Below are 54,698 nucleotides of genomic sequence, written 5' to 3'. Positions count from 1 at the left end.
CGGCAGGGCAGAGGGGGGCGCGAAGGATCGCCAACGTTGTTCACCCTGCAACCAGCGGAGAAGGACAACAGGCCTAAGGGCGGAATTGCGATCGATGAGAAGTCGGCGGGACAGCGCCCCCTCTGTCCTGCCGGACATCTCCCCCACAAGGGGGGAGATTGGCAGCTTCGCCGACCGCTCCTCACCCCGCCCTGTATCCTCCATCCACGGCGAAGATACCGCCGCTGGTCCACGCCGCTTCGTCGCTGGCGAGATAGACCGCGATGCCGGCAAGGTCGCTGGTCCTGCCGATGCGGCCGAGCGGGTAGCTGCGCTCGACATAGGCCTTGAGCTCGGCTTGCGCGGCTTCCGGCAGGTTTTCGATCGACCTGCGCCGCATCGCTGTGTCGACCGTGCCGGGCGCGATGGCGTTGACCCTTATGCCGCGCGGCCCGAGCTCGAAGGCGAGCGACCTGGTCAGCGAATTGAGCGCGCCCTTCGACAGCGAATAGAGGCTGGATGGCCGTTTCGGGATCATCTTGTGCGCGAAATAGGACGAGATGTTGATCACCGAAGCCGCGCCCGGCGCGAGATGCGGCAACAGCCGCTGAGTGAGGAAGAATACCGCCGTGACGTTGAGTGCGAAGGACTGCTGGAACTGGTCCTCGCTGACGGTTTCGAACGGCACCAGGAACGCCACGCCGGCATTGTTGACGAGGATATCGACAGGTGGGCCGCGTTTGACATGCTCGACCACGGCATCGATGCCGGCGCTGGCCGACAGATCGGCCGACAGCGTTTCGACGCCGTCCCCGAGCTGCTTGCGGGCGGCGTCGAGTTTTTTGCCGTCGCGGCCGACGATCAGCACATTCGCGCCTTCGCGCAAAAACGCCTCGGCGATTGCCAGCCCGATCCCGTCCGAGCCGCCGGTGACCAGTGCCCGTTTGCCGCCTAGTCTCATCCAACACTCCCACGCATTGCCGTCTTGTCTGGTAAGGAGAGCAGCGCCGTTGCCGATTGTGGTCAAGGCGCCGGCCTATCTCACAGTATGAACTTCGGCTATCGGGCACGATGGTCTATTCGGCAGCGGCTTCACCGCGCCGAACAGCCAGCCGCGTGGCGACGAAATCCTTGACCTGATGAATGGCCTGTTCACGCGTGACGCTGCCGGGCTGCAGGCCAAGCCGCAACCACAGCCCGTCGATCAGGGCGGTGACGCCGAAAGCGATCTCGTCAGCATCGCGTGCCGGCGCCAGACCGCGCAGGCCGGACAGCAGGTTGGAGCGCATGCGCGCATGGATCACCTTCTGGATGCGGGCAAGCTTTTCGTCGCGCGGCACCTCCGCGCAAAGTGAAAGCCAGGCGTGGCAGAGGGACGGCTGGAAGAGATGCGGCTCGAAATTGCCTTCGATGATGGCATCTATCCGTTGCATTGGCGTGCGCGCCTGTCTCAGCCGCTCGACCACCGCATGCCGTAGCACCAGGTTCGATTCCCGCATGGCGTGCTCGAACAGTTCCCGCTTGCTGTTGAAATAATGCAGCACGATGCCCTTCGACGCGCCGGCCTGCGCCGCCACCTTTTCAATGGTCGCGCCAGCTATGCCTTCGCGCTGAAGCACGGCAAAGGCAGCCTGCCGCAGCTCTTTGCGGCGTATGTCGCTGAGACGCTTGAGTTTCACGGGCCGGATCCATGCATCTAAAACCGACGTTGACATTTTCGTCCGTCGAGATCAAGAATTGACCAGTGGGACAATATAAAATCCGAATGGTCAACGCTGTTGGCGAAATGAGGAGAACCGAAATGCTTCGTAGCCTTGGAATGGGCGCCTCGCTCTGCGTCCTGCTGGCTAGCCAGCCGGCCTTTGCGGCTGAACCCGAGCAATGCAAGGTCGTGCGCATGGCCGAGCCTGGATGGAACGACCTTGCCTTCACTACCGGCGTCACCAGCGTCTTGCTCGATGCGCTCGGCTACAAGCCGGCTAGCTCGCTTCTGGGCATCAACGTCATCTATGAATCCTTGAAGAACAATGATTTGGACGTATTCCTTGGCTATTGGGATCCGGCGATGATCACCTACTACGAGCCCTATAAGAAGGACGGCTCGGTAGACGATGTGCGCGTCAATCTCGTCGGCGCCAAATACACCTTTGCCGTGCCGACTTACGTCTGGGAGGCCGGCGTCAAGGATTTTGCCGACCTGCAAAAGTTCGCCGACAAGTTCGGCAGGAAGATGTACGGCATCGAGCCGGGCTCCAACCAGTTGATGATGGACGCCATCGCCGACAAGTCGCTGGGCCTCGATGGCTGGCAGGTCGTCGAATCGAGTGAAGCCGGTATGCTTTCCGAGGTCGGCTACGAGATCAAGGAAAAGCGCTTCATCGTCTTCCAGGGCTGGGCGCCGCATCCGATGAACACGATGTACGACTTCAAATATCTGAGCGGCGGCGACAAGTTCTACGGCCCCAACTTCGGCGCCGCGACGGTGACGACGCAGGTGCGCAAGGGCTATCTGCAGCAATGCCCGAATGTCGGGCAGTTGCTGAAGAACCTCGCCTTCGATATCGATTTCGAAAATCTCGGCATGGGCTATCTCATCAATGACGGCATGAAGCCGGAGGAAGCCGGCCTGAAGGCGGTCAAGGAGAATCCGGATAGGCTCGGCGCCTGGCTTGCCGGTGTCACCACATTCGATGGCAAGCCCGCGCTCGACGCAGTCAAGCAGCAGCTCGGCCTGTGATATCGGCCGATCAGGCGGGCTGGAACGGCCGCAAGCGCGAGGTCGGTGCTGAAACGGCCTGCGTCGAAATCGCCGGGCAGGAGCCCGCCCTGGTGCTGGTGCACGGCTTCTCCGATACGAGCCGCAGCTTCTCATTGCTGGCGCCGCATCTCGCCGGGCGCCGGCTTGTCATTCCAGACCTGCGCGGGCATGGCGCCTCGCCGGCCGGCACGCGCGGCTTCGCCCCAGCGGATTTCGCGGAAGACGTGGCGGGTTTGATCGAGCGATTGCGGCTCGAGCGGCCGGTTCTGGTCGGGCATTCCCTGGGCAGCATGGTGGCGATCGAGGCAGCCGCGCGCTACCCCGAGATGATCGGCGGCCTTGTGCTGATGGCCGGAACGCTGCGGCCACAGATCGGTGAGGACCACCCGATGACCATTGGTGTGCGGACGCTTCGAGATCCGATATCGCCGGCCGATCCGTTCTATGACTATTGGCATGCCTGCGAGGCGGAGATTCCAGCGGACTTTTTGACCATGGCTGCGGAGGAGGCGTCAGCCATGCCGGCGGCACTCTGGCGCGCAATCCTGGAGCAGGTTCAGCGCATCGATCTGACCGACAAGGCGCGCACGCTACGCCTGCCGGCGCTTATTATTGCTGGCAGGCGCGACCTGCTCTTCGACGAAACGCACCAGGGGCGGCTCCTTGAAGAAATCCCAGGCGCCGCGTTCGTAAGCGCGGCGCGCTGTGGCCACAATCCGCATTGGGAGGATCCGGCATTGGTTGCGGCAGCCATCGCCGGATATTTCAAGGTCCGGAATGAAGCCGACCTCGAAGCGACCAGCAATCCGGGCTGAGAGCGGTCATGAACCTTTCCGAATACGTGGCGCTGGATGCCGTCGCCTTGGCCGGTCATGTTCGCTCGGGCGAATTGTCCGCCGTCGAGGTCGTCGAGGCGGCTATCGAAGCGATCGAAAGCATCAATCCCGCCATCAATGCCGTGACGCTGATCGATGCGGACCGGGCGCTTTCCGCCGCGGCAAGCTGCAACCGGCAGGCCGCACTCGCCGGCATTCCTTTCCTGGTCAAGGACACCGGCGTCCATGTGCGGGAGTGGCCGACGACGCACTCGTCGCTCTACTTCAAGGATGCCGCGGCGAAGCCCGACAGCGAGATCGTCCGGCGCTGGCGGGCCGCCGGTCTGATCTTGCTGGGCAAGACAAACACGCCTGAATTCGCCAACGACTTCGTCACCGAGCCCAGCTTTAGCGGCCCCACCTTGAACCCCTGGGATCTTTCGCTGACGGCGGGCGGCTCAAGCGGCGGAGCTGCTGCCGCGGTGGCGAGCGGCATGGTGCCGGTCGCCCACGGTTCCGATATCGGCGGCTCGATCCGGGTGCCGGCTGCCTGTTGCGGCGTGTTCGGCATGAAGCCGTCGCGCGGGCTCACGCCTGTCGGACCGTGTCGAGGTCAGGTCGGCGCCGGGCTCTACGCCGAAAACGTCCTGTCCCGCACCGTTCGGGACAGCGCCGCCATGCTGGACATGACTGCCGGTCCAGAACAAGGAGCGCCTTACTCCGTGCCGAAATCGGTGCCGTCCTACCTGGATTGGTTGTCTTCCCCCGGCGAGCGTCTGCGCGTCGCGTGCCTGGCGCACCGGCCGGACGGCACGCCCGTCGCGTCCGAGATCGGGGCAAAATTCCGGGAAGCCATGATCCTCCTCGAGGACAGGGGGCACGAGGTCACAGAGGCGCGTTTCCCGGGGGAAGCCAGCGCCGAAGCGGACTGGAGCATCTTCTGGATGTCGGAGGTCGCGCGGCTGGTTGACGAGCGCGCCGAAGAGATCGGGCGGATGCCGGGGGCCGGCGAAATCGAAAGCCTCAGTCGTCACGCGCTCGACTGTTTTCGGCGGTCTTCGGCCGCCGACTATCTGAGAGCGCAGGACCATGTGCACAGCGCTTCGCTGGCGATGGCGAGAGCCTTCGATGCGTTCGACCTGATCATGACGCCGACGACGGCCGACCTGCCGCCCCGGCTTGGCGCCATCCATGGCGATGGTGCTGTCTTCGATTACGAGGCTTGGGCGAGCCGGGCCTACGGCTTTGCGCCTTTCACCGAAATCTTCAACGTCACCGGCCAACCGGCCGCCAGCCTGCCGCTGTTCCAGTCGAAAGGCGGCCTGCCGATCGGCATCCAGCTCATCGGCCGCAAGAACGAGGATCACCGGCTGCTGCGCGTTTGCCTTGACCTGGAGCAGGCAACCGCATGGACCACTCGTTACCAGGTGATCCATGCCAGGTATTTTCAGGCGTGAACCAGACAGGGGTTCGGCGCACATAGGTGGCTTCGACGGCGTTGGTCACGCCGGCGTTGGCTGTCCGAGCAGCGATCGCGCCGTCGGCGCCAGGCGCAGAACCTCCACGGGCCTGGCAAATTCCCGCTGCGCGGCCTGCTCGAATGCCTGCCATTCCGGGGAGGCAGCCAAGGCTGCCTCGTGGCGGGCATGGGCTTCGGCGCTGGCGAAACCCGTGATGCTGATGAAGACGTTTTCGCCGGCCCGCACCGGCAACCGCGGAAAGCTGTTTTCGGCATGTTCGGTGACGAAGGCGGCAAGCGGCCGTGCGCCAAGTGCGGCGAGCACAGGAAGAGCCCCGGTCTGGAAATCCTTGGCAAAACGGGCTTCCAGGCCCGGTCGCAAATGATGAATCTTGATGACAACAATTGCCTGCAAATCACTGCTTGCGCTTGGTTCTTCGGGGTCCGACTGGGGTACTCGTTTCGATCCCGAGAGGTCTGGGCTCGCGCCCGGCCAGGCCGGCTTCAGCAGCAGCACGTCGTCAGAATCGATCATCGTGGCGTTGGCGGCGTCGCGCCAGGCAGCCCAGACCGGCCCGTCATAGAAGGCGGTCAGAGCGTTTTTCCGCGCTTCCATGCCATCGAAGCCGCGCAGCCAGACGAACATGTCCGGCCGGTCCAGATCGCGGAACTGGCCGATGATCGTCATTCCCACGGTTTCCTGGCCCTCGATCAGTTGATTGTCGAAGATGCCAATCAGCGTCTCGCGCCGGCCGGGTTTCAGCGTGTATTGCCTGAGTTCTGCAACGGGCGAGGCGAGCAGATCGGATTTAGATTTGGCGTTCAAAGGCAGGTTCATCGCTCGATCTCCAAAACAGGACAGTCATCCTGTTTTACAAAACAGACCGGTTGTCCTGTTTTGTCAATCTGCTATCGTGTGAAAATGTCAGCAGAGACCACAGCCCGCCCAACCCCGCGGCCTCAAAAACGCACCAACGACCCCGAAGGCATGCGCAAAAAGGTGCTCGATGTCGCCGAAACAGCGTTTCAGGCACGCGGCTATCACGCCTCCAGCATGGGTGACCTGATGGCGACGGCGGGCGTTACCGGCGGCGCGCTGCACCACCATTTCGCGACCAAGAAGGCGCTGGCGCTCGCAGTGATCGAGGAGCGGGTCGCCGCCGCGGTAGAAGAGACGTGGATCGCACCGTTGCGGATGGCCCCCTCAGCGCGCGAGGGCGTGCGCTCCGTGTTCGCGGCCGTCGCGGCGGAGCTGGAGCGGCAGGGTTTCGTGCGCGGTTGCCCGCTCAACAACCTGGCGCATGAACTGTCGCTTGCCGATCCGGATTTCCGCATTGCCCTTGCCGGCATTTTTTCGGCCTGGCGTCAGGCGATCGCCGACAAGATCAGCGCCGACCAGCAGGCGGGCCGGGAGCTGGGCACCGATCCGCAGCGCTTCGCAGCGCTCGCCGTCGCCAGCTATTCGGGCGCCATGTCTATGGCCAAAACCGCACAGGACGCAAGCGTGCTGCGCGACTGCCTGATGGCGTTGGAGCAGGGAGTTATGTCGTCCAAAACAGGAACGAGGCGACGTAACAGGATACTGCACAGAGCCCTTTGACGCCGGCAGGACGGTCGCTCACTATGACCGAGGCGGGGAGGCCGAGCTCTTAATTCGGCAGCGGCTTGATCAGCTCGTAGCCGACCACGCTTTCGGCGCTGGTGCCCTCGTCATAGCGCCTGGCCAGAACTGCCTGCAGGTCGGGTGCGTAAAGCGCGGTAAACTCGTCCCGCATCTCGCCGGCCTCGCTCCTGATGGTTTGCTTGACCGCGAGCACGGAGTATTTGCAATCACCCAGGCTGAACGTCTCCTTGCCCTTGACGTTGATCTCCAGCGTCTCGGTGCCCTTCGGCGGCTTATTCGGCGCGAGGCGAGCAAACACGATCTTGCTCTTAGCCCCCGCCTTCAGCGGGAACACCTTCCTGAGATCGGAAAACGGGATCATCGCCAGCTGCCCCGTGCTGCTGTCGCGAAACACTTCGATCAACCCGCCGAACAGGTACTGCGACTGCGGCGATTGCGACTGGTATTTGTTGGCCACGGCCACCATTCCGCCCGCCGCCGGTCGAAATTCGCTGTGGATGCCAGGCCTTTCGAGAATGAAGCCGGCCTTGGCCGATTTGGCGTCGATGCACGCGGAGGCATGCGCTGCGCTCGTCACCGCCAGAATGGCCATTGTCATGCCGATGGATGCAGTTTTCATGGCGTCCTCCTCTGCTCGCGCAAGTTGAATGCCGAAGGCAATGCCAGACCTGGGAGAACGTGTCGACATACTTTGCGAGCAACTGGACTGCCGGTCCGCGTCGTGCTGAATTTTAGGCATGATGCGTCGCATTTCCGCCCGACCGGTCTCCCGGCGCAGCTTCCTGATGAAGGCGGCGGCCGCTGCCGCTACCGGCGCCGTTTCGCGCCCGGCCTTCGGCCAGACCGGGCAGCGCATCCCGCCGATCGACGCCACCTTCTTGTTTATCGCCGATGTCCATGCCTGCCGCATGGCGAACGGATTGAGCCCGCACTGCGAGCAGGAGGGCAAGACCGACGCTGCCTTGCTGCGCAATGTCGCCGCACTAAACGGCGTCGGTGACAGGCAATGGCCGGCTGAAATCGATGGCGTTGCCACCGGCCTGCGCTCGACGGGCAAAATCGGCGCGCCGCTCGGCCTCGTCGTCGGTGGCGACATCACCGATGATGGCGGCGGCCAGATCACCCAGCCCAGCGAGGGCACGCAGTTGCTTCAGTTCAGCCAGCGCTACCAGCAAGGCGTCGGCCCCGACCGCGTGCACATGCCGGTCTATGTCGGCCTCGGCAACCACGACCTCGACCAGAACGGCCCGCGCTCGCATATCGGCTGGTACCGCCGCGAAATGCGCGACTACGTCGAGGTCAACCACCGCCCCGGCGTGTTCTTCAAGCCGCCTGCGCCGGCGACGGACTACGATGTCGAGACCGACTGCTATTCATGGGATTGGGGCGGTCTGCATCTTGTCCAGACGCACCGTTTTGCCGGCGATACCGGCCATGGCGCCGTCAGCAGCCTGCCATGGCTGAAGCAGGACCTGGCGACTTATGCCGGCGACGGCCGCCCCGTCATCCTGTTCCAGCATTATGGCTGGGATACTTTTTCGATCGAAAGATGGGACGCCGCCGAGAAAACCTTCGACGACGGCGGCAAGGGTCCGCCGCACTGGTGGAGCGAAGCCGACAGGCAGGCGCTGCTGGCTGTGCTGAAGGGTTACAACGTCGTCGGCATCTTCCATGGCCACCAGCACGCGACGCCGATGATCTACCACCGTAACGGGCTCGATTTGTTCAAGCCGAAGGCCGCTTTCATGGGCGGCTTTGCGTTGGCGCGGGTGACGGGAAACAGCATGGATGTGGTGCTGGGCGAAGCCGCCGGAGATCATGGCGAGGTCACCTTCACCAATGCATACAGCAAAAGCCTGACTTTCTGACGGGCAGGGGAGGACGCAAAAAAGGCGGCCGAGCCGCCTTTTCCTGGTTCGCGAAGGGCCACCCTCAAAGCGCCTTCTTCACCTTGTCCTTCACGTCGCCGTAAGCCTTCTGCATCTTGCCGGTGGCCTTGTCGACGTCGCCTTCGGCCTCGGTGCGCCTGTTGCCGGTGGCCTTGCCGGCGGTCTGCTTGACCGAGCCCTTGGCTTGCTTGGCAACGCCGGCAACTTGATCCTTGTTCACCATCTCGCATCTCCTGGACCGTTCGCCTGGAGAAACGGTCGCGGATCGCTTAGGTTCCGGGTTCGGCCGGTCGAGTTGGGATAGCTTCCGGCCGCGAAGCCGACAGGATAGGGTGCACCAGAACGCCCGAACAGACAGGGCCGGAGGGACAATGGCTGAATTCACGCTCTTCATCGGCAACAAGTGTTTTTCGTCGTGGTCACTGAGGCCATGGCTGGCGATGAAGCACCTTGACATCCCGTTCGAGGAAGGTCTTGTGCGCACGCCCGAGACCGCGGCCAATCTGGCCAGGATATCGCCGACCGGCCAGGTGCCGGTGCTGAACCATCGGCTGCCGACTGGCGAGGTCCGGATCGTCTGGGAAACCCTTGCCATCCTTGAATATCTCGCCGAGCTGTTTCCGGAGAAAAAGCTCTGGCCGGCCGACATCGGCGCCCGTGCGCTGGCCCGCTCGGCTGCAACAGAGATGCATTCCGGCTTTCGTGAGGTCCGCTATGGCTGGCCGATGAATTTGCGCCGGCCGAAAGGCCACAAGCCGCTCGACGCCGAAGGTGAGGCGCAACGGGCGCGCATCGAGGATCTGTGGCGGCAATGCCGCGAAAAATACGGCAAAGGCGGGCCGTTCCTGTTTGGCAGTTTCACCGCGGCCGATGCCATGTACGCGCCGGTTGTTACCCGCTTCGACACCTACGGTGGCACGCTGGCGCCCGATACCCGCGCCTATGTCGACGCCGTGCTTTCGATGCCGGCGATGCGGCACTGGTATGCCGAGGCGGCGAAAGAGCCTTGGCCGGAGCCCGGCCCAGACGAGTAGAACCACGCAAAGCCGGTCTTCCACTTCGCGGCCCGCGGCCTATCTGAAGATCGGGCAGGGGTTTTGGAGACCTCACAATGATATCTGTTCCTTCCGCACTGGCCGGCAAGGTCGCGCTTGTCACCGGCGCCTCGTCGGGCATCGGCGAGGCAACGGCTGTGGCGCTGGCCGCCGCCGGGGCCAAGGTTGCGATTGCCGCACGCCGCGCCGATCGTCTCGAAGCGCTAGCCGCGCGTATCGAAAAGGCCGGCGGCACGGCGCTCCGTATCGAGGCCGACGTCACCAGCAACGACGATGTCACCGTCATGGTCGACAAGGTTGTCGCCGAATGGAGCCGCCTCGACATCCTCGTCAACAATGCCGGAGTGATGCTTCTGTCGCCGGCCGCCGAGGCGGTGCTCGACGACTGGCGCCGCATGGTCGAGCTCAACCTGCTGGCGCTGATGGGCGTCACCAAAGCGGCGCTGCCGCATCTGACGGCCGCCAAGGGGCACATCGTCAATGTCTCGTCGGTCGCCGGCCGTGTCGCCAATCCGGGCGCCAGCGGCTACGCAGCAACCAAGTTCGGTGTCGTCGGCTTTTCCGAATCGCTGCGCCGCGAAGTCTACGCCGACAAGGTTCGCGTCACGGTTATCGAGCCCGGCCTGGTGCGCACCGAGCTCGGCGACCACATCACCAATCCGGCGTTCAAGGCCGATCTGGACAAGCGCCTCGCCGTCATGGAGGCGCTGACCGCCGAGGACATAGCCGCGGCCATTCTCTACGCCGTGAGCCAGCCGGCACACGTCAACGTCAACGAGATCGTCATCCGCCCGACCGACCAGGAACGGTGAACGGCGTCAGATATTTTCGCTACGCTTCGAACCCCGCCCGCAGGAAATCGCCACACTCCTCGACCAGCCGCGACGGGTCCCTCGCGAGGTAGACGCCGAAATCCGCCATCGGCGCCGGCGGCAGGTTGAAGCGTCCGTTGAGGCTTTGGCAGTCGGGCGGTAGTCCTTCCTGCAGCAGAAGCCCGATGCCAAGCCCGGCCCTCAGCGCCGAGATCAGTGTCGCGAAGGTCGACACGCGGCAGCCGATCTTCCAGCCGATCCCGGCCTCGGCGAGCGAAGCCAGCATCCTGTCCTGCCAGGAGCAGGCGCCTTCGAAGATGATCAGCGGAAGCTCGACCTCGTCATCGATCTCGATCATGCGGCTTGCCGCCCAGACCAGCTGTCGTGACAGATGGCCTCGCGGCGCCATTGTGAAGCGTGCCGGATCGGCCATGACGATATCGCATCTTCCTTCGCCCTGCGACTTGCTGAGATCGCTGCTGCTGGCTGATGTCAGTTCGATCTCCACGGAGGGATGCCGGCGCCGGAAGTCGGCGATGATCAACGGCAGCCGCGTCACCGCCAAATCCTCGACGATGCCCAGCCGGACACGGCCGACCAGCCTGCGGCCTTCTATCTCGCGCCTGGCATCGTCGCCGATCGCGATGGCCTTGCGGCCGAAGGCGAGCAGGATCTCGCCGGCCTCGGTCAGCGTCACGCCGCGCGGCGAACGGCGCAGCAGCTCGGCGCCGACTTCACCCTCGAGGCGCTGAAGCTGCATACTCACCGCCGCCTGGGTGCGGGCAAGCCGATCGGCCGCCCGGCTTACCGTTCCCATATCGGCCACGGTGACGAAGGCGCGCAGCAGCTTGACGTCGATATCTCCAGTCATAAGAATTCCTGATAGCTGTGTCAGCACTATCAGGCTATCCGAAAGCCCGATCTGAATTCAAGGTCCGCTCGCACGAACGGAAACAGGACCAGCCACCTTGTCGTACAGAAGAAGATTTGAGGAGTTCGGTGTCGCCTGGCCCTCGCTCGAGCGGCCCGCTTTGCCGTTCTCGCCGACGGTTCGGGTCGCCGACATCATCTATGTCTCCGGTCAGATCCCCGAGATCGGGCAGGAGATCGCTGCGATCGGCCAGGTCGGCAGAGAGATCGATCTGACTGCGGCGCGGAACGCTGCCCGGCTCTGCGCGGCCAACATCGTCTATTGGCTGGACAAGGAACTGGACGGCAATCTCGACCGCGTCGTGAAATTCGCCAAGCTGACCGTCTATGTAAATGCAGCGGCCGGCTTTTCGGCCTATTCGGAGGTCGGCAACGGAGCATCCGAATTTCTGCTCCATGTTTTCGGCGAGCGTGGCGAGCACGCCCGCTGCTCGCTCGGCATGGCCGGCTTGCCGGCCAATGTTCCGGTCGAAGCCGACGCTATCGTGCATATCCGCTGATGCACGCACAAAGCACGGCCTCAGGCCTGACCCGAGGCTGCGCAGTCGAACCAGGAGGAGGCTTGGCTTGATAAGTACAAATCTTGAGGGACGGAGGGCGCTCGTTCTCGGCGGAGGCAAGGGCCTCGGTTTCGGCGTTGCCGAAGCGCTCGCGGCGAAGGGCGCCGAAGTCATCCTGGTCGGACGAGGGGAGGCCACCCTCGATGCGGCCCGGCGCGCGATCGAGGCCGCCGGCCACATCTGCTCGACCTTCAGCGCCGACCTCTCCGACTACGACAGCGTCTCCGGGCTGATCCGTGCCGTCGAGGGCGAGGATCAGCGGATCGACATCATCCTGCTCAATGGCGGCGGCCCGCCACCCTTCGCGGCCAGCGTCTTCGATGCGAGCGTCTGGGAGAAGCAGTTCACCAGCATGGTGCTGAGCCAGATGCGCATCGCCGTTTCGTTCCTGCCTGGCATGCGGGCGCGGCGCTGGGGACGCATCATCGCCGTTTCTTCGACTTCCGTCCGCGAGCCGATCCCCGGCCTTACCGCTTCGAACGCGCTGCGTGCGTCGCTCGCCGGCTGGGCCAAGACGCTGGCCGGCGAAGTGGCGGCGGACGGCGTCACTATCAATCTGTTGCTGCCGGGCCGTTTTGCGACGGACCGGACGAAACAGTTCGACGCCATGGACGCCGCCGACAGGGGTGTCGACGCTGCTGTGATCGCCGCCGAGAGTCAGGCTGAAATCCCGGCAAAGCGCTACGGCACCCCCGCCGAATTCGGCGCAGTTGCCGCATTCCTGGCCAGCGACGCGGCGACCTATGTTACCGGCGTGGCCTTGCCGGTGGATGGCGGGCTCAGCCGCGGCATGCTGTGAGGGGCAGCGGCGCGAATGGTCGTATCACACAGGAACGCCCCTCGTGCCTTTTATCTGCGCGGGGGGCGTCCTGTTTGTCGTCCGCCTTTTCTCAAGATCGCTCTTTCGAGAACGGCTTTCGACACCGAAAAAATGCCCTGGCGCCGAAATGGTTCCCGGCTGGAGCCATTCCAGGAAAAGTGTGAACGGTTTTCCGTCCGAAATCGCGCAAAAACAAAGAGATAGAGCGGTTCATCGTTTCCGTGAAACGATGAACCGCTCCAAGTGGTTTTTTCGGCAGGCAATAGCCCGGTTTTCGCTGTCGGATGTGCCGGCGCGCGGATAGCCGCCGCGTGTCTCTGCGAGTGTGGCAAATCAAAAAATTGACACAGCGCGCAAAGAAGTCTACAAGAACTTTGTCGATGTTTGTTTGACCGACTTTTGTTATCCGCGCGCCGAGGCGCGCCTTTGACGAACTTCCCCATCAAAATCGAGACAAACGTTGTTATGCATCCGCATGACGGCGAATGAATATTTGCCATGGAAAGGGTTCGTTATGAGCACAGGCACAGTTAAATGGTTCAACGCCACCAAGGGTTTTGGTTTTATTCAGCCTGACGACGGTTCTGCCGACGTTTTTGTCCACATCTCTGCCGTCGAGCGCGCCGGAATGCGCGACATCGTCGAGGGCCAGAAGCTTGGCTACGAGATGGTCCGCGACAACAAGTCGGGTAAGATGTCCGCCGACCAGTTGAAGGCGGCCTAAAACGGAATTCAGCCTCACCGGTGACCACGGATGTACTGGCACCGGTGAATGGCAAATTCCAGCGCATGGTCGCGGGGAAGTTAAGTCCCGCTCATGCGGATGAGAAGAACGTTTCTTTGCGCGTCTCTCGGGATGCGCGGGCGCTCTCATGGAAGGTCAGGCGGTGCCTGGCCTTTTTCATTTTTGCGCTTCTACCGCCGAAAAGCGCTGCTCGACGGCCTAGACGTGCTAAGGACGTTTCAGCAATTTGAAACCGGCTGCCGTATTGCTTTGTGCGGGATCCTGGCCGAAAGACCAGTCTCGCCACCTTTTCGGCGGCGCGCTCCGAACCGGGAGAAAGACCTTGACCGAAACTTCAAAAAAACCCCGCGACCAGGCCGAATCAATTTTTAGCAAGACGCGGACCCAGTCGATGTCGCTCGACCGCATCAATTCCGAACGGGATGCCGTCAGCCAGGCCCGCGAAGCCAAGACCGCGCGGCTGCGCGAACTGCGCCTGGAAAAGGAAGCCGACGAAATGGCGGCAGCGGTTGCGCTCGCGGCCTCGCCAAAACGCGCAGGCAAACGCTAATGGCCACCAAACGCGTGCCTCAAAAGGCGATCGCCGCCGATTCGACCATCGCCGATGTCGTGGGTGAACTCGACAAGCCGGTCGAATATGTCCGCCGCGTGCTCGAAAAGCTCGAGCGATGCAGGCGTGTCCACGGCGATGCCCAGGTGCGGCTCGGCGTACGCGGTCGTGCCGAATGCCCCAATTATCTGATCGAATACGTCCGGGAAAACGCCAAGACCCGCGAGCGCGTGACCTTTCAGGATGCCGCCTACAGCGGCAGCACGCATCGCGAACTGGCGCCCCGGCACATCGAGGAAGCCAGGAACTGGTCGCCCGAAGAAATGAACATCACGGCCGTTTCGGCGCTCATCGGCCGCCTTCGCAATCCGAATGCGCCATCATCGCGTTTCTCTGAGGAGGATTGATATGGCCATCAAGTTTTCCGCCAAGGGCCAGCCGGCAGCGCCTGCTGCCGCCGTGAAGCCGACCAAGCCGGCCGCCGCGCCAAAAACCGGTGAAGCCGCCGAAGCGGGCACCGATCTGTTCAGGTCGCCGGCCGAAGCACCGCCGCGCAAGCCGAAGAAGAAATAGCGCCCTTGCAGCAAAATGCCGGCCGGAAATCTGCGCCAAGGCTGCTTGCCCTGGCGGTCGCAGAGGATTTTTCGTCGCCGCAAGAGGGCGCCGATCCGGTCGCCTTCGATTGCCAGACCTGTGGCGCCTGCTGCGCCTACTCGTCCAGATGGCCGCGCTTCTCCACCGAGGATGACGCGCAGCTCGACCTTATCCCGCAAAAATACGTGGCTGCCGACGAAGCCGGCATGCGCTGCGACGGCGCGCGCTGTTCGGCACTGTGCGGCGAGGTCGGCAAGTCGACCGCCTGCGGCATCTACGACATCCGTCCCGACGTCTGCCGCGCCTGCATGCCGGGCGATGACGACTGCCTGATGGCACGCCGGGCTCACGGTCTGCCGACGCTTGAATGACGACCCTCGGGCTGGCGTCCCAGTTTGAATTTCTTCAGTCAGATGATCGAAAGTCGCTGCGGTAGAGGCCGGGCGATCGTCCGGTCAACCGTTTGAATGCCTGCGAGAACGACGGCACCGATTCATATCCGACGGCGCGCCCGATCTCGCCAATGTTCTGGTTCGTTTCCCGCAGGGCCTTGGCGGCAAGGTTCATCCGCCACCGGGTCACATAGGACAGCGGCGGCTGTCCCACCAGTTGAGCGAAGCGACGCGCGAAGGTGGCGCGGGACTGTGCTGCGCCGCTGGCAAGGGAAGCGATAGTCCAGGGATTGCCCGGCCGCTCGTGGATCAGGCGCAAAGCTTGCGCAATGCCTTTGTCGCGCAAGGCGCCAAACCATCCGCCTGTTCCGAGCGGCTGATGTTCGATCCAGGCACGCAACAAGAAGATCAACGTGCTGTCGAGAAGGCGTGGGGCGACAATGTCGTGGCCGCCGAGATTGCCTTTCGCTTCGACCTGCAGAAGTTCCAGGGCAAGCCGCAGCGGCTCGCTGGTGCCTATCTGATTTCGGGTCAAATGGATCAGCGGAGGAAGCAGCGAAACCATCGGGTATGGCCCGACGCCGTCGAGTGAATATCTCGCACAAAGAAGAGTTGTCGCGCCGCTCTCGCTTTTCGGTTCTGGTCCGCTCCGATTTGCGGAAAGGACGGCGGATATCGATGCCGTCTGTGCATCAGCCGGATTGCAAAGGGCATGCCCGATGCCGCTCGCGACAAGGATGACGTCTCCCTCGCCTAAGCGGACCGGCTCCTTTTCACCGGCTAGCCGCAGCCAGCATTCGCCGTTCTGTATGACGTGGATGGCGGCATTCCTTGTCGGATCGACCGAAATACCCCATGGCCGATGCAGGGTCGCGCTGCCGATCATGGCGCTGCCAAATCTCAGCGAAGCAAGAACTTCGGACAAGGCGTCCATGAGAACCATCCTCCGATGATGAATAGGACGACGCTATTAGACGATTGGATAAGAATCTAGCGGAATAGCGTATCGACCATCTCACAATCGCGACAGATCATGTTGGCAATGTCGGCGTGCGGACGCTCCTGTCCACACCGGGCAGAAGCGGGCACCTGACGGAGCAAAACATGCGTGATGAACCATCAAATCCAATTCCAGCCAAGGCTCATAGTTCGCTCGAGACCAACAAGATGATCGTCCTGGACTTCATCGACAAAGCGGTAAACCAAGGCAACATCGAAGCTGCTTCGATGCATTTTGGCGAACGCTACATCCAACACAATCCGAACATTGCGGATGGTGCGGACGGCTTCAAAGCCTATCTGCAGCAGCTCAAACAGTCATTTCCCCTCGTGAAGGGAGAGGTGAAGCGGATTTTTGCCGAAGGGGATTTCGTCATCGTGCACATGCACGCAAAACGTGAACCCGAAGAGGAGGGCTTGGCCATCGTCGACATTTTCAGGCTGAAGGACAGCAAGCTCGTCGAACACTGGGAAGTTCGCCAGCCTATTGCCGATAGCAAGCTGCACGCCAACAGCATGATCTGAATGCGCATAGGCTCTCAGGCTGGCTTGTGCCCGCACGTTTCGCTGATTAGGCTGCCGGCGGCTGGGGCAGCACCGGGAGACCATCTGTGAGCATCGAATTCCTGTTGACGTCGCTGATTGTCGTGGCTTCGCCCGGTACCGGCGTTCTCTATACGCTGAGCGCCGGGCTTTCGCGTGGTGTGCGCGCCAGCATCATTGCCGCTTTCGGCTGCACGCTCGGCATTATTCCGCACATGGCGGCCGCCATCACCGGCCTCGCGGCACTGCTGCACACCAGCGCCGTCGCCTTCGAGACGCTGAAATACCTCGGCGTCGCCTATCTTCTCTACATGGCCTGGAATACGCTGAAGGAGAAGGGCGGCCTGAGCATCGAAGAAGATGTCGCGCCGCGCTCGGCCGGCAAAGTGATCGCCTCCGGCATTCTGATCAACATCCTCAATCCCAAGCTGTCGATCTTCTTCTTTGCGTTCCTGCCGCAATTCGTCAGCACCACCGAACCGCATGCGCTCTCGAAGATGCTGGAGCTCAGCAGCGTCTTCATGCTGCTCACCTTCGTGGTCTTTGTCGGTTACGGCGTCTTCGCGGCGTCAATCCGCAGCCATGTCGTGTCGCGGCCAAAGGTGCTGACCTGGATGCGCCGTACCTTCGCCGGAGCCTTTGTCATGCTCGGCGCCAAACTGGCGCTGGCGGACCGGTAGCTCTCTCTGTTTTGACGCAATTCCGGACGGAAAACCGTTCGCGCCATTCCTGGAATTGCTTACCGCCGCGGATCGGCCGGCCCGCCTTCGGTTTCGGAAGCCTCGCCGCCTCCGAAACCGGGCGCAGCGCGAACACCCAGCCGCCAGGCCGACGGGGGGACGCCGATCATCTTCTTGAAGGCACGGCTGAACGCCGCCTCGGACTCGTAGCCGATTTCCGCCGCTATGTTTGCGACGTTGCTGTTGCCGGTGCTGAGCAATTCGGAGGCAATCTGCATCCGCCATTTGGCGAGATAGTGCACCGGCGGCATCCCGACGAGCCTGGTGAAACGCTCGGCGAGCACGGTGCGCGACAGCGCGGCCTCCTTCGCCAGCGCCTTCACGGTCCAATTGTGCTCTGGCCGATCGTGGATCAGCGCCAGCGCCTTGCACAGGTGCGGGTCGCGCAGGCCCGCCAGCCAGCCGGTGTGTTGCGGTGGAAGCGACTCCACATAGCGGCGCAGGACGTCGACGAACATGAGCTCGCTGAGCTTGGTGAGCACGGTCTCGCTGCCAGCCCGCTTTTCCGCCACTTCCGAGACTGCCAATTTGATGAACTGGCCAAGCCAGCCGGCATCGCCTTTCACGTCCCCGGCCTTGATCACCGGGGGCAATGCATCGAGCAGCGGATTGAACGGCTGTGCGTCGCAGGCAAGATAACCGCAAACGAGCCTAGCCGAGACGGACCGGTCGCTGACGTAGTTGATGTGGAACGGCATTTGGCTGGCGGACGCGATCTCCAGGACATCGGCGGTCGGAGGATCGGCCGCGAGCTCGGGATTGCTCGACATGATGTGCGGGTCGCTGTGGGTGAAGACCACGACTTCGCCGGCCTCCACCGCGATCGCCTCCTTGCCCACGATGCGGGCAAAGCAACGCCCGGCCGTCACCACGTGATAGGAAATCAGGTGGTCCGCGCCGGGAAGGATCTTCGGCAGTATCGATGACGGGGCAGGCGAGCAAACGGCCCATGGATCCTGGGCCCTGATGTCGAAAAACGTCGCACCGGTGAGACGCACCTTTTTCAAGAGGTCAGACAGAGCGTCCCCGGCCATCCCATCGATGTCCCGTAAGTTGCGCGGCAACCCGGCGCGACATCCCTTTCGAGTTCCGGACGCGCTGTCAAGTGAGGCGGACGCCCCGTCATTCCGTTCATTGCCGGAAGCCTTAAAATCCCGTCGGCGCTGAGCTCTGTCTCAAATCAGGTGCTGAGCGCAGTCGAACTCAAGAAAGATGAGGATCTAAGTCATGACGGTACATAAGGGCGGATGTTTTTGCGGCGCCGTGGAAATCGAAGTGCACGGAGCGGCCGAGGCGATGGGCTACTGCCATTGCAGTTCCTGTCGTTCGTGGTCGGCGTCTCCCGTGAACGCCTTCACGCTGTGGAAGCCGGAGAACGTCAAGGTCACCAAGGGCGAGGAGTTCCTGTCCGGCTTCGCGAAGTCAAACATGAGCAACCGTCAGTTCTGCACGAAGTGCGGCGGCCATCTGATGACCGATCATCCGCCGCTCGGACTGGTCGACGTCTATGCGGCCACGATACCGACGGTGAAGTTCACGCCGGGGGTTCACGTCAACTATGCCGAGACGGTCCTGCCGATGAAGGATGGATTGCCGAAGCTGAAGGACTTCCCCGCCGAACTCGGGGGCTCGGGTGTGAGCGTGCCGGAGTAACCCGGCAATGCCATACGATTTCGAACAGCGACATCTCACGACAGGAGAATATGCATGGACATCACGACATTTCGCGCCACGCAGGAGCCGATCAAGGATCTATATCGCAAGGATGCGCGCGCGGCACTTCTTACGCTAAAGGCCAGGGGCAGTGCCGACGACTCCAAGGTCACCTGCAAGGTCGAGACAGGACGTGGGCTCGCGCTAGCGGGTATCCATCCGAAGGCCGGGGGCAGCGGACAGGAGCTTTGTTCCGGCGACATGCTGCTGGAAGCCCTTATCGCATGCGCCGGCGTTTCGATGAGGGCGGCGGCCGCCGTCCTCGAAATACCGATCAAGTCGGCCGAAATCTCCGCCGAGGGCGACGTCGATCTTCGCGGCACGCTCGGCGTCACCGCAGGTGTGCCGGTCGGCTTCAAGGAGATCCGCCTGCGGTTCGACATCGAGACCGACGTTGCGCAAGACCGGCTGACTGACCTGCTCGAGCTCACCGATCGCTACTGCGTGATCTTCCAGACGATCCAGCGCAGTCCCAAGACCTTCGTGAAGCTTCACAAAGTCGTGCGGTAACCACGACCTGCCCGGAATCCTAAACTTTGGGGATTCCGGGCTGGGCCTGAGCGCGGCCTCACTGAATGCAGCTTGGCTGAATGCAGCTTGTCGCGCCAAGCGCTATCCCTTCACGTAGCCCATCGCCTCGGCGATCTGCCCGTCCTTGACGTGCATCAGGTTGACGCCGCGCAGCGAATTGCCGTCGGCCATCCAGTAGCGCCAGCGGATCGTTGCCCGGTCGCCGGCGACGAAGGTTTCTTCGATGTCGAAGCGCGTGCCGGGTCCGGTCGCGATCGCCGACCACAGTTCGACGCAAGCGCCCTTGCCGATGCGGCGGGCGCCGTCCGGGGCCGGCGTGGTGTTCTCGATCACGCAATCTTCCGCCACCAGATCGTCGAGCGCCGACGGGTCGTGGAGCTGGAAGACGTCGTTGTAGCGCCGCATGATCTCGGCCGTTTCGGCGGAGCGTTTGGCCGCGGCGATGTCGATGATGAGTTCCTGTGTCATTGGATATTCCTTTCCCTTCAGTGATCAGTAGCGGTTTCGATGAGGCGGGCGCTGAGCGTGATCACGCCGACGCCGGCCAGCGCCCGCGACACGAGGCAGCTCTCCTTGGCGGTCTGCGCCAGCCGCTCGAAATCCGCCGCCGCCAGCCCGGCGACGCTTGCCTCCGTCTCCAGCTCGATACGGGTCAGCGTCGGTCCGGCCGCGCTGGCGCCGAGATGCGCTTTCGCGATCGTGTGGATGTGCGCGGGAGTGTGACCTTCGCGGCCGAGGATGGCGCTCAGCGCCATCGAGAAGCAGCCGGCATGCGCCGCCGCAATCAATTCCTCGGGGTTGGTACCGGGACCGTTCTCGAAACGCGACGGGAAGGAGTAGGCACCTTCAAAGACGCCGCTGCCGAGCCTCAGCCGGCCCGAACCTTCCTTCAACGATCCCTGCCATTGAGCCTCTGCTTCACGAATGGTCATTGTGTCTCTCCTTCGATTTGAGGGTCGATCAGATTTTGGGGGCGAACCAGTCAGGCGCCGTCGACGACCACTTTTCCGAAGACGTCGCCTTGCTGGAAATAGCGGTAGGCATCGTTGGCCTCGTCGAAGGCGAACACCTTGTCGATGACGGGCTTAAGCCGATGCACCGAGATGGCGCGCAGCATGGCTTCGAGATTGGTGCGATTACCGACGAACAGGCGGCTGATGGTGGCGAGGCTGCGCTGGTAGACCGGGCCGGGGATCTGCACCGTCCCGCCTTTCGCATCCTGTATGGTGAGAAGCACGATGCGCCCGTAAAGCGCGCAGGCGATCATCGATTGCGCGAAGGTCGGCGGGCCGCCGGTCTCGACGACGAGGTCGATGCCGCCGGTCTGCTCGCGCACCGCAGCACCCCATTCCGGCATGCCGGCGGTCGAGACGACGAGGTCGGCGCCCAGCGCCCGCAGCCGGTCCAGCTTCTCGCTGCGCGAGGTGACTGCCACGACACGGCAGCCGAGCAGCTTGGCGAATTGCAGCGCAAACAGCGCGACACCACCTGAACCGATGACGAGAACCCATTGGCCGGGCTTCGGCATTTCGGCCGCCGTCACCGCATTCCAGGCGGTCAGGCCGGCGCAGGTCAGTGTCGCTGCTTGATGCCAGTCGAGATGATCGGGAAGCCGTACCGCCCATTGCTCGTCGAGCACGGCGTATTCGGCCAGCATCCCGTCCAGCGTGCAGCCAAGCTGGTCGATCAGCCCGGCATTGATGCGGCCGTCGATCCAGCGCGCGAAATAGCTGCCGATGACGCGGTCGCCTGCCGCAAAGCGGTTGACGGCGTCGCCGACGGCAACGACTTCGCCGGCGCCGTCGCTCAGCGGGATAACGCCTTGGCGCGGCGCCAGCGGATAGGTGCCGTTGAGGATCATCGTATCGCGGCGGTTGAGCGAGGTGGCGCGAACACGCATAACGATCCCGTGCGGCTTCGGGGTCGGCTGCGCCTCGTTGCGCATCACCAGGCACTTGGTCCCGCCGATTCCTTCAAGACGATAACTGCGCATTAGCCCTCGCTCAAATATGTAGACTGATCTACATATTATATAGACCGGTTGTCATATTCGAGGCAAGGCCTATAGTGCTCACTCCTGACAGAGGTTGACATGGCGAACGACACTCGCACCCGCATGCTCGAGGCGACGGCGCTGCTGCTGAGGCAGCGCGGCTACCACGGCACGTCGCTCAACGACATCTTGAGCGCCTCCTCTGCGCCAAGAGGCTCGCTTTACTTCCACTTTCCGGGCGGCAAGGACCAGCTGGTCATCGAGGTGACGCGCAATAGCGTCGCCGATGTGACGCAGAGGCTGGACGCCGCGCTCGCCGCTGAAAAGGACCCGGCGGTGGCTGTCCACCACATCTACCAGTCGGTCGCGCGCATGCTGGAAGACAACCAGTTCACGCTCGGTTGCCCGATCGCGCCCGTGGTGTTGGATTCGCCGACCGACATGCCGGAGTTGGTTGAGTTGTGCCGGTCAGCCTTCGAGCAATGGATAGGCTTGCTCCGGGCGGCCTTCGTCAGGGCAGGGGTGCCCGAGCGCCGCGCGCATACGCTGGCGCTGCTGGTCGAATCATCGCTGGAAGGGCTGATGGTGATCGCGCGCGCCACCCACGACCGCGCCCCGGTGCTAGCGGTAGCCGATGAGGTCGCGGCGCTGATTGAGGGGGCATTGCCGGCGAAAGAGATCGCCATCACGGCGCATTGACGTTTCGCGCTTCCAGGGCATCAAGGCCAGCGCGGAGCCCTGCTGAAGTGCCGACACTCCAGCTCGGCGATTCACGTTCTGCGCCGACGCCGAAGAGGGGTGAGGGGTATGCTTCCGCTTGGTTTGGAATCGAACAGCCTCTCATCCTCCGTCCCATCAACAAAAAAGGGCGACCTCTCGGCCGCCCTTTCCGTATCTGAAGGCTGACGGGTTGGATTAGAAATCCATACCACCCATGCCGCCCATGCCGCCGCCGCCCATGCCGCCAGGCATGCCGCCGCCAGCCGACTCCTTCTTCGGAGCCTCCGCGATCATGGCTTCGGTGGTGACCAGCAGGCCGGCGACCGAGGCCGCGTCCTGCAGAGCCGTGCGCACAACCTTGACCGGATCGACGATACCCATGGCGATCATGTCGCCATATTCGCCGGTCTGGGCGTTGTAGCCGAAGGTCGCGCCCTTGTTCTCAAGGATCTTGCCGGCAACGATCGATGCTTCCGCACCGGCGTTGGCCGCGATCTGGCGGGCCGGAGCCTGCAGCGCGCGACGCACGATGCTGATGCCCGCGGTCTGGTCGGAGTTGGCGCCGGTTGCCTTGATGCTCAGCGAAGCGCGCAGCAGTGCGACGCCGCCGCCGGGAACGATGCCTTCTTCGACGGCCGCACGGGTCGCGTTGAGGGCGTCATCGACGCGGTCCTTCTTTTCCTTGACTTCCACTTCGGTCGCACCGCCGACGCGGATGACGGCAACGCCGCCCGCCAGCTTGGCGAGACGTTCCTGCAGCTTCTCCTTGTCGTAGTCCGAGGTGGTCTCCTCGATCTGCTGCTTGATCTGGGCGACGCGGCCCTGGATCTCGGCCTTCTTGCCGGCACCATCGACGATGGTGGTGTTCTCCTTGGAGATCGACACCTTCTTGGCGCGGCCGAGCATGTTGAGGCCGACATTCTCGAGCTTGATGCCGAGGTCTTCGGAGATGACCTGGCCACCGGTGAGAATGGCGATATCTTCCAGCATGGCCTTGCGGCGATCACCGAAGCCCGGCGCCTTGACGGCAGCGATCTTCAGGCCGCCACGCAGCTTGTTGACGACCAGCGTGGCCAGGGCCTCGCCTTCGACGTCTTCCGAGATGATGACCAGCGGCTTCGAGGTCTGCACGACAGCCTCGAGGATCGGCAGCATGGCCTGCAGGTTGGAGAGCTTCTTCTCGTGGAGAAGGATGTAGGCGTCTTCCAGATCCGCAACCATCTTCTCGGCGTTGGTGACGAAGTAGGGCGAGAGATAGCCGCGGTCGAACTGCATGCCTTCGACGACCTCGAGCTCGGTCTCGGCGGTCTTGGCTTCCTCGACGGTGATGACGCCTTCATTGCCGACCTTCTGCATCGCTTCCGCGATCATCGAGCCAACCGAAACATCGCCATTGCCGGCGATGGTGCCGACCTGGGCAACCTCTTCCGAGGTCTTGATCTTCTTGGCGTTCTTGATCAGCGTCGCGACGACGTCGGCGACGGCGAGGTCGATGCCGCGCTTGAGGTCCATCGGGTTCATGCCGGCGGCAACCGCCTTGTGGCCTTCCTGGACAATCGACTGTGCCAGAACGGTCGCGGTCGTGGTGCCGTCGCCGGCGATGTCGTTGGTCTTCGAAGCAACTTCGCGGACCATCTGCGCGCCCATGTTTTCGAACTTGTCTTCAAGCTCGATTTCCTTGGCGACGGTGACGCCGTCCTTGGTGATGCGCGGTGCGCCGAACGACTTGTCGATGACGACGTTGCGGCCCTTGGGGCCGAGCGTGACCTTCACCGCGTCGGCGAGGATGTTGACGCCGCGCAGCATGCGCTCACGAGCGTCGCGGGAGAATTTTACGTCTTTGGCAGCCATTTTTAGCTCCTGGCAGGGGCTTGGATTGAGCCCGAAGATTTAAATGAGGGTGAGGCCGATATTCAGCCGATGATGCCCATGATGTCGGATTCCTTCATGATCAGAAGGTCTTCGCCATTGAGCTTGACTTCGGTGCCCGACCACTTGCCGAACAGGATGCGGTCGCCGGCCTTGACGTCCAGCGGGACGAGCTTGCCGGCTTCGTCGCGGGCGCCGGAACCGACGGCGATGATCTCGCCTTCCTGCGGCTTTTCCTTAGCCGTATCGGGGATGATGATCCCGCCCGCGGTCTTGGATTCGGATTCGACCCGACGAACGACCACGCGGTCATGAAGCGGGCGGAACTTCGACTTTGCCATTTTTTATTCCTCGATGAGAATGGTGAGAACAGTTCCTCCGTCCGGCGGCGCCGGACATGTGGTTAGCACTCATCTTGGGGGAGTGCTAACGTGGCGCTGAAATAGGCTGGCAGCTCGCGTGAGTCAAGGCGCCCGCTGGGCATAATCAGGACAATTGCTTCAAACATGATCCTTGACTAAGTCAACTAAATCGCTGATCTTGCCGGGAGGAGGATGCCATGACCATTCATCGTCACCCAGGCAAGGAGCGGATCGACGCGGTGCGGGCCTTCAACCGCTTCTACACTCGCCAGATCGGGCTGCTCGACGAAGGGCTGCTGAAAAGCACCTTCTCGCTGACCGAGGCGCGCGTGCTCTATGAGCTGGCGCATTGCGATGGCCTGACCGCCACCGATCTTGCGCGCGATCTCGGCCTCGATGCCGGTTATCTCAGCCGGCTGCTGAAGAAGTTCGAGGAGCGTGACCTGGTCGAGCGCGCCACGATCGAGGCGGATGCGCGGCGCTCGTCGATCGCGCTGACCAAGGCCGGGCGGCAGGCTTTCGCGCCGCTGAACCAGGGCTCGCACGACCAGGTCGCGGCTTTGCTCGAACGGCTTTCGGTTGCCGAACAGGACAGGCTGGTCAAGGCCATGCAGACGGTGCAGCGCCTGCTGGACGGGACCGCCGAACCCAAGATTCCCTACACGCTGCGGCCTCTGCAGGTCGGCGACATCGGCTGGATCATCCATCGCCAGGGTCTGCTCTACGCGCAGGAATATGGCTGGGACGAGACCTATGAAGCGCTGGTCGCCGAAATCCTCGGCGCCTTCGTCAAATCCTTCGATCCGAAATGGGAACGCAGCTGGATCGCCGAGCGGGAAGGGGAGGTCGTTGGCTCGGTCTTCGTCGTGCGCCAGTCGGACGCGGTGGCGAAGTTGCGCCTGCTCTATGTCGAGCCGTCGGCGCGCGGCCTCGGCATCGGCAAGCGGCTGGTCGAGGAATGTGTCGGCTTTTGCCGCGCCACGGGTTACGGGACACTGACGCTGTGGACCAACGACGTGCTCGCCGCCGCCCGCCACATCTATGAGGCTGCGGGCTTCAAATTGACCAACGAGGAGCGCCACCATTCCTTCGGCAAGGATCTGGTCGGCCAGAACTGGGATTTGGAGTTGTAGCAGCGCTGCAGAATTTCGGGCATCGGCCTGCGGCGGTCGCTCAGGTCGCAGGCTTGATGTTTTGGTTCAAGCGAAAGAAATTGGTAGGATCATACTTGTTTTTTAGTGCGGCCAACTTCGGATAATTCTCGCCGTAAGCTGCCAGAACCCGATCAGTGCCCTCGTCGCCGAGATTGTTGGCATAGACGCCGCCGGTCGAGAACGGTCTCATTGCATCCCACAGCTCACGCGCCCATCGGATGTGCGTTTCGTCGTCAGACGGATTGTCCCAGATCGATATCGGGAAGCAATCGTAAAGTGCATCTCGGTTGGCGCAGGGCGTTCCGTCCATCGGTACTCGCGAGATGGCGCCGCCAACCTGCTGCAGGACCAGAAGCGATTCGCTGGGTGCAGTCATGTAAGCCGCAAACATGGTATCGATCGCCTGATCTGTGATTTCGCGCATGAACTGCGCCTTCCAGTAGTAGCGCCGACCGCGCGGAAAGAGGCTGTCCGCGGCCGATTGGATTTGAAGATAGGGGACAGGAGCAATCCGGCGCTCAACCGGCGTGCCATACTCTCTCAGAGGTTGAATGATTTGCTGGCCCTCGTCGAGTGGGCCGATGTAGCACGCCGATATGCTGAAGAAGCGTTCGCCCGAGGGCGCCGTCACAAGTGCTGCATCCAGGCTCAGCTCATCCGGGGCGCCGCTCGAGAACGCACGATAGAACCGCATCGCTTCGCGTGCCTCTTCGTACCGGTATAGCATCGATCCCGCGATGAGGAGCGGACCCACGGGATGGAGCTTGTATTCGAAAGTCGTGACTATTCCGAAATTGCCGCCGCCGCCCCGAATGCCCCAGAACAAATCTGCATTTTCGGCCGCGTTTGCCGTGAGCAACCGGCCGTCCGCCGTCACGATTTCGACAGCGACAAGGTTGTCGCAGCTCAGTCCATGTTTGCGGCCAAGCTTGCCGAACCCGCCGCCGAGTGTCAGTCCGGCTATGCCGGTATCCGCGTTGACACCCATGGTCGTCGCAAGACCATGGACCTGCGTGGCTGCGTCGAACTCGCCCAGGTTCAAGCCGGCTTCTGCGCGCGCAACACGACGGATCGGGTCGACTTCGATCCGCTTCATGCGTGACACATCGATCACCACGCCGCCGTTGCATACCGAACTGCCGGCGACGTTATGGCCACCGCCGCGGACGGCGACGAGGAAGCCTTGCGATCGGGCGAAGTTGACGGCCGTGACGACATCGCTGGATTCGGCGCAATAGAAGATAGCCGCCGGCCTCTTATCGACCATGCCATTCCAAACTCTGCGCGCCTGGTCATAGCCAGGGTCGTCCGGAAGGATCAGATCGCCGCGAATCGCCTGCCTGAGGCGGGCGATATCTGGCGCCTGCAACGTCGGCTCGGAACCGTCTATAAGCTTGAACATGCTCATCGAGGGACACCCTTCGTGATTCGGCACGGTTGGACAGGCCGCTTTCGTTCACCGACATGTGTCGGATTATAATGATCTCATGCGGCGCCATTCGCTGCAAAATCGAATATCTCAGTCGCTGGATGAGCTAAATTCATCTAAACTGCCTGGATGAGAAAACTTCCGCCGCTCGGGTCGCTTCGCGCCTTCGAGGCCGCTGCCAGGCTGATGAGCTTCAGGAAGGCCGCGACGGAACTCGGAGTGACGCCAACGGCCATCAGCCACCAGATTCGATTGCTGGAGGAGGTCTGTGGGCAACTGCTGTTCCGGCGGCGCCCACGACCGCTCGTGCTCACAGGCGTGGGCGAACGGCTATTCCCGGTAATTTGCAACGGCTTCGACGCTTTCGCTGCGGCAATAGCATCAGCCTCGGCCGGTGTTGGCCAACGCCCGTTGCGCGTGACGAGCCCAAATGCATTTGCCAGCCGATGGCTGGTTCCGCGCCTGTCGAAGTGGCGCGAACAGCATCCGAACATTCCACTGGAGATCATCGGGACAGACGCCGTTCTGGACCTGCGAGCCGGTGACGCCGACGTCGCGATCCGCTATGCGCGCAGAATGCCGAGGGATGTTCCCGCGCAGGAAATTTTTCGGGACGCATTCTTTCCGGTATGCAGCCCGGAGCTGTTCGCGGAAGGCGACCGACAGATCGAGCGCGCCGCCGATCTGCTGCAACACCCGCTCATCCATTTCAATTGGACGAACCGCGACCCGGAAGCGCCGACTTGGCAGCGATGGCTGGCGATCGCACGCTCGATCGATCCCAGCATCCCCAATGCCAACCAGGCATGGGACTTAAGCTTCCGCGAAGAGCTGCACGCGATCGACGCGGTCGCGGCCGGCCAAGGCATCGCTATCTGCAGCGATGTGGTCGTCAGTGGCGAACTCGAGGCCGGCAGGCTGGTCAAGGCACATGATCTCTCTCTGCCAGGCTATGGCTTTTACCTTGCCTGCGTAGCCAATCACCCCCGACAAGCGCATATCGAAGCCTTTTCCGCCTGGATGAGATCGATGGCCTGAGCATCTGAACGCCGATTTTCTGCACGCTCGTCACAAGCGCTCGACATAATAAATTGCTAACCACGATCGCCCTGCACTGACTGCCATGCACACTTGCCGGCTTCTGGCATAATCCGGGCTCCTTGAATTATGAGCACGCTTATTATATATGTCGCTCATGGTTTCCGACGGCATCGACAGATTGGGCTTTTTGATCCACGACGTGCAGCGCCTGATGCGCAAGCGCTTCGAGGCGCGCGCCAGTGGTTTCGGCCTTTCTTCGGCGCAATGGCGGCTTCTGGTACGTGTCGCCAAGGAGGCGGGTGTCGCGCAGGCGCGGCTTGCCGAGCTTCTCGAAATCGAGCCGATCAGCGTGTCGCGCCTTGTCGATCGCATGGAGGAGGGCGGCTGGATCGAGCGCCGTCCCGACGCAACCGACAGGCGAGTGCGCATGATTTTCCCGACCGCCAAGGCGAACGCGGCCTACGCCCACGTCAAGAGCCTTGCCGGCGAGGTCTATGAGGAATCGCTCGTTGGCGTCTCGCCGGAAGATCGCCGCGTCCTGGTCAAGGCGCTGGAGACAATGGTGCAGAATCTTGCAGATGGTGAGACGCCGCCCTCGGAAAAAGTGAAGAATACGGAAGGCGCAGCAGCATGAACGCGGTAGCCAAACTAGATGAGAATGCGGCCAAGCTGGAGATGGAAGCTCCCGCGAAGCCGGCGGCAGCTCCGGTAACGGTGGCTCCGCAGGTAGCTCCAGCGCCGGTGGCGCCGAAGAAGAAGCGCCGTGCCGGCCGTTTCCTTTTGATGTTTGTGCTGCCGGCTGCGTTGATCGCCGGCGGCAGCTATGTCTGGGTGACCGGCGGCCGCTATCAGGAGACCGAGAACGCCAATCTGCAGCAGGCCAAGGTATCGATAGCCGCCGATACGGCGGGTCGCATCGTTCAGGTCGACATTTTCGACAACCAGTCTGTCAAGCAGGGCGACGTGTTGTTTGCTATCGATCCCGAGCCCTACCGGATCGCATTGGCCCAGGCCGACGCGGCGGTGGCCGGCGCACGGCTCAATGTCGAGCAGCTGCGTGCAGCCTACAGCCAGGCGCTGGCGCAGGAGAAGTCGGACGAAAGCCAGGTCCAGTACGCGCAGTCGCAATATGACCGTGCCGCCGACCTTGCCCAGAAGGGCATCAACGCCAAGTCGTCGCTGGACGAAGCCAAGAACGACCTCGACAAGGCCAAGCAGCAGCTGGCCGTGGCCCAGCAAGGGATCGTCAGCGCCAAGGCGGCACTTGGCGGCAATCCCGACATCGAGACCGACAAGCATCCAACGGTAATGGCGGCGCTCGCCGCACGCGACAAGGCGGCCTACGATCTGGTCCAGACCACGGTCAAGGCACCTGCCGACGGCATCATCAGCCAGGCCGCTTCGTTCAAGGTCGGCCAGTATGTCGGTTCGGGCACGCCGCTGTTTTCGCTGGTCGAGATCGGCGACACCTGGGTCGACGCCAATTTCAAGGAAACCCAGCTCACCAACATGAAGCCGGGCCAGAAGGCCGAAATCGCGGTCGATACCTATCCGGGCAAGACGTTCGAAGCCACCGTCAAGGCGATCGGCGCCGGCACCGGGGCCGAGTTCTCGCTGCTGCCCGCGCAGAACGCCACCGGCAACTGGGTCAAGGTGACGCAGCGCATTCCGGTCCGCCTGGAATTGGCCGATGCCGACGCCAAGACGGCGCTGCGCACCGGCATGAGCGCGACGGTCACGGTGGACACCGGCGTTTCCCGCGGGCTGCCGAGCATTTTCCACCGCGCCACGGCAGGCGAGGCCAAGTAAAGAGGCCTGGTAGCGGCCGCATAGCAAACAGCGAGATGGATGCAGGATTGGTCCGAGGGAGACGCAGGAAAAGTTGAATGCGTAGACGGGCTAGCCCGCCTGAGCAGACAACGCCGCGCAGGATCTTCGGTCCTCAGGTTTCCGGGCGGCAGGCGCCCGCTTTGTCGAGACGCTCAGTCGATGTAACCCCCACATCGATGCTCGCGTCCCACCGCGATGAGGGTCTCTCTACAGCGGGGCCTCGCCGTCCGGAAACCTAATGTACACGTTTTTGTTACCTGCTGGAAGTTTTACGTCATGAGCAGCCCAGAACCCTTTCGCGAAGTGCCGCACCGCGGCCTGATCACTGTTGCGCTCATGCTGGCGACGATCATGCAGGCGCTCGACACGACGATCGCCAACGTTGCGCTGCCGACCATGACCGGCGATCTCGGCGCCTCCCCCGACAACATCAACTGGGTGCTGACCTCCTACATCGTTGCCGCCGCGATCATGACGCCGGTGACCGGCTGGCTGGCCGACCGCTTCGGTCGCAAGGAGCTGTTCCTGACGGCCGTGGTCGGCTTCACTGTCTTCTCAATGCTGTGCGGCATCGCCTGGAGCCTTGAGACCATCGTTTTGTTCCGGCTGATGCAAGGCGTGTTCGGCGCGGCCATCGTGCCGCTGTCGCAGACCTTCCTGCTCGACATCAACCCCAGGGAACGCCACGGCCAGGCCATGGCCATCTGGGGCGCCGGCATCATGCTGGGACCGATCCTTGGCCCGACGCTGGGTGGCTGGCTGACCGAGAATTTCAACTGGCGCTGGGTGTTCTTCATCAACCTGCCGGTCGGCATCATCGCCTTCCTCGGCATGGCCGCATATCTTCCCAGCGTCGCCCGGCGGGTGCGCAGCTTCGATTTCTTCGGCTTCACCATGCTCTCGCTCGGTGTCGGCGCGCTGCAGCTGATGCTCGATCGCGGCGGCGAGGTCGACTGGTTTTCCTCGATCGAGATATGGATCGAGCTTGGCCTTTCCATCACCGGCTTCTGGGTATTCACCATTCATACGTTGACGGCGGAGCACCCCTTTATCGACCCCAAGATTTTCCTCGATCGCAATTTCGTCACCGGGCTGGCGTTCATCTTTGTCATGGGCGTGCTCATCCTGGCGAGCATGTCGCTGCTGCCGCCCATGCTGTCGACCATCTTCGGCTATCCGACACTCACCATCGGCATCGTTCTGGGGCCGCGCGGTGTCGGCACGATGATTGCGATGCTGTTCGTCGGGCGGATCATGCACAGGATCGATGCCAGGATCCTCGTCGTCATCGGCTTCCTGCTGACCGCGCAATCGCTCTACACCATGTCCAGCTTCTCGCCGCAGATGGACAACTGGCTTATCCTCAGCTCCGGCGTCATCCAGGGCCTTGGAATGGGAATGGTGTTCGTGCCGCTGTCCACCGTGGCTTTCGCTACGCTCGACGCACGCTTCCGCACCGATGCCACGGCGTTGTTCAGCCTGGTGCGCAATCTTGGCTCGTCGATCGGTGTGTCGGTGGTGACGGTTCTGCTGGTGCGTAACACGCAGATCAACCACGCCGAGCTCTCGGCCTATGTCAATCCGTTCAATCCCAACCTCTGGGCGGCATCGCCGGCAGCGGCGGGCGGCGATCCGACGGCGCTGTCGCTGATGGATCGCATGGTCAATATCCAGGCGATGATGATCTCCTACGTCAATGACTTCAAGTTGCTGATGATGATGACACTGCTTGCTGTCCCGTTTGTTTTCCTGCTGCGCAAGCCAAAGGCTGCGCCGCCCGCCGGTGGGGCGCCTGCCGCGCACATGGACTAAGCCTCACAGCTCCGGCACCGCGACCGGCTCACGGGTTCCGTTGCCTGTGCCGGTCGCGTCGGCGTTGAGCAAGGTTCACCTGCCATTAGTATATCCGGACCAATATGCACTCGCTTCTGGGTTGAAGGCGAGCCTCCATTGCTTGCTTCAAGCATCAGCGGGAGGAATTGTGTTTGGCCACGAAATCATCCAGGCAAACCGCCGAAGCGCCTGAATCCGCCAATTTGACGACGCTGGCAAAACTGGCGACTGCCTCATATGAGGCCCTCGAGCGCGAGCTTCGCACCACGATTGCGGCACTTCAGGACCAGGCACTGCGGTTCCAGACCGCGATCGAGAACATCTCGCAAGGCATCTGTTTCTTTGACGCCGATGAACGGCTGATCCTGTGCAACCGACGCTATGCGGAAATCTATCGCCTTGCGCCGGAGCAATTGCAGCCGGGTGCGGCGCTGCGCGAAATCGTCGAGCGGCGCGTCGCTGTCGGGACCTCGGCAATGAATGCGGACGCTTATCTGGCGTTGGCGCGGGCGGTCAATTCGGGCACGGCTTCGGGGAACTGGACAGCCGACCTCGCCGATGGCCGGACAATCCAGGTCTGCCATCAACCGATGCCTGACGGCGGCTGGGTGGCCACGCACGAGGACATCAGCGAGCTCAGCGCCAATCGCCTGGTCGTCGACGAGCGTATCTCGCTGCAGACGCTGATCGACCTGGTGCCTGACTACATGTGGGTGAAGGACACCGAAAGCCGCTTCGTCGTCGCCAACCGAGCCATTGCGTCCGACAGCGGTCGGGACAGCACGAGCGACATGATCGGTCTGAGCGACTTCGACCTTCACGCGCCGGATCTTGCGCAAAAATTTCGCTCCATCGAGCAGCAACTGATGCGTGATGGACAACCGATGATCGACGAGGAGGAGTTCGTCGTCGATGCGTCAGGCACCGGCAAATGGTTCCTGTCGACGAAGCTGCCGTTGCGCAACGTTCAAAACAACATTTTCGGCCTCGTCGGCATTGCCCGCGACATCACTGCGCGCAAGCAGGCCGAAATCCTTCGCGACGGGCAGGCGCATATCCTCGAGATGATCGCAAAGAGCGCCCCCCTCGAAGACGTGCTCGAGCGGCTCATGCGTCTGGTCGAGTCCCAACTGGCGGGGATATTCGGTTCGGTCTTGCTGCTCGACAAGGATGGCACCCACTTGCGCCACGCAGCCGCGCCGAGCCTGCCGAGAGACTACACCGACGCCGTCGACGGCGCCGCGATCGGCCCTCGGGCCGGGTCTTGCGGAACCGCTGTCTATCGGCGCGAGCCGGTGATTGTCGCTGACACCATGCACGATCCGCTTTGGCAAGATTATCGCGAACTCGCGCGGCCGCACGGTTTGCGTTCATGCTGGTCGACCCCGATCCTGTCGCATCAGGGCGCCGTGCTCGGCGTCTTTGCGATGTATTCGATGACGGTGCGCGAACCGACCGAGGCCGAGACACGCCTCATCGATTTCACGACGCGCATCGCCGGGATCGCCATCGAACGCAAACAGGCCGAAGACCGCATCCACTTCATGGCCAACCATGACGTGCTGACCGGGCTTCCCAATCGCGCCTTGCTCGAGGACCGGCTTTCGCAGGCGGTCTTGTACGCCCAGCGATACGGTCGCTGGGTGACGGTGGTGTTCATCGATCTGGACAACTTCAAATTCGTCAACGACACGCTCGGCCACAATGCCGGAGACGAGCTTCTGAAGATCGTCGCAAGCCGCATGGTCGACTGCGTCCGGGCGACCGATACCGTCGTGCGGCTTGGCGGCGACGAATTCGTCGTCGTACTGTTCGACCAGCCGGCGAACGTCGATCTCGTCTCCGAGACCTTGCAAAAGCTCAGGGCTTCACTCGCCGAGCCGGTTCAGCTCGGAGCGCATCTTGTACGGGCGACGGCCAGCATCGGCATTGCCAACTATCCCAAGGATGGGACGGATCCCGATACGCTGCTGGCAAATGCCGACGCGGCCATGTATCGCGCCAAGGAGTTCGGCCGCGACAACTTCCAGTTCTACGCTCCGGAGTTCAACACCAGGGCGCATGAAAAATTCGTGCTTCAGGAAGAGTTGCGAAACGCCTTGGCGCGTTCGGAATTCACGCTGCTCTACCAGCCGCAGGTGGACCTTCGGTCAGGTCGGGTTTTTGCGGTCGAGGCGTTGATACGCTGGAACCATCCAACGCTTGGCACGGTAATGCCGACGACGTTCATCCCGACCGCCGAGGAGACAGGTCTGATCGTACCGATCGGCGACTGGGTTCTGCATGAGGCGTGCCGGCAGAACAAGGCCTGGCAAGACGCAGGGCTGCCGCCCTTGACCGTTTGCGTGAACGTGTCGCCGCGGCAATTCAGGGAACGCAACCTGATCGATCGCATCGTCAGCGCGTTGAAGGGCAGCGGCCTGGAGGCCAGGTATCTCGAGCTGGAGGTGACCGAGAGCCTTATCATGCAGGATATCGAGCTCGCGGTCGCGACCATGAACGCCCTGCAAAGCCTGGGTGTCCAGATCTCGATCGATGATTTCGGCACCGGCTATTCCAGCCTCAGTGCACTCAAGACCTTTCCCGTGGCGCGGCTGAAGATCGACAAGTCCTTCATCAAGGATCTCGCCGCCGACGAGAACGACCAGGCTGTGGCCAGCGCGGTGATTTCATTGGGGCAAAATCTCAACCTGAGGGTCATTGCCGAAGGCGTTGAGACGGATGATCAGGTGGCCTTCCTGCGCAGGAACAATTGTGACGAGATGCAGGGTTATCATTTCAGCAGGCCGGTTTGTGCGCAGGACATCGAGGAATTGCTCGGCGGCGGTCGCAAAGACTGATGGGTCGGCCATCCTGCAGGCTTCCGCCGACCCAAATGGCGGAAATTATCTGCCGAGCACAAGGCACCAATAGCGAAGCGTGCTGTCGCGGCCGTCGCGTACATAGGCGAGGCCGAAGCGCGTGAAGCGCGGGTCGAGCATGTTGCGGCGGTGGCCTGGCGAATGCACCCAGATATCGAACAGCTTCTGCTGGTCGAAGCGGCCTTCGGCGATGTTTTCGGCGGCCGCGCCGGCAATGCCATTGTCTTTGACGCGCGAGGCAAAGTCCTTGCCCCAGCCGGTGGTGTGGTTCATGCGGCCGCCGCGCGCCATATAGCCGGCCTGCTGCAGCGCCGCCTGTTCGAGCTGAGGATCGGCGACAACCGGCGCGAGACCCGCCGAAGCGCGGATGCCGGCCAGCGTGCCGGCGGCGGAAGCAGAGACACCGGCGCCTTCGCCGGTAGGCAGCACTGCGGTTGCGCAGGCGGTGAGCCCGGCAAGGGCGCCAAGGCCGGCAGCTCTGAGCAGCACGCGCCTGTTTAGGCCAGGTTGGGCCTCATGATTTTCGATTTTCGTAACGGTCATGCCCGCCTGACATAACCGCGATCATGGCTTTTGCCGGGCAGGGGACTAACCGCTGCGGATAAGTTTGCAGTTGGACAATAATGGCCAGCCGGGCGATCCCGGTATTTAGCGTTGCTTCGGCGAGTCAATACTGAGCCTGCGCTTGCGCGCCGTCCCTCTCGACAAGACCAACGGTTGGACGCGATCGAGCGCAGGCGGGTTCAGTTGGGGCTGGTTGTGGCGGTGAACCCGCACTGCTTCTGTTCCATATCGATCTGCTTCGTGATGCGAATGGCGTTCTGTGCATAGGCCTCCGTCACGGAGCCACTATTCACGGTCTTGTCCTTCAGCGGACTCACGCCTGCGCAGAGGTGGAAAACATGCGGCTCGGCGGACTTCGCGGCTCCGTTTTCGGGCGCGATCCAGTAAACGACATCCTGACCGGCGGGGTGGCTCGCGTCCCGCGTCGCCGCCGCCACCGCGGCGGTGTCCGTCGCGATCGCCTGCGCCTGAGCGGCGACATCGGGCGAACAGGCGGTGGTCGGCTGCCCCGACTTGATCTGGGCTGCGCACGTGTTCATATCCTGAGTGTACTGTTCGACCGACGGGGGTTTGAAACTGATCCCCGTAACCGTCGCGAGCACAGCCAGCGCAGCGCCGACGCCGCCGGCAATCTTCTTGGTCCGCGGATCCATGTTTTTGTCGGTGAGGATCAGGAAAACCAGTGGGAGGAAGGCAATCAGCGTGATGATTGCGCCGAGCTGGTTTTGGAAGAAGAACCTGGCCGCGTCGGATGCGCGGGCCGGATCGTGCCTGTTGGCCGCCTTCCACAGCAAGTTGCCGGCGATTGCGAAAATCGCGATGCCGACCAGAAGGCCGATGATCAGCGACAGGTGTCCCTGGTCGAACTTGTTCTGGCGAAGCAGCATAATTCCGTAGATCTCGCCGCCAATGGCGACGATCCACGAGAGTGCGGCGAAAAGGCGAAGACGCGTGGCGGAGGACTTCTGGCCCTGCGTCGCTTGCCAATCCTTGGTAACGTCTGGCTTGTTGTCGGTCATTGACCAGATCCCCTGATATCGACACTTCTGCCGGCGGCGTCAGACCAGAAGCCCAACCGCCCTGCGCAGCGTCATTGAACGAGCGTTACCTGCCTTGGCGACACGGCGAAAATGTGAGCGCCACGGCAGGCCTCATCTCCATTCATAATTCATATTGCGCATGAGTGAATCCGTCCATACCCACGCAGGCAGACGCCTATGCGGCGATGGCTCTGTTCTTCTTAATCTCTGGCTCGAACTTGACGCTGCCTTCCCTCGCTTGCCTCGCTTTTCTGGCGATCCGGTGGAAGCCGCGGTGGTCACAGGACCGGTCGAAAGCAACGTCGGCAGAACTGAGGCCGGCTCGATGGTCCAAGGACCTGAAAGCGGCCAGTCCGCTTGCGGCCCAAAATGCGACGTTAGAGTATCTGCTCGGCAATGAAGCTTCTGGCGCTGCCGGTGCATTCCGGTAGTCGGCCCGGATCCGACGCGAAGCGGCTGTCCAGGCTCGGATATCAAGCGTCAGATTTTCACTATCGTGCTAGGCGGCTGTGTCCAGACTCGTTTCCGGCGTCGATGAGGCCCGGCTGGCCCGATCGTCCTCGGTATCTTCCCACCAATCGCCCAGGGCATCGATGAGCGGCACGAGCTTGAGACCGGGCTCCGTGAGGTCGTAATCCACGCGTAGCGGATAGCCGGCATGCGCCGTTCGCCGCACGATCCCGGCTTCCTCCAGCTTGCGCAGTTCGAGCGCCAGGATGCGGTGCGACACGGTTGGGTTGTCACGCCTCAGGTCGCTGAAGCGCTTGGTCCCGTCCTTGAGATAGTAGAGCAGCAAGGTGGGCCAGCGACCGCTGAGCACACGCATTGTCTCTTCGATCGGGCAGCGAGAGACGACATCTTTCATGGCGGGAACCTGGTTACAGAATAGTGCGTAATTTACATGGGGCGACCAGCGTTTAGGGTCAAGTTTCGCTGCGCAGCGTGATCCCTAAATCATGGAAGAGACAAAGAAATGGAACCTATCCTCCTTTACGGCTTCCCGCTGGGAAGTTCGATGGGGCTCGTCGCTGCTTTTGAACGCCTCGGACAACCCTATCGCCTGTGTCGCGTCGATATGCTCACTGAAATGAAGGATGACGCCTATGCCAGCATCAACGGCCGTCAGGAAACGCCGGTGTTGATCACGGACGAGGGCAGGGTGCTCACCGAGACCATGGCGATCGCCGCCTGGCTCGAAGCTCGTGACACGCAACGCCGTATCAGCTTCGAGCCTCGCTCGCCGGAGGCCGACCGGATGCACCAGTTGATGGCTTTCGTGAACACCGGTTTCACCACCGCTTTCACCCCTCTCTGGGCTGCATATGAAATGGAATCGGCCGAACCGCTGCTGCTGACAACCTTGCGTGACTTTGGCCGCAAGATCGTTGCCAACCGCCATTACCAGCTCGAGGCGATGATCGCCGACACGGAATTCCTGATCGGCGATCGGCTGACGCTTGCGGATACCACGCTGATTGGCGTGGCGCGCTGGGCGGAGTTCCACAAGGCGGTCGACGGCGCGAGCTACCCCAAGCTGGCCGCATTGCGCGGCAGGATCGAAGCTGATCCGGCAGTGGGTTACGCCCAGGCCATCGAGGATGGCGAAAAGCCGGCGGGTTCGGGTGCCTGTCTTGGCCATGTCCCGTTGACCGAAGTGATCGATCGTTTCGCTGCCTAGCTTTTGTCACGCAGCTCAGCCGCGGGGGGCCAATGGTGGGCGCGGCGCGGTGACCGCCCGTGGCTTTGGCCGGGCAGGGCAAACAATCCGTCCACGATCAGTCAGGTGATCAGGTGGGATGCGTTGGCACGCATCCAGTCGGCTAGCGAATCCAGCGTGCCACGCAAGGTTCTGCCCAGCGGCGTTATCTCATACCCCACGCGCGGCGGCATCTCGGCATAGACCCTCCGATAGACCAGACCGCGATGTTCGAACAGGCGCAGCTGCCGCGTGAGCTCCTTTTGCGTAATCGGTGCGACGGCCCTCTGGAGCTCGCCGAAGCGGATCGGACAACCGGTGACGATCAGGCGATAAAGAATGGGAATGGCCCATTTTCCCGAAACCAGATTGACGAAATCGATCATCGGGCAACGATCGGTCGCGCCATTTCCGCTTTCGACTGGCCTTACCTCGATAGCTTTTGCCTGCGCCATGAAATTATCTCCTTTAGTACCCATTCGGTGCCTACTATACAAAGCATACTATCGTGTCGACAATGCCGTTCTCATCTCTTTGGGAAGGCAAGTCATGGGTCGCTTGAATGGCAAATATGCCCTCATTACCGGGGCAACCAGTGGCATCGGCCTCGAAACCGCGCGCCAGTTCCTGGCCGAGGGCGCTACCGTGGCAATCACTGGCAGGAGCCCGTCCGGGCTGGAAGCTGCGCAGCGCGAGCTGGGTGGATCGGCGCAGGTGATCAGGAATGATGCCGGCAATCTCGCCGATCAGCGTGCGCTTGCCGCCGAGCTCGCGCAGTGCTGGCCTCGGCTCGACATACTGAACATCAACGCTGGCGATGTGATGCATCAGCCGCTGCAGGATTGGGACGAGGTGGTCTATGACCGTCTGATGCGGACCAATCTCAAGGGGCCGTTCTTTTTGATCCAAGCCCTGTTGCCGATGTTGTCCAACCCGTCGTCGATCATCCTGTGCGGTGCGGTCAGTGCCCATATCGGCCTGCCCCAGAGCAGCGCCTACGCCGCCAGCAAGGCGAGCCTCCTGTCGTTGGCGCGCACCCTCTCGGGTGAGATGATCGAGCGCGGTATTCGCGTCAATGGCCTCAGCCCCGGCCCAACCGAGACGCCGGCCTTGGGCAAGCTGGGTCTGCCCGAAGCGGACGAGAAGGCGCTTGGCGATCAGATACGCGCGCTAGTGCCGATCGGCCGCATGGGCAAACCCTGGGAACTCGCCAAGGCGGCGGTGTTTCTGGCATCGGACGAGTCGAGCTTCGTCGTCGGCACGGAACTGCTCGTCGATGGCGGCGTCGGAAACCTATAACCAGATTCATCGTGACCATCGACTTGGCGACAATCACCCCTAAATCGACTATCATAGCGCCTGTTCTTGAAGTGGCAGCTACGGGCGGCCATCCCGGCGGCGGCCGCCCCGACACACGGGAGAATGGTTATGGCCAGCTTTCATGTCATGGCGGACGCACGTGGAATGCATGTACAGCCCACGGTGCGCCGCATCAGCACCGAGGATCTGCTCGATGCGCTCCGTCTCGGCGTAGAGGATTTCTGGGCCAAGCCGTCGCATTACGTGTTCCTGTGTCTGATCTATCCGGTGGTCGGCCTGATCCTGACGCAGTGGACATCGGGCTCGAACGCCATCCAACTCATCTATCCGCTGATGTCCGGCTTCGCTTTGGTCGGTCCGTTCGCCGCTATCGGCCTTTACGAAATCAGCCGCCGGCGCGAGTTCGGCATGGATACATCCTGGTGGCATGCGCTCGACGTACGCCACTCCCCGGCGCTGCCCGCGATTGCGGTCATCGGTATCATGCTAGTGGTACTGTTCCTGCTCTGGCTGTTCACCGCGCAATCGATCTACACCAGCCTGTACGGCAATCAGCCTCCGGCCTCTATCGTCGGCTTTATTCGCGAGGTGCTGACGACCAGCAAGGGCTGGACACTGATCCTGCTCGGCAACCTGGCCGGGTTCGCCTTCGCCGCGGTCGTGCTGGCGACGACGGTCGTCGCCTTTCCGCTGCTGCTCGACCGCGATGTCGGCGCGGTCTCGGCAGTCGAGACGTCGGCGCGCGCAGTTTTGACAAACCCGCTGCAGATGGCGCTGTGGGGCCTGATGGTCGCCGTGCTCCTGGTCATCGGCTCGATCCCGCTATTTGCTGGGCTTGCCGTTGTCATGCCCATCCTTGGCCACGCGACCTGGCATCTCTACCGCAGGGTGGTCGAACCGGAGCGGGCAGAGCAGGTCAGGCGGCCGATGTAGGACCGATCAGCGTTGCGCGTCGGTTGCCATCTTGACGGCCAGCGCGGTCAGCACCGTGCCCATCATCCAGCGCTGGATCACCAGCCATAGCGGCCGCCCGGCGAGGAAGATGGCGATCGAGCCGGCCGTCACTGCGATGATGGCGTTGACGGTCAGGCTGATCGCGACCTGCGTGGCACCGAGCACCAGAAGCTGTGACAGCACGTGGCCCATGCCGGGGCCGATGAATTGCGGCAGCAGCGACAGATAGAGCACTGCCACCTTTGGGTTGAGCAGGTTGGTCATCAGGCCCATGGCGAACAGATTGCGCGGTCTGTCTTTCGGCAGTTCGCGGATCTGGAAGGGCGAGCGCCCGCCGGGCTTCACCGCTTGCCAGGCGAGCCACAGCAAATAGAGCGCGCCGGCAAGGCGCAGCACATCATAGGCGAAGGGCACGGCGAGCAGCAGCGCGGTGATGCCGAACGCCGCCGACAGCACGTAGAACAAGAAACCGAGCGCCACGCCGCCCAGCGAGATCAGCCCTGCCTTCGGCCCTTGCGACAGCGAGCGCGAGATCAGATAGATCATGTTCGGGCCGGGCGTCAGCACCATTCCGAGGCAGACCAGCGCGAAGGCAAGGTGGTTGGCGGGTTCAGGCAAGAGCGCATCTCCGGGTGGGGACACTCACCACATGGTTCCATCAGCCGCAAGGGCATGAGGGCAGGAGCCTTTGCGCCAGCGCGCCAGGCCCCCTGCCTTAGTCGCCAATCCCATCGCCTTCAGCCGACGATGCGCAGGTTCGACAATTCGTTGGCGATTTCCTTGAAATTGTCGGACAGCGTCGCGCCGGTTGCATTCCAGAACAGCTTGGCAGGCTTGCTCGGGTCGGTCGAATCCTTGCGGAAGCGCGAATCCGATGAACATGCCTTCAGCGCATCGATTGCCTTCTTGTCGCTGGCATCTGTGGGCGACAGGTCGAGCGCCACCGTCATCACCAGAATGTTCGAATTCTTTGCATTTGCGCAGAGCGTTTTCAGCTGCTCGTCGAGTGCTGCCGTGTAGTTGGCACCGGTAAAGGTGGTCTTGCCGATATCGGTGCTGGTATTCATGAACAGGCGGGTCACGCTTCCAGATCCCGGATAGGTCAGGCCAGTGTAGCCGTAGGCGGCGTAGGTCGACCTGTTGTTGGCGTAGCTGCCATCGCTGATGGCGCTATAGGTATTAGCTCCGTCGGTCAGCACCACGACCACCTTGTCGTTGCCCCTCTCGCTGTTCGGCCGGCCATCGGTGAACGGTGGGTTGCTCGATACCGTTCGCCAGCCCCAGGCAAGTCCCTCCGGTACGTTGGTGTTGCCGTTCGGCGCCATGGCGTCGATGGCGTCCTTGATCTCCTGCTTCTCGACGTCCTGGCTGACGTCCTTCAACGGCGTGATCGGGTTTGTGGTGCAGGAGGAGTTCGGGCCATCGCCGGCGGCTGCGGATTGCGAACCGTATGGTTTTACCAGGAAATATTTGCGCATGTCAGACTGGCGCTGGGAAGCGGTAGGACCGGCGACATAGGGCCAATCGGCCCACCAGTTGTTGCCGTAATTGTAGGACGTGCTGATGACGTCGTTGATGCCGTCACGGTTGAAATCGAGCCACAGAGTGCCAGCCTCGTCCGGGGCGAACATCGGCACGAAAAGCGTGGCCGGCGCGGCTGTGTCGGGCGTGGTGTCGTCGACATTGTAGGGATATGGCCGTGCCTCGACGCAACCTTGCCAGCTCGCATAGCGGCTTGTGGTATAGATATATTCCGGTGCGCTCCAATGGCCGTACTGGCAGGTGCCGTTCTTCTTGTATGTGTCGCAGACATATTGCTTCGAATTGGGTACCTCTTCGCGGCCCGATTCGACCGTCATGTCGGCGTAGAGGCTGAAACGGGTCAGCGGCTGGTCCTTGGTCTCGCCCCAGCCGGCGCCGCGCTTGTACCAGATGCCATTGAGCTTCTCGGCGTATTTGTCCGGATTGTTGGCGGCACTCATCGTCGTCCAGTCGAAATCCTCGTGCTGGATCGGGGAGATGCCGTCCTGATCCATCCAGCCGTCCTGGTCGTGGGTAGGGCTGACATTGACCGAGGCCGCAAACGGCACGAGAGAAAACTGCACCGGTTTGGTGATCTGCTTCATCTGCTGCGCTTGAAGCGCCAGCGTATCGACAAGCTGCTTTGCGGCCAACTTCAGCAAGTCTATTCGCTTCTCGCCGGTGCCGGAGCCGAGATCGCTCATCGAGCCTGAATTATCCAGCACAAGCGCGACTTCGAGGGTGTTCTTGAGACGGAGTTCCGAACATTCGGTGAAGGTCGTGTCGCTTGCCGTGCCGCCGATCAGCAGGCTGGCGGCCGGTAGAAAATAGGGGTGGAAGGTGAGACCGGCGCAGAGCTTCAAGGTGCCGCCGCCGGCATTGTTGTTGGGCAGCGTGACGGTCAGCGCTGTGTTCGCCGGGTCGATACGTGCGAGATTGGTTTCGAAAAATGTCTTGGCGTAGGCCTTGATGTCATCGTCGCTGGCGCCGGCAACGATCTGCTGGGCGGCGGCTAGGCCGGCCGCATCAAGTGCGTTCAGCGTTTCGTGCTTTTGGCGCAGCAACTCCCCGTAATCGACACTGAGCGCCAGACCGGCCATCAGCGGCACAATGGTGATTGCAGTCATTAAGGAGTAGTTGCCACGTCTGTCGTATCGGAATTTTCCGATTATTGCCTTCAGCATTCCCGCCCGCCCCATTTTTCCCGGACGGTGCCATGCATGTTTAAATTTCCGATTGCTGAAATGCGTTCAAGGCCGGTACGGTTTTTCAATCCCCGTTAACCACGCGTCCGCAATCGGCAATGCTGCTCCGGGCTTCCAGCAGCAAAGCCTCTAAAAAACGGGATAAGGCGCTGGAAAAGAAAAGCTTTCACCATCACTTCCACGCCGGCGTCGCCGGACGACAATCTTGCGGACACAACGAAAGCTGGTGACATGGCGAAGCGCTTCGGTTAATCCGGGCCGGCCGCTACGGACCGTCGGTCGCGGCGCTTGCAAGCATCATGGTACAGGGACAACGGCATGGCGGATTCGCCCGACATCATCGGTTCGCTCGCAGACTTGTCGGGAGCCTATTCAGCCATCCTGTGCGACGTCTGGGGCGTGGTGCACAATGGCGAATGGCATTTCCCGGCGGCGGCTGCCGCGCTGATCGCTGCTCGCGCGGCGAAAATACCTGTCGTGCTGATCACCAATTCGCCGCGCCGCAGCGCCGACGTCGTGGCGCAGATGAACGCTATAGGCGTTCCTCCCGCTGCCTATGACCGTGTCGTGACGTCCGGCGACGTTACCCGCGACCTCATTGCCGAAGGGCCGCGAAAGATCTTCCATATAGGCGCCGATCGGGATTTCACGCTCTATGAGGGCCTCGACGTCGAACTCGTCGAGGAGTTCGAAGCATCCGGCGTGGTCTGCACCGGCCTGTTCGATGACGAGGTGGAGAAGCCGGAAGATTATGCCGATCTTCTGCAGAGGCTGCGTGCTAGGAACCTGCCCTTCATTTGCGCCAATCCCGACATCGTCGTCGAGCGCGGCGAACGCATGATCTGGTGCGCAGGCGCTTTGGCCCGCGAATACGCACAGCTTGGCGGACGCACGCTGATCGCCGGCAAACCCTACGCGCCGGTCTATGACGTCGCCATGAAGGAGATCGCCGTCATTCTCGGCCGCCCGGTCGAGCGTTCGCAAGTTCTGGCCATCGGCGACGGTATGATGACCGACATCAAGGGCGCGGCCGACAATGGCTTCGACGTGCTCTACGTATCGGGCGGCATCCATGCCCGCGATTACGGTGAAGCGCTGCAGCCGGATCCGGCAAGGCTCGCGGCCTTTCTGGAAAAATACGGCTACAGGCCGGTCGCGGTGATTCCCAGACTGCAATAGGTTCAAGCCATGACGGCAATGTTCGAACGCATTTCCGCAACCGCGCCGCTGCCCGCCCATCTGCGCGGCGGCGTGGTGGCTATCGGCAATTTCGACGGCGTCCACCGCGGCCACCAGGCCGTGCTCGAACGCGCGCGCGCCGAAGCGGAGCGTCGCGGCGTACCCGCCCTGGTGCTGACCTTCGTGCCGCATCCGCGAAAAGTGTTCAGGCCGGACATGCCGCTGTTCGTGCTGACGCCGCCGCCGATGAAGGCGCGGCTGTTGTCGCATCTGGGCTTTGCGGCGCTGGTCGAGCAGCCGTTCACACGCGAGTTCGCCTCCTTGTCGGCGGAGGCGTTCGTCACCGGCGTGCTCGAGCGCAACCTCGGCATAAGCCACGCCGTCACCGGCTTCGATTTCCATTTCGGCAAGGACCGCCAGGGCGGCCCGGCCTATCTGATGGCTGCCGGCGAGCGCCACGGCTTCGGCGTCACGCTGGTCGATGCGTTTCGCGACGAAAGCGCCGAGGTGGTGTCGTCGAGCCGCATTCGCACGCTGCTGTGCGAGGGCAATGTGGCCGAGGCCGCCGGCTTGCTCGGCTATCGTTTCACCGTCGAGGCGGAGGTGATCGGCGGCCAGCAGCTCGGCCGGACGCTCGGCTTTCCGACCGCAAACATGAGGCTTTCGCCGGAAGCCACCCTTAAGGAAGGGATTTATGCCGTCCGCTTCCGCCGTGCCGACGGTTCGATTCATGATGGCGTCGCCAGCTTCGGCCGCCGGCCGACGGTCGACGACAGTGGCGCGCCGCTGCTGGAGACCTTCGTCTTCGACTTTTCCGGCGACCTTTATGGCGAGATTTGTGCCGTGTCCTTCTTCGGCTACCTGCGCTCGGAGGTGAAGTTCGATGGGCTTGACGCGCTGGTCGCTCAGATGAAGCGCGACGAGGCCGAGGCGAAGGCACTGCTCGCCGGCGTCAGGCCGCTTTCCGGGCTGGACGCGGCCATAGCTTTTTAGAGCATGGTCCGGAACTGAAGGTCAGCGAAGCAAAAAGTGGGAACCGGTTTTCCGATTAAGCTCAAACCAGAATTTATCTCTTCAGCGCCAGGCCAAGGGCGATGAAGGTCCAGCCCTGGAAGATCAGGTCGACGGCCAGGAACAGCCCCAGCACCCACACGCTGTTGACCGGCCAGCCCATGGCGATGACCAGTCCCGCCAGCGCGCTGATGATGCCGGCCGCGACCACCCAACCCCAGCCCGGCTGCGGCCGGTGGCTGTAGCCGACCCAGGCCCTGAGCACGCCTGAGGCAAGCAGCGCGACCGCCAGGAGGAAGGTCAGCACCGTCGAGGCGAGGACCGGATTGTCGAAGGCGAAGAAGCCGGCGACGGCGTAGAGGAGGCCGCTGAGCAGCCAATAGAAGAAGCGGCCCCATGTCTTCACGCCGAAGGCATGGATGATCTCGACAATGCCGGCCATCAGCATCAGCCAGCCTACGACAAAGACCGAGGCGACGGTTGCGATGAATAGATTGCCGAAGGCAATGCCGCCGAAGACAAGCAGCAGCACCCCGAGCGCGACGAACCATCCCCATTTCGCCCGCGTCTGGCTGATCGCATCTTTCAAGGCATCGCCGTGCAGTGTCATCGCCCTCTCCCTCAAGACTACTTGGCCTTTTTTGCCGGCTTTGAAGGTAACGCCGATAGGGCTTCTCGTAAAGCGAGCAGGGTGTGAGGGCCACACCCATGCTGGGGCCGTACGCCTGCGAGACGTCTGCTTTTGGCAAGAGCAGCCGCTTGCGAGTTCATTTCCGTAAAACGTGGGCTTGCGCCCTCGGGCCAAACCGGTGGTCACGCCGAGGTTTAGTTGGAGAATAGCTCCTGTCCGTAAAAAGCGGCCGCAACGTCGAGCTTTGATACTGAGCCAGACCTCCACGCCACGCAACGCCGGTCGCATCCGCATCCGTATGTCACAACCTTGCGTCAAGGTCTTAGTAATCGCCGCCCTCGTCGGGCGATTTCTCCCTGACGTTGATCTGGCTGATCGCAAGATGATCGTGGCGCTGCTTCGTCGCTATATTTGCAAGCAGGCAATCGGTATCTTGTCGATGACATTTGGCTGTTCGCCTTTCTCGGCGCTTGGCAAGACTGGGGAAGCAAAATGAGCGATGTGGACGAACACCTCGATCTGACGGAGATCAACGCCGTCCGCAGGCTGTTGACGTCAAAACCACGAACGGTCCGCTGGGACGAACGCCGGGCGCGGCTCGACGAAGTCGGTTCGGTCTGGCCGGTCGCGGAGGACATCCGATGCGAGGATGTGGTTTTCGATGGCCTCGCGGGAGAGTGGTCGCTGGCGCCCGGGAGTGACAGGGACAAGGTTCTGCTGTTTTTCCACGGTGGTGGCTACTGCTCCGGCTCTCTTAAAAGTCATCGTCGAATGGTTACCGAGGCAGGTCGGGCAATGGGAATGCGCACCCTCGCGATCGACTATCGCCGCGCACCGGAACATCCTTTCCCCGCGCAACATGAAGACGCACTCGCGGCATGGCGCTTTCTAAGGCGGCAAGGCATCGCACCGGACCGCATCGTAATTGGCGGAGACAGTGCGGGCGGCAACCTCACTCTGTGCCTGGTCAGTATATTGCGCACGGCAGGCGAGCCGTTGCCGCGATGTCTTTGGCTGGTTTCGCCCTGGACGGACCTTTCGATGTCCGGCGCGACACTATCAACGAAGGACGCGATCGACCCTATCATCCACCGGGCGTATTTGGAGGAACTGGCAGCCGCCTACGTTCCTCATGGCGTTAGTCGGCGCGATCCCCAGATCTCGCCTTTGTTCGCCGATCTGAGCGGATTTCCCCCAATGCTGATACAAGCCGGTTCGGCCGAGACGCTGTTGTCGGACGCAACTCGGCTCGCCGAAGCCGCCGGCGCGGCCGACATCAAAGTACGTCTCGAAATTTGGCCGCATATGATTCACGCTTGGCCGGTTTGGAATGCGGGGTTGAGCGCCGGTCGCCGCACTCTTCAGAGCGCAGGCATGTTTGTCCGCGAATGTTTGTAACTCCTGCCGAGGCATCTGCCAGCGTATTCCAGACATCCTAATCTGGTGCCTTGGTGCGCCAAACAATCGACTGCAATGCGGAACAGGCCGGACAACGCCGCCGATGTTGCGGATATTAAGTCAAATTTTACCGAACTGGCGCCATGGCTTCAGTCAAGGCTGGTTGTATCGGCCCAATGCGTTCGACGTATGGAGTAACGATGCGGTCTGTCCCGACGATCCCGACGGTCTTGGCCGCATTCATGCTCGGCACCTGCGGCGTTGCCAAGGCCGGCGAGGGCACCTTCGGCTGGCTGTCCGGAGACTGGTACCTGACGGTCGGCGCGACCGGCATGGTTGCCCCGAATTTCGAGGGCGGCAAGAAGTACTTGCTCAGCGCCTCGCCGATTATCTCGCTCGGCAAGGCTGGTCCCGCGGCGCGCTTCACCTCGCGCAACGACAATATCTCATTGGCATTGATCGACGATGGCGGCGTCCGCGCCGGCCTGACGGGCAAGTTCCTGTTTTCCCGCGACGGTGGTGACGCCGACGAATTGAAAGGCCTCGACCCGGTGCGCTGGGGCGGCGAGGCCGGCGGCTTCTTCGAATTCTATCCTTTGGATTGGCTGCGTGCCCGCGCCGAATTGCGGCACGGCATTCGCGCCCATAACGGCTTTGTCGCCGACATCACCGCCGACGCCTTTTATGATGTGACGCCCGATGTCAGGATTTCGGCCGGGCCGCGCGTCTCGTTCGCCTCATCGGACTATTTCGACGCCTATTATGGCGTTGATGCCAAGGAGTCCCTGGCCTCGGGGCTCAGCGAATATCATCCCGGCGGCGGGGTGAGGTCGGCGGGCTTGGGCGGCGCAGTGACCTGGAAGGTGACCGAGCCGATGACGGCCAGCCTGTTCGGCGAATATTCTCGCCTGATGGGCCCGGCCGCCGATTCCAGCCTGGTCAAGGAGCGCGGCTCCAGGGATCAATTCATGATCGGCGTGTCGACGACCTATCGCTTCGATTTCTCGATGTGAGCGGGTAGGCCTCGGCTCATTTGATCAAACGGCTGTCGAACGGATAACGGTATAGGCCCGCAATCGTAATGCGTGACGCGTCGTCATGGGTCGGATTGAGCAGATAGTTGTTTGCTTTGCGCATTATGATCGAAGGAATTTTCATGAGGGCGTAACGATTGGCCGAGAGAAATTCCGTGCCCTGTCGCCGTGTCGATTCCATGTCCTTGTCCCAGCCGTCATGGAAAACCGGTTCGGTCATTTCTATTCCGTCCGGAACGTCGATTTCGATAAGCTGGTAGGTTTCCGGAACGGTTTCGCGCGTCGCATGCACCAGTATCTCCAGCAGTGCTGTCGAAGGGTGGTCGGTGCAATAGACGATGGGCATCCCGCGCCTGTTCCATCTTCCATCAACGAGCGTTCCGCCACGACCCGAGAGATCCGCGAAATTGGAGATGCGCCAGATGCGCATCGTCAGGCAAGCATGCCAAAGTCGATACGGATAAGCTCTTCGGAAACGACGTGGGCGCCGGTCTCTGTCTCAAGGAGGTCGATCGGCCTTGCACCATCCAATGCTATGATCTCGCTTCTCAGCCAACGCTGGGCTTTCTCATGGCTGCCGAATACCCGATCCGCCTGCTCGGCGATGCGTTCTAGGCGCAGGGCGCGGTCGGATTCAGCTGGCGAAAGCGGCTCGGCATGTTCCTTGCGACGCGCCAGCGTGCGGCGGGGGGCAACGATACGATAGAGTTCTTCGCTACTGAAACCCAGACTGCGCAGATGATCGATCTTGTCCGTAGGGACGGAAAAGTCGTGTGTTGCGCCAATTGCCCTTGCTGCGACCGACATGAACGTCTCCTTGGCACTGCAGGCCATTTGCCTACAAATGTATGCGCAATTGGCACATAGCGCAAGGAAGTATCAGAGTTCGGGCTTTTCAATATCGCCTGTCTCGGTTAAAAGCCCAGCCATGACGAGCTTTTCGCGCCTTCTCGCGACTGCGATACGAATTACAGGCCCGGTGTTCCGGGCGGCCTGACCGCCGCCGGAGCCGCCGGGAATCTTGCGCGCGGCCTCTCGCGCTTTTTCCAGATCATGATAGTTCAACGCCCGGGCTCTTTTGCCGCCGGGCAACGCATATGGCAGACGAATGACTGATACCGAGACCGCCGAGACGATCGACTATTCCAAAACGCTCTACCTGCCGCAGACGGATTTTCCGATGCGCGCCGGTTTGCCGGAAAAGGAACCGCTGCTGGTCAAGCGCTGGCAGGATATGGACCTTTACCGCAAGCTGCGCGAAGACGCAGCTGGCCGCGAACAATACGTGCTGCACGACGGCCCGCCCTATGCCAACGGCAACATCCATATCGGCCATGCGCTGAACAAGATACTCAAGGACGTCATCACCCGCTCGTTCCAGATGCGCGGCTATGACTCGAACTATGTACCCGGTTGGGATTGCCACGGCCTGCCGATCGAATGGAAGATCGAAGAGCAGTATCGCGCCAAGGGCAAGAACAAGGACGAGGTGCCGGTCAACGAGTTCCGGCAGGAATGCCGCGAGTTTGCGGCGCACTGGATCAAGGTGCAGGGTTCCGAATTCCAGCGGCTCGGCGTCGTCGGCGACTTCGACCATCCCTATACGACAATGGCTTTCCATGCCGAGTCGCGCATCGCCGGCGAGCTGCTGAAATTCGCCATGTCCGGCCAGCTCTATCGCGGCTCCAAGCCGGTGATGTGGAGCGTCGTCGAGCGCACCGCGCTGGCCGAGGCGGAGGTCGAATACCAGGACTATGAGTCGGACACGATCTGGGCGAAGTTTCCGGTCGTCAGCCTCGCTCGCCAGGTCATCAACATCGAAGAGGGGCAGCCAGCCCTGGATCCCAAGCTGACGCAGACGTCGCTCGATCTGCTTGATGCCAACGTCGTCATCTGGACCACGACGCCGTGGACAATCCCCGGCAATCGCGCCGTCAATTACTCGCCGCGCATCAATTATGGTCTCTACGAGGTTACGGCGGCCGAGAACGCCTTTGGTCCTCAGCCCGGCGAAAAGCTGATCTTTGCCGAGAAGCTTGCTGACGACGCTGCCGCGAAGGCCAAGGTCACTCTGAATCGGCTTCGCAACGTTGGCGCCGAAGAGATTGAAAACCTTACGCTTTCGCATCCCCTCAAAGGTCTGGGCGGTGGCTACGATTTTCCCGTGCCGATGCTGGCCGGCGATCACGTCACCGACGATGCCGGCACCGGTTTCGTCCACACCGCGCCGGGACACGGCCGGGAAGACTTCGACGCCTGGATGGATGCCGCCTCTGATCTTCGCCAGCGTGGCATCGACACCACGATCCCCTTCACCGTCGACGATGCCGGCTTGTTCACCAAGGACGCGCCGGGCTTTGGCCCGGACCGCGAGGATGGAGCGGCGCGCGTCATCGACGACAATGGCAAGAAGGGCAACGCCAACCAGGCCGTCATCGACGAGCTGATCAAGCGCAACGCACTATTCGCGCGGGGCCGGCTGAAGCACTCTTATCCGCATTCCTGGCGCTCGAAGAAGCCGATCATCTTCCGCAACACGCCGCAATGGTTCGTCTATATGGACAAGGAGCTTGGCGACGGCACGACGCTGCGTAGCCGCGCCCTGAAAGCCATCGACGATACCCGCTTCGTGCCCGCCGCCGGCCAGAACCGCATCCGCGCCATGATCGAGGAGCGCCCTGACTGGGTGCTGTCGCGCCAGCGCGCCTGGGGCGTGCCGATCGCCGTCTTTGCCGATGCCGACGGCAACGTGCTGCGCGACGAGGCAGTCAACCAGCGCATCATGGACGCCTTCGAGAAAGAAGGCGCCGACGCCTGGTTCGCCGCCGGCGCCAAGGAGCGGTTCCTCGGCAATCACGATGCCTCGAAATGGCAGCAGGTCATGGACATCCTCGATGTCTGGTTCGATTCAGGCTCGACGCATGCCTTCACGCTTGAGGACCGGCCCGACCTGAAATGGCCGGCCGACGTCTATCTTGAAGGCTCCGACCAGCATCGCGGCTGGTTCCACTCCTCGCTGCTCGAAAGCTGCGGCACCAGGGGCAGGGCGCCCTACGACACCGTCGTCACCCATGGCTTCACCATGGATGAGGAGGGGCGGAAAATGTCGAAGTCGCTCGGCAACACCGTCGTGCCGCAGGACGTCATCAAACAGTCCGGCGCCGACATCTTGCGGCTGTGGGTGGTGACGACCGATTATTGGGAAGACCAGCGCCTCGGCAAGAACGTGCTGCAGACCAATATCGACGCCTACCGCAAGCTGCGCAACACCATCCGCTGGATGCTGGGCACGCTCGCCCATGACGATGGCGAGGAGGTGCCGCTGGACAAGATGCCGGAGCTGGAGCGGCTGATGCTGCATCGGCTTGCTGAACTCGATGAAGTCGTACGCTCGGGCTACGACGCCTTCGAATTCAAGCGCATCACCCGCGCGCTGCTCGACTTCATGGTGGTCGAGCTGTCGGCCTTCTATTTCGACATCCGCAAGGACGCGCTTTACTGCGAAGCGCCTTCCAGCGTGAAGCGCAAGGCTTCCGTCCAGGTGGTGCGCCATCTCTTCGACTGCCTGGTGAAATGGCTGGCGCCGATGCTGCCCTTCACCATGGAAGAGGCTTGGCTCGACCGTCATCCGGATGCGGTCTCCCTGCATCTCGACCAGTTCCCGGAAATCCCGGCGGACTGGAGGAACGAGGCGCTGGCGGAGAAATGGCGCAAGGTTCGGCAGGTTCGCCGTGTCGTCACCGGCGCGCTGGAAATTGCCCGCGCGCAGAAGGTCATCGGTTCTTCGCTGGAAGCGGTGCCGGTCGTCACCCTCGACGATGCCGCGCTCGAAGCGGCGATCGCCGATGTCGACATGGCCGAGATGGCGATCACCAGCGATCTGGTTATCGTGCACGGCAAGGCGCCGGCGGGCAGCTTTACCCTCGACGACGTCAAGGGCGTCGCCGTGGTCGTCGAGAAGGCGGAGGACCGCGGCCTGGTGAAGTGCGCGCGCTCCTGGCGCTACACCGCCGATGTCGGCTCAGATCCGGAATTCCCGGATGTTTCGGCCCGTGACGCCGCTGTCCTGCATGAGCTGAAGGCTTTGAGCCGCCTTTAAGGCGGTGCACAAATGCCACGGCGGGCGGCCGATCGGCCCCCGCGCGTTGCCCTTAACGAGTGGTTGAGGTAAACACGCGAAACTCCGGACGACAAATTGTCGCCGGAATTCCGTCGGAAGAGCATGGGCGGTGGGGACCGGACCTTTCTTTGGCCGGCGGCAATCGAGAGGCTGTCTACAGTGGGACTTTTTGGCATGACCGAGAGAACTTACGCGCGCGTTGCGCTGCTGGCGCCGCTTGTCGTATCGGGCCTCGCTTTGTCCGGCTGCATGGGCTCGCCCACTTACGGAACCGACAAGACCGCGGGCGCGCAGCTTGCTGGCGACCTCACCGGGGCTTTTTCCTTCGCACCCAAGCGCAAGGATAGTATCGACTACAAGCCGCGCCCCACGCTGGTGAAGCCGGGGCCGGGGCAGAAGGAAGTCTTGCCGCCGCCGCAGGAAAGCATCGAGACGGCGAGTGCCGAATGGCCCGAATCGCCGGAGCAGCGCCGTGCCCGCCTGCGCGCCGATGCCACCTTGCATCAGGACGACCCGGCCTACCAGGCGCAGGTCATCGATGACGTGCAGACGGATCCGGCGTCGGTCAAGGCCGCGCTGAAGCAGTCGGGCTCGAGCCACCCGCCAGCCTGGACTCCGGCCGATTCGGACAAGAGCCGCGCCGCGGAAATCATGCGCCGCCGGGCTGAAGGCAAACAGGGCGACCCGACCACCCGTAGATATCTGAGCGAGCCGCCGGTGCAATACCGCGCTGCTGCCGCCACCGCGCCGCAGGGCGACCTCGGCGAGGACGAGTACAAGAAGGAACGCCGCCTCAAGAAGGAGGCGGCCGCCAAGAGCAAGAGCGGCGGCATGTTCGACTGGCTGCCCTGGTAGGCTGACGGCGCTAGAGGCGTTCTTGGCTGGCTGGATTGGCTGACTTGGATTTGGATCGTCGGCCGGAAATCAGGGTCCGCGTCGCTCCCGAAAAAAGTCTTTCAGCAGCGCTGCTGCAGCGTTTTCGGCCATGCCCGGATAGATGTCGGGCACATGGTGGCAGGTCGGTGACGTGAAGAAGCGAACGCCGTTGACCACTGCGCCGCCCTTCTCGTCGGCAGCGCCGAAATAGAGCCGGCGCAGCCTGGCGAAGGAGATGGCGCCGGCGCACATGGCACACGGCTCCAGCGTCACGTAGAGATCGTGGCCGCTGAGCCGCTCGCTGGAAAGCTTGCGGCAGGCCTCGCGGATCGCCAGCATCTCGGCATGGGCGGTGGGATCGGCAAACTCGCGCGTGCGGTTGCCGGCACTCGCAACGACCGTATCGCCGCCGACAACGACCGCGCCAACCGGCACCTCGCCACGCTGGGCGGCGGCTTCGGCTTCTTTAAGCGCCAGCGCCATGAAATCCTGCCGCTTCACGCGGTTTCCATTCCGATTATCTCCTCGCCACTAGAGCGCGATCCTGTTACTACCCGCGCAAACGAGCAAAGGCCACATGGACGACAAAAACAAGAAATTCCCGCGCAAGGCCGGCCCGAAGCCGGCAGGGCCGCGCGGTCGCGATAGCGCTCCCGGCAAGGGCGGCAAGCCGTCCTTCGGCGCCAAAAAACCCTACACTCCGCGCGGCGACCGGCCAGCAACTGCCGAAGGCGAACGGCCGAAGCGCGACTTCAAAGGTGGCGACCGGCCGTTCAGCAAAGGGCCGCGTCCGGAAGGCAAGCCTTATGAAAAGCGCGAGGGTCCACGCAAGCCTTATGCGCCGCGCGGCGACCGGCCAGCAACTGCCGAAGGCGAGCGGCCGAAGCGCGACTTCAAGGGCGGCGACAGGCCGTTCAGCAAAGGGCCGCGTCCGGAGGGCACGCCCTATGAAAAGCGCGAAGGTCCACGCAAGCCTTACGCACCGCGCGGCGACCGGCCAGCAGCTGCCGAAGGCGAGCGCGGCGAGAGGCGCTTCGACCGTCCCAAGCGTGACTTCGGCGATCGTCCTAAACGTGATTTTGGCGGCGATCGGCCCCATGGCGCACAAAGGGCAGAGGCGGCATCGGATGGTGGCTTCAAGCCGCGCCCGCGTCGCGTCGAGGCAACGGAAGAAGCCGGAGAACGCATTGCCAAGCGGCTGGCGCGTGCCGGCCTGGCCTCGCGCCGCGACGCCGAGGAACTGATTGCGGCCGGCCGCGTCAAGGTCAATGGCAAGATGTTGTCCTCGCCGGCCTTCAACGTCATGCCCGGCGACATCATCCATCTCGACGGCATGGAGATCCCACCGATCGAGCGCACCAGGCTGTTCCTGTTCCACAAGCCGGCCGGCGTGGTCACGACAAACCGCGATCCCGAAGGCCGCAAGACCGTCTTCGACGTGCTGCCGCCCGGGCTGCCGCGGCTGATGACCATCGGCCGGCTCGACATCAACACCGAAGGCCTGCTGCTGCTCACCAATGATGGCGGCCTGTCGCGCGTGCTCGAACTG

General features: G+C 62.4%; 60 protein-coding genes and 1 pseudogene (1 of these 61 only partly in view). 35 read left to right on the top strand and 26 right to left on the bottom strand.

Annotated features, from left to right (window positions below):
* Positions 1-181 precede the first annotated feature (181 nt).
* Together NKJ46_RS06505 and betI are read right to left on the bottom strand one after the other, a co-directional pair.
* A complete protein-coding gene (locus NKJ46_RS06505) occupies positions 182-940 on the bottom strand; it encodes an SDR family NAD(P)-dependent oxidoreductase (RefSeq protein WP_352663314.1) in 759 nt (252 codons plus the stop codon).
* A 115-nt stretch (positions 941-1,055) separates the two neighbouring features.
* Entirely contained in the window at positions 1,056-1,658 is a 603-nt protein-coding gene (betI, locus tag NKJ46_RS06500; protein WP_502903364.1) for a choline-binding transcriptional repressor BetI, read from the bottom strand.
* A gap of 122 nt (positions 1,659-1,780) precedes the next feature.
* Here betI and choX point away from each other — a divergent pair, with 122 nt between their 5' ends.
* From choX to NKJ46_RS06485, 3 genes are read left to right on the top strand one after another with little or no spacing between them, the layout of a single operon-like run.
* A complete protein-coding gene (gene choX, locus NKJ46_RS06495) occupies positions 1,781-2,716 on the top strand; it encodes a choline ABC transporter substrate-binding protein (protein ID WP_352663310.1) in 936 nt (311 codons plus the stop codon).
* Positions 2,713-3,552 carry an alpha/beta fold hydrolase gene (locus tag NKJ46_RS06490; protein ID WP_352663308.1) on the top strand — a complete coding sequence of 280 codons (840 nt, stop codon included), beginning with the start codon at positions 2,713-2,715 and terminating at the stop codon, positions 3,550-3,552. Before choX ends, NKJ46_RS06490 begins: the two co-directional genes overlap by 4 nt.
* An 8-nt stretch (positions 3,553-3,560) precedes the next feature.
* Positions 3,561-5,009, top strand: coding sequence for an amidase (locus NKJ46_RS06485; RefSeq protein WP_352663306.1), 1,449 nt, complete (start codon positions 3,561-3,563; stop codon positions 5,007-5,009).
* A 45-nt stretch (positions 5,010-5,054) separates the two neighbouring features.
* Here NKJ46_RS06485 and NKJ46_RS06480 read toward each other — a convergent pair whose 3' ends face one another.
* Complete coding sequence (locus tag NKJ46_RS06480; RefSeq protein WP_352663304.1) at positions 5,055-5,849, bottom strand: NIPSNAP family protein; 795 nt, start codon at positions 5,847-5,849, stop codon at positions 5,055-5,057.
* Between the two features lie 150 nt (positions 5,850-5,999).
* On the opposite strand from NKJ46_RS06480, the gene NKJ46_RS06475 reads away from it, so the two are divergent.
* Positions 6,000-6,611 (top strand): LmrA/YxaF family transcription factor, encoded by a 612-nt coding sequence (locus tag NKJ46_RS06475; RefSeq protein WP_352663302.1) that lies wholly within the window; start codon positions 6,000-6,002, stop codon positions 6,609-6,611.
* A gap of 49 nt (positions 6,612-6,660) precedes the next feature.
* Here NKJ46_RS06475 and NKJ46_RS06470 read toward each other — a convergent pair whose 3' ends face one another.
* Positions 6,661-7,254 carry a hypothetical protein gene (locus NKJ46_RS06470; protein WP_352663299.1) on the bottom strand — a complete coding sequence of 198 codons (594 nt, stop codon included), beginning with the start codon at positions 7,252-7,254 and terminating at the stop codon, positions 6,661-6,663.
* Between the two features lie 118 nt (positions 7,255-7,372).
* Between NKJ46_RS06470 and NKJ46_RS06465 the strand changes: the two genes are divergently transcribed.
* The gene (locus NKJ46_RS06465; protein ID WP_352663296.1) at positions 7,373-8,503 is read left to right on the top strand and encodes a metallophosphoesterase; all 1,131 of its coding nucleotides are present in this window, start codon (positions 7,373-7,375) and stop codon (positions 8,501-8,503) included.
* Between the two features lie 64 nt (positions 8,504-8,567).
* On the opposite strand, the gene NKJ46_RS06460 is transcribed toward NKJ46_RS06465, so the two are convergent.
* Positions 8,568-8,747, bottom strand: a complete 180-nt coding sequence (locus NKJ46_RS06460) for a CsbD family protein (protein WP_254820647.1) — start codon at positions 8,745-8,747, stop codon at positions 8,568-8,570.
* Between the two features lie 148 nt (positions 8,748-8,895).
* Here NKJ46_RS06460 and NKJ46_RS06455 point away from each other — a divergent pair, with 148 nt between their 5' ends.
* Both NKJ46_RS06455 and NKJ46_RS06450 read left to right on the top strand, forming a co-directional pair.
* Entirely contained in the window at positions 8,896-9,558 is a 663-nt protein-coding gene (locus NKJ46_RS06455) for a glutathione S-transferase family protein (RefSeq protein ID WP_352663293.1), read from the top strand.
* Positions 9,559-9,635: 77 nt separating this feature from the next.
* Positions 9,636-10,391: an SDR family NAD(P)-dependent oxidoreductase gene (locus NKJ46_RS06450; protein WP_352663290.1), complete on the top strand. Its 756-nt coding sequence runs from the start codon at positions 9,636-9,638 to the stop codon at positions 10,389-10,391.
* 19 nt (positions 10,392-10,410) lie between these two features.
* Here the strand turns inward: NKJ46_RS06450 and NKJ46_RS06445 are convergent, their stop codons facing one another.
* A complete protein-coding gene (locus NKJ46_RS06445) occupies positions 10,411-11,262 on the bottom strand; it encodes a LysR family transcriptional regulator (RefSeq protein WP_352663287.1) in 852 nt (283 codons plus the stop codon).
* A gap of 97 nt (positions 11,263-11,359) precedes the next feature.
* On the opposite strand from NKJ46_RS06445, the gene NKJ46_RS06440 reads away from it, so the two are divergent.
* From NKJ46_RS06440 to NKJ46_RS06410, 7 genes are all read left to right on the top strand, one after another.
* On the top strand, positions 11,360-11,821 hold the full coding sequence (locus NKJ46_RS06440) for a RidA family protein (protein ID WP_352663284.1): 462 nt from the start codon (positions 11,360-11,362) through the stop codon (positions 11,819-11,821).
* 67 nt (positions 11,822-11,888) lie between these two features.
* On the top strand, positions 11,889-12,680 hold the full coding sequence (locus NKJ46_RS06435; protein WP_352663281.1) for an SDR family oxidoreductase: 792 nt from the start codon (positions 11,889-11,891) through the stop codon (positions 12,678-12,680).
* 535 nt (positions 12,681-13,215) lie between these two features.
* Positions 13,216-13,425: a cold-shock protein gene (locus NKJ46_RS06430; RefSeq protein ID WP_010915421.1), complete on the top strand. Its 210-nt coding sequence runs from the start codon at positions 13,216-13,218 to the stop codon at positions 13,423-13,425.
* 343 nt (positions 13,426-13,768) lie between these two features.
* Positions 13,769-13,996 (top strand): hypothetical protein, encoded by a 228-nt coding sequence (locus NKJ46_RS06425; RefSeq protein ID WP_352492637.1) that lies wholly within the window; start codon positions 13,769-13,771, stop codon positions 13,994-13,996.
* Positions 13,996-14,403: a hypothetical protein gene (locus NKJ46_RS06420; protein ID WP_352663278.1), complete on the top strand. Its 408-nt coding sequence runs from the start codon at positions 13,996-13,998 to the stop codon at positions 14,401-14,403. Before NKJ46_RS06425 ends, NKJ46_RS06420 begins: the two co-directional genes overlap by 1 nt.
* Before the next feature lies 1 nt (position 14,404).
* On the top strand, positions 14,405-14,569 hold the full coding sequence (locus tag NKJ46_RS06415) for a hypothetical protein (protein WP_352663276.1): 165 nt from the start codon (positions 14,405-14,407) through the stop codon (positions 14,567-14,569).
* A gap of 50 nt (positions 14,570-14,619) precedes the next feature.
* Positions 14,620-14,961, top strand: a complete 342-nt coding sequence (locus tag NKJ46_RS06410; RefSeq protein WP_352663372.1) for a YkgJ family cysteine cluster protein — start codon at positions 14,620-14,622, stop codon at positions 14,959-14,961.
* A 34-nt stretch (positions 14,962-14,995) separates the two neighbouring features.
* Here NKJ46_RS06410 and NKJ46_RS06405 read toward each other — a convergent pair whose 3' ends face one another.
* Complete coding sequence (locus NKJ46_RS06405; RefSeq protein ID WP_352663370.1) at positions 14,996-15,328, bottom strand: helix-turn-helix domain-containing protein; 333 nt, start codon at positions 15,326-15,328, stop codon at positions 14,996-14,998.
* A 96-nt stretch (positions 15,329-15,424) separates the two neighbouring features.
* Positions 15,425-15,868: pseudogene (locus NKJ46_RS06400) on the bottom strand (cupin domain-containing protein); the annotation flags it as partial.
* Between the two features lie 218 nt (positions 15,869-16,086).
* On the opposite strand from NKJ46_RS06400, the gene NKJ46_RS06395 reads away from it, so the two are divergent.
* Positions 16,087-16,506, top strand: coding sequence for a nuclear transport factor 2 family protein (locus NKJ46_RS06395; protein WP_352663273.1), 420 nt, complete (start codon positions 16,087-16,089; stop codon positions 16,504-16,506).
* Positions 16,507-16,592: 86 nt separating this feature from the next.
* Positions 16,593-17,204, top strand: a complete 612-nt coding sequence (locus tag NKJ46_RS06390; RefSeq protein WP_352663270.1) for a LysE family translocator — start codon at positions 16,593-16,595, stop codon at positions 17,202-17,204.
* A gap of 59 nt (positions 17,205-17,263) precedes the next feature.
* Here the strand turns inward: NKJ46_RS06390 and NKJ46_RS06385 are convergent, their stop codons facing one another.
* Positions 17,264-18,298 (bottom strand): AraC family transcriptional regulator, encoded by a 1,035-nt coding sequence (locus NKJ46_RS06385; protein WP_352663267.1) that lies wholly within the window; start codon positions 18,296-18,298, stop codon positions 17,264-17,266.
* A 193-nt stretch (positions 18,299-18,491) separates the two neighbouring features.
* On the opposite strand from NKJ46_RS06385, the gene NKJ46_RS06380 reads away from it, so the two are divergent.
* On the top strand, positions 18,492-18,917 hold the full coding sequence (locus tag NKJ46_RS06380; RefSeq protein ID WP_352492573.1) for a GFA family protein: 426 nt from the start codon (positions 18,492-18,494) through the stop codon (positions 18,915-18,917).
* 54 nt (positions 18,918-18,971) lie between these two features.
* Positions 18,972-19,487: an OsmC family protein gene (locus NKJ46_RS06375; RefSeq protein WP_352663263.1), complete on the top strand. Its 516-nt coding sequence runs from the start codon at positions 18,972-18,974 to the stop codon at positions 19,485-19,487.
* Between the two features lie 102 nt (positions 19,488-19,589).
* Here NKJ46_RS06375 and NKJ46_RS06370 read toward each other — a convergent pair whose 3' ends face one another.
* From NKJ46_RS06370 to NKJ46_RS06360, 3 genes are read right to left on the bottom strand one after another with little or no spacing between them, the layout of a single operon-like run.
* A complete protein-coding gene (locus NKJ46_RS06370; RefSeq protein WP_352663260.1) occupies positions 19,590-19,976 on the bottom strand; it encodes a nuclear transport factor 2 family protein in 387 nt (128 codons plus the stop codon).
* Positions 19,977-19,993: 17 nt separating this feature from the next.
* Positions 19,994-20,440, bottom strand: a complete 447-nt coding sequence (locus NKJ46_RS06365; RefSeq protein ID WP_352663257.1) for an OsmC family protein — start codon at positions 20,438-20,440, stop codon at positions 19,994-19,996.
* 50 nt (positions 20,441-20,490) lie between these two features.
* Entirely contained in the window at positions 20,491-21,501 is a 1,011-nt protein-coding gene (locus tag NKJ46_RS06360) for a zinc-dependent alcohol dehydrogenase family protein (protein ID WP_352663254.1), read from the bottom strand.
* Positions 21,502-21,600: 99 nt separating this feature from the next.
* Between NKJ46_RS06360 and NKJ46_RS06355 the strand changes: the two genes are divergently transcribed.
* Entirely contained in the window at positions 21,601-22,200 is a 600-nt protein-coding gene (locus tag NKJ46_RS06355; RefSeq protein WP_352663251.1) for a TetR/AcrR family transcriptional regulator, read from the top strand.
* 216 nt (positions 22,201-22,416) lie between these two features.
* Here NKJ46_RS06355 and groL read toward each other — a convergent pair whose 3' ends face one another.
* A complete protein-coding gene (groL, locus tag NKJ46_RS06350; protein ID WP_352481739.1) occupies positions 22,417-24,072 on the bottom strand; it encodes a chaperonin GroEL in 1,656 nt (551 codons plus the stop codon).
* Positions 24,073-24,134: 62 nt separating this feature from the next.
* The gene (gene groES, locus NKJ46_RS06345; protein WP_006203049.1) at positions 24,135-24,431 is read right to left on the bottom strand and encodes a co-chaperone GroES; all 297 of its coding nucleotides are present in this window, start codon (positions 24,429-24,431) and stop codon (positions 24,135-24,137) included.
* A gap of 218 nt (positions 24,432-24,649) precedes the next feature.
* Here groES and NKJ46_RS06340 point away from each other — a divergent pair, with 218 nt between their 5' ends.
* Positions 24,650-25,585, top strand: coding sequence for a bifunctional helix-turn-helix transcriptional regulator/GNAT family N-acetyltransferase (locus tag NKJ46_RS06340; RefSeq protein WP_352663248.1), 936 nt, complete (start codon positions 24,650-24,652; stop codon positions 25,583-25,585).
* A gap of 40 nt (positions 25,586-25,625) precedes the next feature.
* Here the strand turns inward: NKJ46_RS06340 and NKJ46_RS06335 are convergent, their stop codons facing one another.
* Positions 25,626-27,014 (bottom strand): FAD-binding oxidoreductase, encoded by a 1,389-nt coding sequence (locus tag NKJ46_RS06335; RefSeq protein ID WP_352663245.1) that lies wholly within the window; start codon positions 27,012-27,014, stop codon positions 25,626-25,628.
* A gap of 150 nt (positions 27,015-27,164) precedes the next feature.
* On the opposite strand from NKJ46_RS06335, the gene NKJ46_RS06330 reads away from it, so the two are divergent.
* The 5 genes from NKJ46_RS06330 (at position 27,165) to NKJ46_RS06310 (ending at position 34,579) form a co-directional block, all read left to right on the top strand.
* Positions 27,165-28,073, top strand: coding sequence for a LysR substrate-binding domain-containing protein (locus NKJ46_RS06330; RefSeq protein WP_352663242.1), 909 nt, complete (start codon positions 27,165-27,167; stop codon positions 28,071-28,073).
* Positions 28,074-28,230: 157 nt separating this feature from the next.
* Complete coding sequence (locus NKJ46_RS06325) at positions 28,231-28,710, top strand: MarR family winged helix-turn-helix transcriptional regulator (RefSeq protein ID WP_023717107.1); 480 nt, start codon at positions 28,231-28,233, stop codon at positions 28,708-28,710.
* Positions 28,707-29,885, top strand: a complete 1,179-nt coding sequence (locus tag NKJ46_RS06320) for an HlyD family secretion protein (RefSeq protein WP_352663240.1) — start codon at positions 28,707-28,709, stop codon at positions 29,883-29,885. The genes NKJ46_RS06325 and NKJ46_RS06320 overlap by 4 nt, the downstream gene beginning before the upstream one ends.
* A 297-nt stretch (positions 29,886-30,182) precedes the next feature.
* Complete coding sequence (locus tag NKJ46_RS06315; protein ID WP_292653931.1) at positions 30,183-31,718, top strand: DHA2 family efflux MFS transporter permease subunit; 1,536 nt, start codon at positions 30,183-30,185, stop codon at positions 31,716-31,718.
* Positions 31,719-31,891: 173 nt separating this feature from the next.
* Positions 31,892-34,579, top strand: coding sequence for an EAL domain-containing protein (locus NKJ46_RS06310; protein ID WP_352663236.1), 2,688 nt, complete (start codon positions 31,892-31,894; stop codon positions 34,577-34,579).
* Positions 34,580-34,624: 45 nt separating this feature from the next.
* Here NKJ46_RS06310 and NKJ46_RS06305 read toward each other — a convergent pair whose 3' ends face one another.
* The 3 genes from NKJ46_RS06305 to NKJ46_RS06295 all read right to left on the bottom strand — a co-directional run bounded on the left by NKJ46_RS06305 (position 34,625) and on the right by NKJ46_RS06295 (position 37,069).
* Positions 34,625-35,143 (bottom strand): CAP domain-containing protein, encoded by a 519-nt coding sequence (locus NKJ46_RS06305; protein WP_352663233.1) that lies wholly within the window; start codon positions 35,141-35,143, stop codon positions 34,625-34,627.
* Positions 35,144-35,343: 200 nt separating this feature from the next.
* Positions 35,344-36,183, bottom strand: a complete 840-nt coding sequence (locus NKJ46_RS06300) for a hypothetical protein (protein WP_352663230.1) — start codon at positions 36,181-36,183, stop codon at positions 35,344-35,346.
* Between the two features lie 520 nt (positions 36,184-36,703).
* On the bottom strand, positions 36,704-37,069 hold the full coding sequence (locus NKJ46_RS06295; RefSeq protein WP_352663227.1) for a winged helix-turn-helix transcriptional regulator: 366 nt from the start codon (positions 37,067-37,069) through the stop codon (positions 36,704-36,706).
* A 108-nt stretch (positions 37,070-37,177) separates the two neighbouring features.
* On the opposite strand from NKJ46_RS06295, the gene NKJ46_RS06290 reads away from it, so the two are divergent.
* Complete coding sequence (locus NKJ46_RS06290) at positions 37,178-37,882, top strand: glutathione S-transferase family protein (protein ID WP_352663224.1); 705 nt, start codon at positions 37,178-37,180, stop codon at positions 37,880-37,882.
* Positions 37,883-37,983: 101 nt separating this feature from the next.
* Here NKJ46_RS06290 and NKJ46_RS06285 read toward each other — a convergent pair whose 3' ends face one another.
* Positions 37,984-38,355, bottom strand: a complete 372-nt coding sequence (locus tag NKJ46_RS06285) for a winged helix-turn-helix transcriptional regulator (protein WP_352663221.1) — start codon at positions 38,353-38,355, stop codon at positions 37,984-37,986.
* Positions 38,356-38,449: 94 nt separating this feature from the next.
* Here NKJ46_RS06285 and NKJ46_RS06280 point away from each other — a divergent pair, with 94 nt between their 5' ends.
* Complete coding sequence (locus NKJ46_RS06280) at positions 38,450-39,199, top strand: SDR family oxidoreductase (protein WP_352663219.1); 750 nt, start codon at positions 38,450-38,452, stop codon at positions 39,197-39,199.
* A 129-nt stretch (positions 39,200-39,328) separates the two neighbouring features.
* Entirely contained in the window at positions 39,329-40,153 is an 825-nt protein-coding gene (locus tag NKJ46_RS06275) for a DUF2189 domain-containing protein (RefSeq protein WP_352663217.1), read from the top strand.
* Positions 40,154-40,159: 6 nt separating this feature from the next.
* Here NKJ46_RS06275 and NKJ46_RS06270 read toward each other — a convergent pair whose 3' ends face one another.
* Together NKJ46_RS06270 and NKJ46_RS06265 are read right to left on the bottom strand one after the other, a co-directional pair.
* The gene (locus NKJ46_RS06270; protein WP_352663215.1) at positions 40,160-40,792 is read right to left on the bottom strand and encodes a LysE family translocator; all 633 of its coding nucleotides are present in this window, start codon (positions 40,790-40,792) and stop codon (positions 40,160-40,162) included.
* Between the two features lie 119 nt (positions 40,793-40,911).
* The gene (locus NKJ46_RS06265) at positions 40,912-42,879 is read right to left on the bottom strand and encodes a pilus assembly protein TadG-related protein (protein WP_502903363.1); all 1,968 of its coding nucleotides are present in this window, start codon (positions 42,877-42,879) and stop codon (positions 40,912-40,914) included.
* Between the two features lie 339 nt (positions 42,880-43,218).
* Here NKJ46_RS06265 and NKJ46_RS06260 point away from each other — a divergent pair, with 339 nt between their 5' ends.
* Together NKJ46_RS06260 and NKJ46_RS06255 are read left to right on the top strand one after the other, a co-directional pair.
* A complete protein-coding gene (locus NKJ46_RS06260) occupies positions 43,219-44,079 on the top strand; it encodes a TIGR01459 family HAD-type hydrolase (RefSeq protein ID WP_352663209.1) in 861 nt (286 codons plus the stop codon).
* 9 nt (positions 44,080-44,088) lie between these two features.
* The gene (locus NKJ46_RS06255; RefSeq protein WP_352663206.1) at positions 44,089-45,072 is read left to right on the top strand and encodes a bifunctional riboflavin kinase/FAD synthetase; all 984 of its coding nucleotides are present in this window, start codon (positions 44,089-44,091) and stop codon (positions 45,070-45,072) included.
* A 73-nt stretch (positions 45,073-45,145) separates the two neighbouring features.
* Here the strand turns inward: NKJ46_RS06255 and NKJ46_RS06250 are convergent, their stop codons facing one another.
* Positions 45,146-45,700: an HdeD family acid-resistance protein gene (locus NKJ46_RS06250; protein ID WP_352663204.1), complete on the bottom strand. Its 555-nt coding sequence runs from the start codon at positions 45,698-45,700 to the stop codon at positions 45,146-45,148.
* Positions 45,701-46,213: 513 nt separating this feature from the next.
* On the opposite strand from NKJ46_RS06250, the gene NKJ46_RS06245 reads away from it, so the two are divergent.
* Together NKJ46_RS06245 and NKJ46_RS06240 are read left to right on the top strand one after the other, a co-directional pair.
* On the top strand, positions 46,214-47,119 hold the full coding sequence (locus NKJ46_RS06245; RefSeq protein WP_352663201.1) for an alpha/beta hydrolase: 906 nt from the start codon (positions 46,214-46,216) through the stop codon (positions 47,117-47,119).
* Positions 47,120-47,319: 200 nt separating this feature from the next.
* Positions 47,320-48,132 (top strand): MipA/OmpV family protein, encoded by an 813-nt coding sequence (locus tag NKJ46_RS06240; RefSeq protein WP_352663198.1) that lies wholly within the window; start codon positions 47,320-47,322, stop codon positions 48,130-48,132.
* 16 nt (positions 48,133-48,148) lie between these two features.
* Here NKJ46_RS06240 and NKJ46_RS06235 read toward each other — a convergent pair whose 3' ends face one another.
* The 3 genes from NKJ46_RS06235 to NKJ46_RS06225 all read right to left on the bottom strand — a co-directional run bounded on the left by NKJ46_RS06235 (position 48,149) and on the right by NKJ46_RS06225 (position 49,218).
* Positions 48,149-48,583, bottom strand: a complete 435-nt coding sequence (locus NKJ46_RS06235) for an RES family NAD+ phosphorylase (RefSeq protein WP_352663195.1) — start codon at positions 48,581-48,583, stop codon at positions 48,149-48,151.
* A gap of 2 nt (positions 48,584-48,585) precedes the next feature.
* A complete protein-coding gene (locus NKJ46_RS06230) occupies positions 48,586-48,960 on the bottom strand; it encodes an Xre family toxin-antitoxin system antitoxin (RefSeq protein WP_352663193.1) in 375 nt (124 codons plus the stop codon).
* A 72-nt stretch (positions 48,961-49,032) separates the two neighbouring features.
* Positions 49,033-49,218 carry a hypothetical protein gene (locus NKJ46_RS06225; RefSeq protein ID WP_352649682.1) on the bottom strand — a complete coding sequence of 62 codons (186 nt, stop codon included), beginning with the start codon at positions 49,216-49,218 and terminating at the stop codon, positions 49,033-49,035.
* A gap of 43 nt (positions 49,219-49,261) precedes the next feature.
* Between NKJ46_RS06225 and ileS the strand changes: the two genes are divergently transcribed.
* Entirely contained in the window at positions 49,262-52,252 is a 2,991-nt protein-coding gene (gene ileS, locus NKJ46_RS06220; protein WP_352663190.1) for an isoleucine--tRNA ligase, read from the top strand.
* A 195-nt stretch (positions 52,253-52,447) separates the two neighbouring features.
* Complete coding sequence (locus NKJ46_RS06215; protein ID WP_352663187.1) at positions 52,448-53,128, top strand: hypothetical protein; 681 nt, start codon at positions 52,448-52,450, stop codon at positions 53,126-53,128.
* A 69-nt stretch (positions 53,129-53,197) separates the two neighbouring features.
* Here NKJ46_RS06215 and NKJ46_RS06210 read toward each other — a convergent pair whose 3' ends face one another.
* Positions 53,198-53,650, bottom strand: a complete 453-nt coding sequence (locus NKJ46_RS06210; protein WP_352479909.1) for a nucleoside deaminase — start codon at positions 53,648-53,650, stop codon at positions 53,198-53,200.
* 76 nt (positions 53,651-53,726) lie between these two features.
* Here NKJ46_RS06210 and NKJ46_RS06205 point away from each other — a divergent pair, with 76 nt between their 5' ends.
* Positions 53,727-54,698 carry the 5' portion of a pseudouridine synthase gene (locus NKJ46_RS06205; RefSeq protein ID WP_352663185.1) on the top strand. 957 nt of this gene lie beyond the right edge of the window, so 972 of the gene's 1,929 nt are visible here — the first part of the coding sequence; the start codon lies at positions 53,727-53,729; its stop codon lies beyond the right edge, outside the window.

It is taken from the genome of Mesorhizobium sp. M0166 (genome assembly GCF_040322255.1).
GTDB lineage: Bacteria > Pseudomonadota > Alphaproteobacteria > Rhizobiales > Rhizobiaceae > Mesorhizobium.
This window is presented reverse-complemented; position numbering and strand designations above follow the sequence as displayed.

Bases quoted from the DNA above. Each gene is read 5' to 3' on its own strand.
- NKJ46_RS06505 (WP_352663314.1), bottom strand. From the start codon at position 940: ATGAGACTAGGCGGCAAACGGGCACTGGTCACCGGCGGCTCGGACGGG.
- choX (WP_352663310.1), top strand. From the start codon at position 1,781: ATGCTTCGTAGCCTTGGAATGGGCGCCTCGCTCTGCGTCCTGCTGGCT.
- NKJ46_RS06485 (WP_352663306.1), top strand. From the start codon at position 3,561: ATGAACCTTTCCGAATACGTGGCGCTGGATGCCGTCGCCTTGGCCGGT.
- NKJ46_RS06480 (WP_352663304.1), bottom strand. From the start codon at position 5,849: ATGAACCTGCCTTTGAACGCCAAATCTAAATCCGATCTGCTCGCCTCG.
- NKJ46_RS06475 (WP_352663302.1), top strand. From the start codon at position 6,000: ATGCGCAAAAAGGTGCTCGATGTCGCCGAAACAGCGTTTCAGGCACGC.
- NKJ46_RS06470 (WP_352663299.1), bottom strand. From the start codon at position 7,254: ATGAAAACTGCATCCATCGGCATGACAATGGCCATTCTGGCGGTGACG.
- NKJ46_RS06465 (WP_352663296.1), top strand. From the start codon at position 7,373: ATGATGCGTCGCATTTCCGCCCGACCGGTCTCCCGGCGCAGCTTCCTG.
- NKJ46_RS06460 (WP_254820647.1), bottom strand. From the start codon at position 8,747: ATGGTGAACAAGGATCAAGTTGCCGGCGTTGCCAAGCAAGCCAAGGGC.
- NKJ46_RS06455 (WP_352663293.1), top strand. From the start codon at position 8,896: ATGGCTGAATTCACGCTCTTCATCGGCAACAAGTGTTTTTCGTCGTGG.
- NKJ46_RS06450 (WP_352663290.1), top strand. From the start codon at position 9,636: ATGATATCTGTTCCTTCCGCACTGGCCGGCAAGGTCGCGCTTGTCACC.
- NKJ46_RS06445 (WP_352663287.1), bottom strand. From the start codon at position 11,262: ATGACTGGAGATATCGACGTCAAGCTGCTGCGCGCCTTCGTCACCGTG.
- NKJ46_RS06430 (WP_010915421.1), top strand. From the start codon at position 13,216: ATGAGCACAGGCACAGTTAAATGGTTCAACGCCACCAAGGGTTTTGGT.
- NKJ46_RS06420 (WP_352663278.1), top strand. From the start codon at position 13,996: ATGGCCACCAAACGCGTGCCTCAAAAGGCGATCGCCGCCGATTCGACC.
- NKJ46_RS06415 (WP_352663276.1), top strand. From the start codon at position 14,405: ATGGCCATCAAGTTTTCCGCCAAGGGCCAGCCGGCAGCGCCTGCTGCC.
- NKJ46_RS06395 (WP_352663273.1), top strand. From the start codon at position 16,087: ATGCGTGATGAACCATCAAATCCAATTCCAGCCAAGGCTCATAGTTCG.
- NKJ46_RS06385 (WP_352663267.1), bottom strand. From the start codon at position 18,298: ATGGCCGGGGACGCTCTGTCTGACCTCTTGAAAAAGGTGCGTCTCACC.
- NKJ46_RS06380 (WP_352492573.1), top strand. From the start codon at position 18,492: ATGACGGTACATAAGGGCGGATGTTTTTGCGGCGCCGTGGAAATCGAA.
- NKJ46_RS06375 (WP_352663263.1), top strand. From the start codon at position 18,972: ATGGACATCACGACATTTCGCGCCACGCAGGAGCCGATCAAGGATCTA.
- NKJ46_RS06370 (WP_352663260.1), bottom strand. From the start codon at position 19,976: ATGACACAGGAACTCATCATCGACATCGCCGCGGCCAAACGCTCCGCC.
- NKJ46_RS06365 (WP_352663257.1), bottom strand. From the start codon at position 20,440: ATGACCATTCGTGAAGCAGAGGCTCAATGGCAGGGATCGTTGAAGGAA.
- NKJ46_RS06360 (WP_352663254.1), bottom strand. From the start codon at position 21,501: ATGCGCAGTTATCGTCTTGAAGGAATCGGCGGGACCAAGTGCCTGGTG.
- NKJ46_RS06355 (WP_352663251.1), top strand. From the start codon at position 21,601: ATGGCGAACGACACTCGCACCCGCATGCTCGAGGCGACGGCGCTGCTG.
- groL (WP_352481739.1), bottom strand. From the start codon at position 24,072: ATGGCTGCCAAAGACGTAAAATTCTCCCGCGACGCTCGTGAGCGCATG.
- groES (WP_006203049.1), bottom strand. From the start codon at position 24,431: ATGGCAAAGTCGAAGTTCCGCCCGCTTCATGACCGCGTGGTCGTTCGT.
- NKJ46_RS06340 (WP_352663248.1), top strand. From the start codon at position 24,650: ATGACCATTCATCGTCACCCAGGCAAGGAGCGGATCGACGCGGTGCGG.
- NKJ46_RS06335 (WP_352663245.1), bottom strand. From the start codon at position 27,014: ATGAGCATGTTCAAGCTTATAGACGGTTCCGAGCCGACGTTGCAGGCG.
- NKJ46_RS06330 (WP_352663242.1), top strand. From the start codon at position 27,165: ATGAGAAAACTTCCGCCGCTCGGGTCGCTTCGCGCCTTCGAGGCCGCT.
- NKJ46_RS06325 (WP_023717107.1), top strand. From the start codon at position 28,231: ATGGTTTCCGACGGCATCGACAGATTGGGCTTTTTGATCCACGACGTG.
- NKJ46_RS06320 (WP_352663240.1), top strand. From the start codon at position 28,707: ATGAACGCGGTAGCCAAACTAGATGAGAATGCGGCCAAGCTGGAGATG.
- NKJ46_RS06315 (WP_292653931.1), top strand. From the start codon at position 30,183: ATGAGCAGCCCAGAACCCTTTCGCGAAGTGCCGCACCGCGGCCTGATC.
- NKJ46_RS06305 (WP_352663233.1), bottom strand. From the start codon at position 35,143: ATGACCGTTACGAAAATCGAAAATCATGAGGCCCAACCTGGCCTAAAC.
- NKJ46_RS06300 (WP_352663230.1), bottom strand. From the start codon at position 36,183: ATGACCGACAACAAGCCAGACGTTACCAAGGATTGGCAAGCGACGCAG.
- NKJ46_RS06295 (WP_352663227.1), bottom strand. From the start codon at position 37,069: ATGAAAGATGTCGTCTCTCGCTGCCCGATCGAAGAGACAATGCGTGTG.
- NKJ46_RS06290 (WP_352663224.1), top strand. From the start codon at position 37,178: ATGGAACCTATCCTCCTTTACGGCTTCCCGCTGGGAAGTTCGATGGGG.
- NKJ46_RS06285 (WP_352663221.1), bottom strand. From the start codon at position 38,355: ATGGCGCAGGCAAAAGCTATCGAGGTAAGGCCAGTCGAAAGCGGAAAT.
- NKJ46_RS06280 (WP_352663219.1), top strand. From the start codon at position 38,450: ATGGGTCGCTTGAATGGCAAATATGCCCTCATTACCGGGGCAACCAGT.
- NKJ46_RS06275 (WP_352663217.1), top strand. From the start codon at position 39,329: ATGGCCAGCTTTCATGTCATGGCGGACGCACGTGGAATGCATGTACAG.
- NKJ46_RS06265 (WP_502903363.1), bottom strand. From the start codon at position 42,879: ATGCTGAAGGCAATAATCGGAAAATTCCGATACGACAGACGTGGCAAC.
- NKJ46_RS06260 (WP_352663209.1), top strand. From the start codon at position 43,219: ATGGCGGATTCGCCCGACATCATCGGTTCGCTCGCAGACTTGTCGGGA.
- NKJ46_RS06255 (WP_352663206.1), top strand. From the start codon at position 44,089: ATGACGGCAATGTTCGAACGCATTTCCGCAACCGCGCCGCTGCCCGCC.
- NKJ46_RS06250 (WP_352663204.1), bottom strand. From the start codon at position 45,700: ATGACACTGCACGGCGATGCCTTGAAAGATGCGATCAGCCAGACGCGG.
- NKJ46_RS06245 (WP_352663201.1), top strand. From the start codon at position 46,214: ATGAGCGATGTGGACGAACACCTCGATCTGACGGAGATCAACGCCGTC.
- NKJ46_RS06240 (WP_352663198.1), top strand. From the start codon at position 47,320: ATGCGGTCTGTCCCGACGATCCCGACGGTCTTGGCCGCATTCATGCTC.
- NKJ46_RS06235 (WP_352663195.1), bottom strand. From the start codon at position 48,583: ATGCGCATCTGGCGCATCTCCAATTTCGCGGATCTCTCGGGTCGTGGC.
- NKJ46_RS06230 (WP_352663193.1), bottom strand. From the start codon at position 48,960: ATGTCGGTCGCAGCAAGGGCAATTGGCGCAACACACGACTTTTCCGTC.
- ileS (WP_352663190.1), top strand. From the start codon at position 49,262: ATGACTGATACCGAGACCGCCGAGACGATCGACTATTCCAAAACGCTC.
- NKJ46_RS06215 (WP_352663187.1), top strand. From the start codon at position 52,448: ATGACCGAGAGAACTTACGCGCGCGTTGCGCTGCTGGCGCCGCTTGTC.